This window comes from Psychrobacillus mangrovi (genome assembly GCF_037104765.1).
Lineage (GTDB): Bacteria > Bacillota > Bacilli > Bacillales_A > Planococcaceae > Psychrobacillus > Psychrobacillus mangrovi.
In genome coordinates this window covers 1-45,904 of the sequence record NZ_JBAWSY010000023.1, presented here as the reverse complement: position 1 = coordinate 45,904, position 45,904 = coordinate 1, and the positions used below count along the sequence as shown (strand labels likewise).

Annotated in this window: 35 protein-coding genes and 2 other RNA genes; 19 read left to right on the top strand and 18 right to left on the bottom strand. The window is 35.9% G+C overall.

The annotated features are described in order from the left end of the window. Positions 1-121: 121 nt before the first annotated feature. Both WAX74_RS18645 and WAX74_RS18640 read right to left on the bottom strand, forming a co-directional pair. Positions 122-364, bottom strand: coding sequence for a hypothetical protein (locus tag WAX74_RS18645; protein ID WP_336499171.1), 243 nt, complete (start codon positions 362-364; stop codon positions 122-124). A 227-nt stretch (positions 365-591) separates the two neighbouring features. Next, positions 592-1,908, bottom strand: coding sequence for a helix-turn-helix domain-containing protein (locus tag WAX74_RS18640; protein ID WP_336499170.1), 1,317 nt, complete (start codon positions 1,906-1,908; stop codon positions 592-594). Positions 1,909-2,025: 117 nt separating this feature from the next. On the opposite strand from WAX74_RS18640, the gene WAX74_RS18635 reads away from it, so the two are divergent. From WAX74_RS18635 to WAX74_RS18625, 3 genes are read left to right on the top strand one after another with little or no spacing between them, the layout of a single operon-like run. Then, the gene (locus WAX74_RS18635; RefSeq protein ID WP_336499169.1) at positions 2,026-3,561 is read left to right on the top strand and encodes an AbgT family transporter; all 1,536 of its coding nucleotides are present in this window, start codon (positions 2,026-2,028) and stop codon (positions 3,559-3,561) included. Positions 3,562-3,586: 25 nt separating this feature from the next. Continuing rightward, a complete protein-coding gene (locus tag WAX74_RS18630) occupies positions 3,587-4,897 on the top strand; it encodes an amidohydrolase (protein WP_336499168.1) in 1,311 nt (436 codons plus the stop codon). After that, positions 4,898-6,334 carry a M20 family metallopeptidase gene (locus tag WAX74_RS18625; RefSeq protein WP_336499167.1) on the top strand — a complete coding sequence of 479 codons (1,437 nt, stop codon included), beginning with the start codon at positions 4,898-4,900 and terminating at the stop codon, positions 6,332-6,334. 80 nt (positions 6,335-6,414) lie between these two features. On the opposite strand, the gene WAX74_RS18620 is transcribed toward WAX74_RS18625, so the two are convergent. The 4 genes from WAX74_RS18620 to WAX74_RS18605 form a co-directional block, all read right to left on the bottom strand. After that, positions 6,415-6,993 (bottom strand): PepSY domain-containing protein, encoded by a 579-nt coding sequence (locus WAX74_RS18620; RefSeq protein WP_336499166.1) that lies wholly within the window; start codon positions 6,991-6,993, stop codon positions 6,415-6,417. A 108-nt stretch (positions 6,994-7,101) separates the two neighbouring features. Next, entirely contained in the window at positions 7,102-7,710 is a 609-nt protein-coding gene (locus WAX74_RS18615; RefSeq protein ID WP_336499165.1) for a PepSY domain-containing protein, read from the bottom strand. A gap of 80 nt (positions 7,711-7,790) precedes the next feature. Continuing rightward, entirely contained in the window at positions 7,791-9,149 is a 1,359-nt protein-coding gene (locus WAX74_RS18610) for a sensor histidine kinase (RefSeq protein WP_336499164.1), read from the bottom strand. After that, positions 9,146-9,847 (bottom strand): response regulator transcription factor, encoded by a 702-nt coding sequence (locus tag WAX74_RS18605; RefSeq protein WP_336499163.1) that lies wholly within the window; start codon positions 9,845-9,847, stop codon positions 9,146-9,148. The genes WAX74_RS18610 and WAX74_RS18605 overlap by 4 nt, the downstream gene beginning before the upstream one ends. 214 nt (positions 9,848-10,061) lie before the next feature. Here WAX74_RS18605 and WAX74_RS18600 point away from each other — a divergent pair, with 214 nt between their 5' ends. After that, positions 10,062-11,483 carry an NAD-dependent succinate-semialdehyde dehydrogenase gene (locus tag WAX74_RS18600; RefSeq protein WP_413788996.1) on the top strand — a complete coding sequence of 474 codons (1,422 nt, stop codon included), beginning with the start codon at positions 10,062-10,064 and terminating at the stop codon, positions 11,481-11,483. A gap of 291 nt (positions 11,484-11,774) precedes the next feature. After that, entirely contained in the window at positions 11,775-12,917 is a 1,143-nt protein-coding gene (locus WAX74_RS18595; protein ID WP_336499162.1) for an MFS transporter, read from the top strand. 520 nt (positions 12,918-13,437) lie between these two features. On the opposite strand, the gene WAX74_RS18590 is transcribed toward WAX74_RS18595, so the two are convergent. Continuing rightward, entirely contained in the window at positions 13,438-15,087 is a 1,650-nt protein-coding gene (locus tag WAX74_RS18590) for a methyl-accepting chemotaxis protein (protein ID WP_336499161.1), read from the bottom strand. Positions 15,088-15,105: 18 nt separating this feature from the next. Continuing rightward, on the bottom strand, positions 15,106-16,083 hold the full coding sequence (locus tag WAX74_RS18585; RefSeq protein WP_336499160.1) for a BMP family lipoprotein: 978 nt from the start codon (positions 16,081-16,083) through the stop codon (positions 15,106-15,108). Positions 16,084-16,458: 375 nt separating this feature from the next. On the opposite strand from WAX74_RS18585, the gene WAX74_RS18580 reads away from it, so the two are divergent. Together WAX74_RS18580 and WAX74_RS18575 are read left to right on the top strand one after the other, a co-directional pair. Continuing rightward, positions 16,459-17,151 (top strand): Type 1 glutamine amidotransferase-like domain-containing protein, encoded by a 693-nt coding sequence (locus WAX74_RS18580; RefSeq protein ID WP_336499159.1) that lies wholly within the window; start codon positions 16,459-16,461, stop codon positions 17,149-17,151. A gap of 29 nt (positions 17,152-17,180) precedes the next feature. Then, complete coding sequence (locus WAX74_RS18575) at positions 17,181-18,374, top strand: MFS transporter (protein WP_336499158.1); 1,194 nt, start codon at positions 17,181-17,183, stop codon at positions 18,372-18,374. Positions 18,375-18,554: 180 nt separating this feature from the next. On the opposite strand, the gene WAX74_RS18570 is transcribed toward WAX74_RS18575, so the two are convergent. Continuing rightward, the gene (locus WAX74_RS18570) at positions 18,555-19,184 is read right to left on the bottom strand and encodes an alpha/beta hydrolase (protein WP_336499157.1); all 630 of its coding nucleotides are present in this window, start codon (positions 19,182-19,184) and stop codon (positions 18,555-18,557) included. Positions 19,185-19,410: 226 nt separating this feature from the next. On the opposite strand from WAX74_RS18570, the gene WAX74_RS18565 reads away from it, so the two are divergent. Together WAX74_RS18565 and WAX74_RS18560 are read left to right on the top strand one after the other, a co-directional pair. Continuing rightward, entirely contained in the window at positions 19,411-20,667 is a 1,257-nt protein-coding gene (locus WAX74_RS18565) for a cytochrome P450 (protein ID WP_336499156.1), read from the top strand. Between the two features lie 26 nt (positions 20,668-20,693). Beyond that, positions 20,694-20,927: a hypothetical protein gene (locus WAX74_RS18560; RefSeq protein WP_336499155.1), complete on the top strand. Its 234-nt coding sequence runs from the start codon at positions 20,694-20,696 to the stop codon at positions 20,925-20,927. A 16-nt stretch (positions 20,928-20,943) separates the two neighbouring features. On the opposite strand, the gene WAX74_RS18555 is transcribed toward WAX74_RS18560, so the two are convergent. Beyond that, positions 20,944-21,837: a DMT family transporter gene (locus WAX74_RS18555; RefSeq protein ID WP_336499154.1), complete on the bottom strand. Its 894-nt coding sequence runs from the start codon at positions 21,835-21,837 to the stop codon at positions 20,944-20,946. A gap of 412 nt (positions 21,838-22,249) precedes the next feature. On the opposite strand from WAX74_RS18555, the gene WAX74_RS18550 reads away from it, so the two are divergent. Further along, positions 22,250-22,861, top strand: a complete 612-nt coding sequence (locus WAX74_RS18550; protein WP_336499153.1) for a hypothetical protein — start codon at positions 22,250-22,252, stop codon at positions 22,859-22,861. A gap of 50 nt (positions 22,862-22,911) precedes the next feature. On the opposite strand, the gene WAX74_RS18545 is transcribed toward WAX74_RS18550, so the two are convergent. Beyond that, positions 22,912-24,009 (bottom strand): ABC transporter ATP-binding protein, encoded by a 1,098-nt coding sequence (locus WAX74_RS18545; protein ID WP_336499152.1) that lies wholly within the window; start codon positions 24,007-24,009, stop codon positions 22,912-22,914. 110 nt (positions 24,010-24,119) lie between these two features. Further along, complete coding sequence (locus WAX74_RS18540) at positions 24,120-25,013, bottom strand: PucR family transcriptional regulator (protein ID WP_336499151.1); 894 nt, start codon at positions 25,011-25,013, stop codon at positions 24,120-24,122. A gap of 215 nt (positions 25,014-25,228) precedes the next feature. Between WAX74_RS18540 and WAX74_RS18535 the strand changes: the two genes are divergently transcribed. The 4 genes from WAX74_RS18535 (at position 25,229) to WAX74_RS18520 (ending at position 28,037) form a co-directional block, all read left to right on the top strand. Next, positions 25,229-25,759 (top strand): YhcN/YlaJ family sporulation lipoprotein, encoded by a 531-nt coding sequence (locus WAX74_RS18535; protein WP_336499150.1) that lies wholly within the window; start codon positions 25,229-25,231, stop codon positions 25,757-25,759. 57 nt (positions 25,760-25,816) lie between these two features. Continuing rightward, positions 25,817-26,010, top strand: a non-coding RNA gene (ssrS, locus tag WAX74_RS18530) — 6S RNA. Positions 26,011-26,116: 106 nt separating this feature from the next. Next, positions 26,117-26,311: non-coding RNA, 6S RNA (gene ssrS / locus WAX74_RS18525), on the top strand. A 763-nt stretch (positions 26,312-27,074) separates the two neighbouring features. Next, entirely contained in the window at positions 27,075-28,037 is a 963-nt protein-coding gene (locus WAX74_RS18520; protein WP_336499149.1) for a 3-hydroxyacyl-CoA dehydrogenase family protein, read from the top strand. Positions 28,038-28,400: 363 nt separating this feature from the next. Here WAX74_RS18520 and WAX74_RS18515 read toward each other — a convergent pair whose 3' ends face one another. Then, positions 28,401-29,282, bottom strand: coding sequence for a LysR family transcriptional regulator (locus tag WAX74_RS18515; protein WP_336499148.1), 882 nt, complete (start codon positions 29,280-29,282; stop codon positions 28,401-28,403). Positions 29,283-29,410: 128 nt separating this feature from the next. Between WAX74_RS18515 and hutG the strand changes: the two genes are divergently transcribed. Then, the gene (gene hutG, locus WAX74_RS18510; RefSeq protein ID WP_336499147.1) at positions 29,411-30,373 is read left to right on the top strand and encodes a formimidoylglutamase; all 963 of its coding nucleotides are present in this window, start codon (positions 29,411-29,413) and stop codon (positions 30,371-30,373) included. Beyond that, positions 30,370-31,560 (top strand): sodium/glutamate symporter, encoded by a 1,191-nt coding sequence (gene gltS / locus WAX74_RS18505; RefSeq protein WP_336499146.1) that lies wholly within the window; start codon positions 30,370-30,372, stop codon positions 31,558-31,560. The genes hutG and gltS overlap by 4 nt, the downstream gene beginning before the upstream one ends. 121 nt (positions 31,561-31,681) lie before the next feature. Here gltS and WAX74_RS18500 read toward each other — a convergent pair whose 3' ends face one another. After that, positions 31,682-33,205 (bottom strand): solute symporter family protein, encoded by a 1,524-nt coding sequence (locus WAX74_RS18500; protein ID WP_336499145.1) that lies wholly within the window; start codon positions 33,203-33,205, stop codon positions 31,682-31,684. After that, entirely contained in the window at positions 33,202-33,585 is a 384-nt protein-coding gene (locus WAX74_RS18495; RefSeq protein ID WP_336499144.1) for a DUF485 domain-containing protein, read from the bottom strand. Before WAX74_RS18495 ends, WAX74_RS18500 begins: the two co-directional genes overlap by 4 nt. 222 nt (positions 33,586-33,807) lie before the next feature. On the opposite strand from WAX74_RS18495, the gene WAX74_RS18490 reads away from it, so the two are divergent. Together WAX74_RS18490 and WAX74_RS18485 are read left to right on the top strand one after the other, a co-directional pair. Further along, positions 33,808-37,626, top strand: coding sequence for an AAA domain-containing protein (locus WAX74_RS18490; RefSeq protein WP_336499143.1), 3,819 nt, complete (start codon positions 33,808-33,810; stop codon positions 37,624-37,626). Beyond that, positions 37,619-38,377 (top strand): hypothetical protein, encoded by a 759-nt coding sequence (locus WAX74_RS18485; RefSeq protein WP_336499142.1) that lies wholly within the window; start codon positions 37,619-37,621, stop codon positions 38,375-38,377. The genes WAX74_RS18490 and WAX74_RS18485 overlap by 8 nt, the downstream gene beginning before the upstream one ends. A 627-nt stretch (positions 38,378-39,004) precedes the next feature. Here WAX74_RS18485 and WAX74_RS18480 read toward each other — a convergent pair. From WAX74_RS18480 to WAX74_RS18470, 3 genes are all read right to left on the bottom strand, one after another. Continuing rightward, entirely contained in the window at positions 39,005-39,811 is an 807-nt protein-coding gene (locus tag WAX74_RS18480) for a S1C family serine protease (RefSeq protein ID WP_336499141.1), read from the bottom strand. 112 nt (positions 39,812-39,923) lie between these two features. Next, on the bottom strand, positions 39,924-40,097 hold the full coding sequence (locus WAX74_RS18475) for a hypothetical protein (protein ID WP_172794311.1): 174 nt from the start codon (positions 40,095-40,097) through the stop codon (positions 39,924-39,926). Positions 40,098-40,173: 76 nt separating this feature from the next. Continuing rightward, entirely contained in the window at positions 40,174-40,557 is a 384-nt protein-coding gene (locus WAX74_RS18470) for an SLAP domain-containing protein (RefSeq protein ID WP_336499140.1), read from the bottom strand. Between the two features lie 638 nt (positions 40,558-41,195). Between WAX74_RS18470 and WAX74_RS18465 the strand changes: the two genes are divergently transcribed. Next, complete coding sequence (locus WAX74_RS18465) at positions 41,196-45,653, top strand: S8 family serine peptidase (protein WP_336499139.1); 4,458 nt, start codon at positions 41,196-41,198, stop codon at positions 45,651-45,653. Positions 45,654-45,904: the final 251 nt, after the last annotated feature.

Genomic DNA, 45,904 nt, shown 5'->3' with positions numbered 1-45,904 from the left:
CAACTAATTTTACTAGATATTCTCGCATTTCTCTTGATAATACAGCCATCCTACACACGCTCCCTTAATTTACTTTTAGTATGAGGGTCGTGTTTTAACATGTCCACTTTTTATGCTAACTCTAATTCACATGTTTCATAAACTCGTCTGCATAACCTTTCTTTTTTAGCCCTTTTAACAATTTTGTAGGAGTAGATCTAACTGAATTGAATGTCCTTTTTAGATTAAACTTTTCTACTAAGGATTCTATCTCTTTAATAATGACATGTAGTGGGTATGTTTCTAAAAGGAGATTGGGATATTCCAGAAAAACAGTCTCTTGTATTCCTAGATGTTTATATACTTTTTCTATAGTTTGCTTCATGTTTAGTTCTTCTTCCTTGCGGCCCTTCGCAAAAATATTACTGTGATAACTTTATATCCATGAATAATTAATTTTTTTTGTGTTCTATGCTTCCAAGCAGTTCATCGTCGGGGTGTGCCACAATTACTGATACATTTTCATTCACTTACTTGTAGGCAAGAAACTTATTATGAAAAAAAAGACCGATTGATGGATGGCTTGAACATCAGACAGTCTTTTAAATAACTTTATTCTATTTTGTCAAATTGGATTTGATACACTTTCTTCGGACGTCCTCGTAGTTTTTTCTGTTGCTGCATTAAAACAGTAGCAGCTCCGTGTTCTTCTAGTTTTTTTAGTATTCGATTAGCGGCTCTTGACGTGATACCTAAATGACTGCTTAAATCCTCTGACGCCAGTATGTTAGATTGAAGCTTGTCCATAACGGCAATAATTTTTTGAATTTGTAGAGGAGATGTGTTTAATTTCCCGCTTAATTGTTCAATACCAGAATCATATTGTGTGATTACCTGTATCCAATTTTTATCGCCTAAAGGTCCAATCAACTTCTCTTCTTTAGATAAAATGTAAGCCTGAGTTTCCAGTGCTGCACACATTTGTGAAGCTTTTTCAGCGTGTGATTGTGCTTCTTGGATCGAATGACCTATCCCCCAGCCGATATGAACAGGAAACTGTAATTCGTGGGAAAGAAAGGGTACTAGCTGACAGCTTGTCATATCGTTTGTAATCGATTTAAAGTCAGTGTAATTCGTGATAATTTCATAATACAAAACATTTTTATGAATAATAAAAGACATATGATTTTGTTTGCTAAAATCCAGTATTGCTTTATATAAGGACATTTGTCGATATTCTAATTCAGTTACGTTATTCCTATTAATAGCTATCTCTAAATGACCAATAACAACTTGATTCTCTATTAATTGAAGAAGTTGTATTTCTTTTAACAATGCTTCTATTTTCATAATCATACTTCGGTCAGAAGGAACTACTAATAACAAGTTAATATTATATGGTTTTAATATTTCTGGTAGCCTACTTAATCTAGTCATGCATACATCCACGTTGTTTTGTTGCCACAAATCAACGTGGAGATCTCGAATTTTATCATATACATCAAGATCTGCATATGCGCGGATGCTAGGGTCAAAGATATAGGGTAAATCTCCCTCTGAAGTCCATTCCTTTATCCCCAGATAATTATTTTCCTCGTATAAGAAATCTACTAAACATCTTTTCATCTCGAAGTCTTTGTTCTTATAGATATATTCAGAAAGTGTCCGATAAAAATCAGCTTGGGTGACATCGAAATGTAACATCGGAATGAGTACATCTGAAAAATGTTGTTTAACGAAAAAATAAGGTATTTGTCCACTAAATAATATCCCATCCACCAACTGTATTTTATCTAAAAAAATTGCGTGTAAATGTGCGAGGCTATCATAAATTGTGTAAACAAATTCACAATTTTCTAGCTGTAATGCCTCAGCCTTTTTAACCCATTTTAAAGAATTTTCTGTTGTAAAAATAAGAATTCTCGGCATTTTTCAATTTTTCTCCTTTTTCTAAAAATATATTGACTTCCGTAATTAATTTAGTTTACCCTGTTAATTAAAGACATTGGACAAAGGGGTCTTTAATTAATCGAAGGGGTGGTTTTATTGAATAGCACAATTGAAAATAACGAAGAGATTAATAGTGAAAATAGGTTTTCAAGATTTTTATCTTTCGTAGAGAAAGTGGGAAATAAGTTACCACATCCGTTTATTTTATTCTTTTATCTAACAGTTCTTCTCGTTATTCTATCATGGATATTAAGTTTATTTAAAGCTGCTGTAGTTCATCCGAATACGCAGGAAACTGTAGCAGTAAAAAGTATTTTGTCTTATGAAGGTATTCAGTTTATATTATCTGATACTCTAAAGAACTTTACAGACTTTGCACCGTTAGGTTTAGTACTAACTGTCATGTTAGGAATAGGTTTAGCTGAAAAAGTCGGGTTGCTAGAAATGCTTATGAAAAGAGCAATACTCAATACACCTAGAAAGATTATTACATTTACCGTTTTCTTTATTGGAATCTTAGGGAATATTGCTTCCGATGCAGCATTTGTTGTAATTCCACCATTAGCTGCACTAGTATTCTTATCGGTCGGTCGTCATCCAATTGCTGGATTGGCAGTTGGCTTAGCAAGTTCCGGAATTGGTTTTACGGCAAATGTATTAATTGCTGGTACAGATGCGCTATTATCTGGAATATCTACAGAAATATCACAAGGTATTAATCCCGATATTATTGTGACACCACTCGATAACTGGTTTTTTATGAGTGTTTCTACATTTGTTTTGGCTGGACTAGGTACACTCATTACTGAGAAGTATGTAGAACCGAGATTAGGAGTTTATACCGGAGCGCAACAATCTCTTTCCAATGAGATAAGTACTCTAGAAAAAAGAGGTTTACGTAATTCACTGATTGCTGCACTAATATTCATCGCTGCTGTTGTCGGAGCTATGCTTATACCTAATTCTCCTTTGCTAAACGAAGATGGAACCTTATTGCGATCACCATTTTTGTCAGGGATAGTGCCAGTTTTGTTTCTATTCTTTTTAGTCGTAGGGATTGTTTATGGGGTAAGCACGAAAAAAATCCAATCATCTGCAGACGTTCCTAAATTGATGACAGAGGCAATTGGAACTTTATCTGGATATATTGTATTAATTTTTATGATTGCTCAATTTGTTGCATATTTTAACTGGAGCAATATTGCTATTTGGTTAGCGGTGCATAGTGCAGCAATATTAACGCACTTAAATATGACAAATATATTCGTTATCGTGCTATTTGTATTATTAACCGCATTTTTGAGCTTGTTCATCATTAGTGGTTCTGCATTATGGTCACTAGTTGGTCCTGTGTTTATTCCGCTCTTTATGGTGCTAGGTTATCACCCGGCGTTTATACAACTAGCGTACCGTATTGGGGAGTCTTCTACCAATATGGTAACGCCATTAAATCCTTATTTCGCTATTATTCTATCATTCATGCACGTGTATGATAAAAAAGCGGGGATAGGTACACTCATGTCTCTTATGATTCCATATACAATCGGTTTTCTGATTATTTGGATTATTTTAATGCTCGTATTTGCATTACTTGGTATTCCTATTGGTCCAGGGGTATCTTTATATCTCTAGTTTATAAATCTAAGGAGTGAATAAGATGAATGGGTTTACTATAACTCCTAATTTAATGGAGCAGATATGTGAATGGAGAAGGGATTTTCATCGTTATCCAGAAACAGGCTGGACAGAATTTCGCACAGCCTCCATTATTGCGCATGAATTAAATCATTTAGGATTTGAAGTACAGATCGGTAAAGAGGTGTTAACAGAGGAGCGTATGGGTGTTCCTTCTGATGAACAGTTAGAAGATTGTTATGAGCGTGCAAAAAATACTGGAGCATACCAAGAATATCTAGAAAAAATGGTAGGAGGATACACAGGTGTGGTTGGAACACTTAAAGGATACAAGCCTGGACCGACTATTGCTTTTCGATTTGATATGGATGCTTTGGAAATTTTAGAAACTAATAATTCATCGCATATACCAACAAAAAAAGGTTTCCGTTCATTAAACGAGGGAGTTATGCATGCGTGTGGGCACGATGCACACAGTGCGCTTGGTTTAGGCTTAGCAACAATACTTGCAGAAAGCTTGGAGTACATTGGAGGGACGATTAAAATAATTTTCCAACCAGCGGAAGAAGGAGTGCGTGGGGCAAAATCCATGGTGGATGCTGGTGTAGTAGATGGAGTGGATTATTTTTTAAGTATGCATGTTGGAACTGGGGTGCCATTAGGAACCGTAATTGCTGGAACAAATGGATTTTTAGCTACAACTAAAATAGATGCAACGTTTAAAGGGAAGGCAGCGCATGCAGGAGCCGAGCCAGAAAAGGGAAGAAATGCTTTATTAGCTGCGGCATCTGCTATTCTAGGCCTACATGGAATATCTCCGCATAGTGGAGGGGCTTCTCGGATAAATGTCGGAACTTGTATTGCGGGTGATGGACGGAATATAGTTCCAGCCCATGCTTCCTTACAGCTTGAAACCCGTGGTGAAAATAGCGAAGTCCATTCCTATGTCGATCAACAAGCTTTAACTGTGCTAGAAGGAGCTTCCAAAATGTATGGGACTGAGCTTTCTTATAGAGTAGTGGGATCGGCCAAAACTTGTTCATCTTCTGATAAATTAATAGAAATAGTTACGGGTGCAGCTAAAACTGTAAATAAATTAGTGGAGGTAATTCCTCTTACTAAATTTGCGGCCGGTTCAGAAGATGCTACCTATATGATGAATCATGTTCAAAAGCAAGGTGGACTTGCAACGTATTCCATCTTTGGAACAACACTATCAGCTGGACATCATCATGAGAAATTTGATATTGATGAGGACGTGTTTCCAATTGTGTTGGAAACTTGGTTAGCCACAATTGAACAAATTTATGTATATGAAAGTGGGAAACTTTAAATGGATAATCTAGCAGATTTAATAGAGTTGTTAATTGAAGAGCAACGAGAGGAAATAATAGCGTTAAGTGATCAAATTTGGGACATACCAGAGACTAGATTTCAAGAATATCAGTCATCCAAAATTTTGAGTGATTTTTTAGAACAAAAGGGCTTTATTGTTGAACGTGGAGTAGGTGGAATAGAAACAGCATTTACAGCTACCTTTGGAGAAGAAAAGCCTATCATTGGTTTACTCGGGGAATTTGATGCTTTGTCAGGTCTTAGTCAAAGAGAAGCATCAGATATGCGAGAACCTTTACAAGAAGGTGCAAACGGGCATGGATGCGGGCATAATTTATTGGGAACAGCAGGAATCGCAGGAGTTCTTGCAATAAAGGAACTAATTCAACAAAAGAAAGTAACGGGTTCCATCAAATACTTTGGATGTCCTGGAGAAGAAGGGGGATCTGGTAAAACTTTTATGGTGAGAGATGGTATTTTTAAAGACATTGATGTTGCGCTTACATGGCATCCTAATTCTTACACGGGTGTTTTTTCATTCTCCTCACTCGCAAATTATCAAGTATATTTCTCTTTTGAAGGAAAAGCATCGCATGCAGCAAATTCTCCCCATCTTGGACGAAGTGCATTAGATGCAGTTGAGCTGATGAATGTTGGTGTCAATTATTTACGTGAACACATTATCTCAGATGCCAAAATCCATTATGCCGTTACAAACACGGGAGGCTCTTCGCCCAATGTTGTGCAATCAGATGCAGAGGTATTGTATCTCATTCGTGCACCTCATTTAAAAGACGTAGAAGAAATTTATCAGCGTGTTATTAACATTGCAAATGGAGCTGCTTTAATGACGGAAACCAAGGTATCCGTTCGTTTTGATAAGGCATGTTCAAATTACATACCGAACCATACATTAAATATGATAATAAATGAAAAATTACAGCATTTTGGTTTGCCGGAATATAATGGGGAAGAATTGATTTATGCTCATAAAATGGCCAAAACTATTACATCTGAAGAGGTTGAAACAGCTATTCTAGATGCAGAGAAATTATCGAGCTACCAAATCACAGATCAATTTTATAGAGAAGACTCTCCCTTTTTTGAAGAGATCATACCCTATGTGAAAAATAGAGAAGTGATGCAAGGTTCGACAGACGTAGGAGATGTTAGTTGGATCGTGCCAACCGCTCAATTTTTTACTACTTGCTTTGTAGCAGGCACTCCACTTCACACTTGGCAACTTGTCTCTCAAGGAAAAACCTCTCTTGCTCATAAGGGATTATTATATGCAGGAAAGGTTCTAGCAGCTAGTGCCATAGAGCTTTTTGAAAAACCGGACTTAATAGATTTAGCGAAGCAAGAATTAGTTGCAAGCACAAAAAGTTCCTATCGAAATCCATTGCCTGATAATCTTAGACCGAGCATTCAATAGACACTTACTAGTGAATGCAGGAAAGAGGGTTCTAAAACAATTAGAAATTGTTTTAGAACCCTTCTCACATTTAGTCTATTTTAATTATTATCATCATCGTTGTCATCATGATCATCGTCATATTCCAACTCTAGTACAATTCCAGTACTTGCATCGATTTTAATTTCTGCTTCACCTTTTTTAGTAAGTAATTCTATTTCATACTCATATCTTTCGTCATCTGAGTCTAATTCAAATTTAATGACTTCTCCATTCACTTTTTCTTTAGCAAGGGCAATTGCATCTTTTTCTGAGATCAGCGATGTGGTAGAGGTAGTTTTAACGCTAGCTTCCATATCCTCATCTTCGTCATCGTTATCACTTTCTTTAACACTTAATACCTTTGCTGTATATGCATCAACTTTTACTTCAACTTCTTTATTTTTATCTACATCAATATCTACTTCGTAGTATGTTTTTTTGTTCTCAGTTTCTAATTCAACACTATCAAACTTTCCGGTTGCTTCCTTTAATGCAATTTCTTTTGCCTTTTCAATACCGATAAATTTATTACTTTGCTCTGTAGAAATCTTTACATCATCTTCTGCAAATGCACTAATCGCTACTGCACCACTTATAACTAGAGCTGTTGCGAAAGTTCCTATAACCATCTTTTTCATGTTGTTTCCTCCTCTGTTTAATTTGCTTTACACTTATATAATAAACAGAGAAAAAGAAAGGACGGTTATAGTAAGGTTAAAATTCGGTAAGAAAAAGAATAAAGAAAATTAATCTTCCCAATTAACGGATTTTACCGCACCTGTGTAAGCATCGACTTGGACGGTGGCTTCTCGATCTTCCTCGCCATTTTCAATTTCTACTTCAACCAAGTAATAAGGGGCTTGGTCTGGTGGATGATGAAATTCAGCGTCATCATCTGCTAAACCATTTACATGTTTAGCTGCAATTTCAAGTGCCTCTTGTTCCGTAATTACCGTATTTTCTTTAGGAGTAGGATTATTAGTATTACTTTGGGAGCCATCTTCTTGATTTGCTGTGTCCGTTTGAGGCTCAGTAGGTTGTTCTTTTTGTGATGTATGTTGTGGTGCTTCCTGAATCTTTTCTAGTTGTTTCAAGGAAATAATACTACCTGTTTTTGCGTCAATCTTGATGTGGTATATACCATTTTCAAGCTGCATTTCTATCTGGTATTCATCATTTATTTTTGATGTTTGAATAATGTCTCCGGCATATTTATCTATTGCTACTGCATTCGCTTCTTCTTCTGTTAATTCTTGAGCTGAAATGGATGGAGATAACCATTGAAACCATACGACTAACAGCAGGGACACTAGGAGAATAGCTCCAGATGCCCATGCCCATTTCTTTGTTTTCATTGTGTAATCCCCCTTGTAACAGTTTGTGGCCATAGTATATAACGGGAAAGTTAAAAAATGATGAGAAAGAAGTTGTTATTTTACTCTGCCTTTTTTGTTTTGAAAAAAAGTGTAACCTTCGTTCCGCGGTTTTCCAGGCTATCGAGTTCAATTCGAACCCCGATTGCCTTGGCGATTTGTTTTGCCATAGTAAGACCTAGGCCAGAACCTCCTTGCTTTCTGCTTCTTGCTTGATCTACGCGGTAAAATCGGTCAAATATTTTCGGAATGTCCTCCTTCGGGATCCCAATTCCTCTATCTTCAATTTGAATATATGTTTCATTTGAGGTAGTACTAACAAATATAGTAATGTGTTCATCGCTGTACTTTCTAGCGTTATCTAAAAATATAAAAAGAAGTTGCTTTAACTTTTGATAATCTGTATAACCAGTGAAGATTCCACTGCTTTCGACAGAAATCTCTCTTTGATAAGTGTTTTGAAACGTGTTAGCAGTTTCCGATACAAGCTCTGTTACATTTATTGATGTCATTTGGATATTCCATTGTTCCTGAGTTTTTGCCAATAGTAAGAGCTGTTCCGTCATTTCTCTCATTCGAACAGCCTCTGAGTGTATCGCTTCTATAGATTCTTCAAATAGGTCGGGTCGCTCTTGGCCTCTTCGTTTTAAAAGATCCGAGTAGTTTTCAATAATAGTTAAGGGAGTTCTTAGTTCGTGGGAAGCGTTCGATACGAACTGTTCTTGCTTTTCAAAGTTAGTTTGTAGTAAATCAATCATATGGTTAAAGGTTTCACCCATTTCCACTAGCTCTTCCTCGGAAGTCTCTTCAAGTTTAAGTCTTTTAAAGTGACCACTTTTCTGTATTTCTTTCATCGTATTAATCATTAGTCTGATCGGCTGTATGATTAAATTACTAAGAATTCTACTAGAAATAAAAACAGGGATCATAGCGATAATCGCTACACCAATTAACACAATACGCAGAATCTTAATCATCTCATCTGTTGCCTGTATACTACTAATTACTTGAAGGTTAACAACTCGCCCGTCATTCCAAATGACTGGATAGGAAACAAAAACATACTGCTTGTTTCCAAACGAAATTATTTTGCTTACTTCGCCAGCAGAAAAGTTGCTTTTTCGTGACTTTAAGGCTGTCTCTGAGGCAGATGTTATTTTTGCTTCACTTGTCAAATCCTCGTTTAATACTTGGATCATCCCATTCACTGGCACATAGGCTAGGAGAAGCTGGTTAGGTGCAATTCGATCAATTGCACTACTCATATCCGATGCGATTCTTTCCACTTCAGCTTTGGCGCGATCAAGTTCATTTGACATCATTAGATGACTGAAAAGAAGGTAGATAGAAGCATTCATTAGAAATAATAAAACGATAAATAACACCGAAGTATATAAATTAATTTTGTTTCGTAGTTTCATGTTACTTCCTTTAAGACGTAGCCTACGCCCCTTACAGTATGAATTAATGGGTGATCATAGTTGGCGTCAATTTTTTTTCGGAGATAGCGAATATAAACATCGACAATTTTTGTTTCTCCGAAATAATCATAACCCCAAACCGCCTCTAAAATTTGTTCTCGGTCTAAAACTTGACGCTTGTTTTTAAGTAAATATAAAAGCAAATCGTATTCCTTTGGTGTTAAAGCAATATCGTTATCACTTCGAATGACTTCTCTTGTTTTTTCATTTATCTTCAAGTCACTGACATATATCCATTCATCATTTTCTTCTAGTTTTGGTATTGTAGCCTGCTTTATCCTTAAGACAGCTCGAATTCTTGCAAGTAGTTCTTCCATACGAAAAGGCTTTGTTATATAGTCATTGGCTCCCAGGTCAAGACCGGATACTTTATCTTCAATGGAATCTTTAGCTGTTAACAAAATAACGGGGATTATTGAATCTTTTACTCGAATGCGTCGGAGTAGTTCAATTCCGCTCATCTCTGGCAACATAACATCGAGTAAAATCAAATCCCATTTTCTTGCTCGGTATGACTCGAAGGCATCCAATCCATTTGTAGCCTTTCCTACTTCATAGCCTTCATATTCTAATTCTATTTCCAACAGTCTTAAAATTTTTTCTTCATCTTCTACTATTAAAATAGATTCTTTTAACAAAAGCGATACCACCTCTTGTAAGCATTTGACGTATTTATTCTATTCTATACTACTGTTTTTCGCCAGGAACTCGAATATTCTGATAATATATAAATAATTAGACTATCAGATGTCTTAATTATATTCAGTTTTAATCGTTTTATTAATTTCCTGTAAGGGGTATCTATATAATGTAGGTAAATAGAAAGAATTTATGAATAGGAGTGGAGATTAGATGTCTAAACAATATTACATGATCATTAATGGAGTAGAAGTAGGAAAAGAATTATCCGTTATCGAAGTTAGTAACCCTGCTACAGGAGAAGTTTTTGCGACAGTTCCAAAAGGGGGAAGTGAAGAAGCCTTACAAGCAGTCGATGTAGCTTATGAGGCATTTAAAAAATGGTCTGCTTTATCTGCATATGAACGAAGTGAACTCATACAAAACTGGCATAATCTGATTAAGGAGAATACAGAAGATCTTGCCAAAACGATGACGGAAGAACAAGGGAAGCCACTTGCAGAAGCGCGAGGAGAAATCAATTATGCCAATGGTTTTATTTCCTGGTATGCAGAAGAGGGGAAACGCATATATGGAGAAATGATTCCTGCAACACAACAAAACAAACGTATATTTGTGCATAAACAACCGGTGGGAGTTGTAGCGGTTATTACTCCTTGGAACTTCCCAGCAGCAATGATTACAAGAAAAGTAGGTCCGGCTCTCGCTTCGGGATGTACCGTAGTAATAAAACCAGCTGGACAGACACCTCTCACGGCAATCAAGTTAGTGCAACTTGCAAAAGAAGCAGGTATACCAGACGGGGTAGTGAATGTAGTAACAGGTGATTCGAGTGCTATTGGAAATGCATGGTTGGAGGATTCTCGTGTTCGAAAACTGACTTTTACAGGTTCTACAGAGGTAGGGAAGCAGCTAATGAAGGGGGCAGCAGACACAGTCAAAAAAGTGTCGCTTGAATTGGGTGGACATGCACCTTCTATCATAATGGAGGACTGTAATTTAGAGAAGGCGGCAGAAAGTGTGCTTGCGGCGAAATTCCGAAATGCTGGCCAAACTTGTGTATGTATTAATCGTGTATATGTGCAGGAATCGATTGCAGATAAGTTTACGGAATTATTAATAGAGAAAACGAAAAAGTTAAAGGTCGGAAATGGTCTCGAAGAGGGAGTGACAATCGGTCCTCTTATCAACGATTCCGCTGTTGAAAAAGCGCAAGAGCATGTAAATGATGCAGCCTCAAAAGGAGCAGAAGTGAAAATTGGTGGGAAAAGAAAAGAAGGTCTTTTCTTTGAACCGACCATTTTAACGAATGCCACGGATGACATGCTTTGTATGCAGGAAGAAACGTTCGGTCCAGTAATTCCAATTAGTACATTTAAAGAGGAAGAAGAAGCGATTCAACGTGCGAATGATTCTATTTATGGACTTGCAGCATATGTTTTTACAGAGAACATTTCCAAAGGTATCCGAATTACGGAGAAGTTAGAGTACGGTATTATTGGTTTAAATGACGGTCTACCCTCTACTCCTCAGGCGCCGTTTGGAGGATTTAAACAAAGTGGTCTCGGTCGTGAAGGTGGTCACCATGGAATGGATGAATACTTGGAAATTAAGTATATTTCTCTTGGTTTATAGTATAAAAAGTGGCACTGAATAAACTTTTTGAGACAGGAATAAAATCCCATTATGCAGCCGCTTGACGATATTAAACCGACTGATTAGTTTCTGTTTAGTTGTTTTAATATTAGTAGCTTTATTAACTGAGGCTATATCTATATAATAAATTATAACCTCTTAGACATTAGGTCTAAGAGGTTTGCTTAATTGTTCCCTAAGTCAAGTGCTTTGAACTGGTGTAGCCTTTGTGGAAAATACATAAAATTTTTACCCCCATTTAATATTAATATATTTTAGGAAGTGAAGCAGATGAATCTAAAAGGTATTTTATTGTTAATATTTTTATTTCATACAGTAGTGAACGCTACTAGACCAGTTATTACGCTTTCAGCGGATGAGTATGGGGCATCCATTTTTGTTATAGGTATATTAACATCTTCCTTTGCATTCTTACCTTTGATCTTCTCTATTCATGCTGGCAAAATAATTGATAAAATAGGCGATAGAATCCCTATTATTGTAGGGTTTGTTAGTTTAGTAGCCGGTATGATTGTACCGGCGATGTCCTCGACTATATGGGCTTTGTTTGTAAGCCAATTGCTTTTAGGGATTGGTAATATTAGTATTCCAATTGCTCTTCAAAACCAGCTAGGTAATCAAACAACTAAAAGGAATCGGGATTATTATTTTAGTATGTTCAGTCTTTGTGTAGCTTTGGGAGCAGTAATTGGACCACTTTTCGGTGGATATCTGTCTGAACATATTTCATTCCAAATGGTATACATATTTAGTATGATCATTGGCTTTATCGCAATCATATTTTCCTTAAAGATACCCAAGTTAGAGAAACTTATAACGAGGGAGCCAACTAAAATGATTGAATCTATAAAGCTTCTGGAGAACCCATTAATTCGGAGAGCCCTGTTCTCTAGTGCCTTAGTTTTATATTCAAAAGATATATTTGTTGCCTATTTTCCATTGTTAGGTAAACAGATGAATTTGTCTACCTCCACGATAGGATGGATCATTGCCCTACAAGGGTTGGCAACTATGTTTGTACGGTTTGTATTACCAAAGCTATTAGAGGTATATAAAAGAGATTATATTTTGTTCATATCCATACTTGTCGCAGGGATATCCTTCCTGTTATTACCTCTTAGTAACTCAGTCATTATCATTGCTATGCTTGCTATTATAATGGGATTAGGACTGGGTTGTGGGCAGCCTATTTCAATGACTACGACCTATAACGCTTCACCGCCAGATAGAACTGGGGAAGTTCTGGGCTTACGTATTACTATTAACCGATTATTTCAACTCGTAGCTCCTACCTTTTTTGGGGTAATTGGTGGATCTATAGGGATGATTGGTGTATTTCTTTTTAGTGGAGTTTTTTTAGTAGGAGGTTCCTTGTTCTTTAGAGAAGCTAAACAAAATTCAGATACTGAATAAGGTTAGTTGCACCAATGATGATATTTCACAGAAGTTAAAGAGCTTAGAAAAATCAACTGGATTAGTAGAATGTTAGTTATAATTAAGTGCTACATGAAATGGTAGAAATGGTTGTAAGTATACTGCGTATGGCTAAATTATGAAAGAGTGTAGGATACGCTGTTCTTAACCGAACGTTAAATAGAAACTAGTTCACTGTCCATGGGTTACTGGAATTGGTGCCTTGCAAGCCGCATGATGCGCTAGCGCATCATGCAGACGTGCGGCCAACACGAATGCCTATAGAAATAGTGTTCCAATAGTTTTAAATCGTTTGTTGTTCATTCCCTTGTTTTTATTTCTTTTACACATTTTTTCAAGAGATTTTTTGAACTATTCAAATGGTTGAAGTGCAATTCCTTTTAATTATTACTATTAGTTAATAATATTTTACGTTTAAATTTTAACTCGGTGGCTTTTATAAGTTTTGAAGAATATATTTAGTAATAAAATATTATTTACTCCCTATCAAGAGAGATTATTAAGCTATGAATTTAGAGATTCTAGTCTGTAAGTCTTCTGCAAGATTGGCTAAAGATACAGCCGCTGCAGTAACTTCTTCCATTGATGCTAACTGTTCTTCCGATGCTGCTGCTACAGAATTGGAGCTATCAGAAGTAATCTTAGCAACGAAAGACATTTCTTTTGCATGCGTAGATACTTGGGTGACTTTAATTTTTATATCGTTGGAGATAGTTGAAATATTGCTAACTTGTTCTTTCACTTGTTCAACAGCTATGAGTATGTCATTAAATGTAATTTGCGTATCACTCGCAATTTCTAGTCCCGAACGAACTCGGTCTTTTACATCATTAATAGAAGCGACAGTTTTTTTTGTGTCATTTTCAATTTCCGCAGCAATTCCGGTTATGTCAGAAACAGAATGTCTTGTTTGTTCAGCAAGCTTTCTAACTTCATCGGCTACTACTGCAAATCCCTTACCTGCTTCACCAGCTCTTGCAGCTTCTATCGCTGCGTTTAGTGCAAGTAAGTTTGTTTGGTCAGCTATATCAGTAATTAACTTTAGAACATGAACGATTTCTTTCGTTTTATTATTTAGTGTAACAAGTGCACGGTCAGTATCGACAACGGATTCATTTATTAAGTTCATATGTGATACGGTCTCTTTAACAAAAGCGGATCCTTGCTCCGTTTTTTCATGTGTGGAGTGTGTTAGCTGTAATGCTAAATCGGCCTTTTCAGCAACTTTAGTGATAGAATTTGAGCTTTCTTCGGATGAACGAGCAGACTCATCTGACATAAAAGTTTGTTGTTTTGCTCCATCCGATACTAATTGAATAGAAGTAGATATTAATTCAGTCCCCTTCATCGTTTCATCTGCACTTGCCATTAACTCTTCGGCAGAAGCTGCAACCTGGTTAGAGCTATCCGAAACATGTGTAATAACCTCTCTTAGATTGATAGTCATTTGTTCAAAGGCATTCTGTAAAGAAGCTACTTCATCGCGAGTATTGACTTTGATTAGATCAACTGCCAAATTTCCATTGGCTATCTCCTCTGCATTTTTTGTTATTCTTCTAATTGGTTGTATAATCCTATTTGTGAAGAAGAAAACGAGTATGATACTCCCTATTAATAGTAGTATAACTAGAGTAATAGAAACTGAAACAATACCATCAATTTTTGTTTGTAAATTGGCTTGCATCGATGCATATTGTAAAGTAATATTTCTTTTTAACTCAATTACATCATTAATCAAACCTTTTGTACGAAGAGATTGACGTTGTATTTCGGGTTGACCTTGATTTTTTATTGCAATACTTGATTCATTTTGAATTTCATCATATTTTTGTGAAACTTGTTTTGCTAGTCTCTTTTGATCCTTACTAGTTAATGCAGGAGTTAATTGATCGTATATTGATTTAGTGGACATTAAATCTTTCTCAATATCGTTTTTATTGCTTTCTGATAAATTTAAAGAGTAAGCACTTAAGGATTTTTGAAGACTTTTTGCCGAGCTATTTAGTTCTTCCACCGTTATTAAGGTGTTGACAATCTCTTCAGTGGAGGATTTCAAAGTGGATAGTTGGATAATATTATAGCCAATAATACAGGCAGACAATAATAAGGGGATGATTGAAATCATCAATATCTTTTGTTTTAATTTCATTTGAGTGACATCTCATTTCTATTCTTTTATAATAATGGATCCATTAGAAATATCTTCTTTTATTTTTTCTAGCATGTTTTTTTCTGAAGAAGAAAGTTTAATGATGCGAATAGGAGCTATATTTACTCCATTTTCTTTTATACCTAATTCTTGATTTTTTTCAGAAATATTACCTGTTTCTACTAATTCTTTTACAGTAGTATAAATTGCGATATCGACCTGTTTTAACATGGAAGAAACTACAGCTTTTTCGGCTAAATAAAATTGATCACTGTCCACACCAAATGAATAAGTTCCAGCACGTTGGGATTCAAGTATGACTCCTACACCTGTAAATCCAGCTGCTGGATAAATAAAATCTGCTTTGGCAGAAATCATTTCATTTGCAATACTAGCTCCTAATTTATCGTCACTAAAACTACCTGAAAACTTAGAGAGAACTTCTGCTTCAGGATTTACAGATTTTACACCTTGTATAAAACCAGATTCAAATTTTTTAATAAGAGGAATTTCTTCTCCACCTACGAACCCGACTACATTAGTTGTAGTTTTTAAGCCTGCTAGAGCCCCAATTAAATAAGATGCCTCTTCTTCTTTGAATGAAACATTATAGACGTTAGGCAAATCTGACTTACCGTCGATTAGCAAGAAAGTAGTCTTAGGATTTTCATTTGCGACCTTTTCAAGAGACTCTTGTACAGAAAATCCTAATCCAATAATAAGATCGTTTTCTTGTTCTATAAGCTCTTCGAAGCCTTTTTCATAAGTATCTGTATGCTTTATTTCTCGGTAATCGAAAGACACATTTAATTCGTCCCGAGCCTTTTCGAGTCCAGCAAATCCCAAATCAGAAAAAGACTGATCCCCTAATCCGGCATCCGAAAACATAATCCCAATCTTAATTTGTTTGTTTTCTGAATTTGCATCATTATTAGAACATGCGGATAGTACTGAAGCCAATATCAGTGTGATCCATAAGATAATATGTTTTCTCATATAACCATTCCTAACTATTTAATATTGTCACTAGATTACTATCGTCTTGGTAATAAGGTTATTAATAATAAGTAAAATACACGAAATTATAAGTTATTTTTGGAGTGGATTGTATCGATAGTAATATAATTAATTAAAAGTTAATAGGTAAAATGGCTTTTGTAAATATTGCCTTTATAATAATATATGACTACGATGTGGGAACGACGAAGGAGCGACTCATCCTGCGGAGGCTCATGTGTAGCGTGCGGCAAGCGCACATCCGTGTTTAACATTTTTTTAAGGACAGTTTTTTAACTATTCAAATAGTTGAAGTGCAAGTTCTTTTTTTCATGTTACTATTAATAAAAAGAAAACAGTTAGGGGGAATAATAATTGAGGCAAATTATTGCAATGGGTGGTGGAGGTTTCTCAATGGAGCCTGAAAATCCTTTATTAGATCGATATATTTTGAAGCAATCAAAAAAGGATAGGCCGAAAATTTGTTTTATTGGAACGGCTAGCGGGGATGCAGAAAGTTATATTGAACGTTTTTATAATTTTTTTCAAAAAGAGCCGTGTGAGCCTTCACATTTGTCATTGTTTAAACCACATACCCATGATATTAAAAAATTCATTCTCGAACAGGACATTCTCTATGTAGGAGGAGGTAACACGAAAAACCTCATGGCCCTTTGGAAAGAGTGGGAACTGGATAAAGCTATTCGAGAAGCATACAACACTGGAATTATTTTAGCTGGGATTAGTGCGGGGTCACTTTGTTGGTTTGAAGAAGGTACAACGGATTCCTACGGGGATGAGCTTGAACCAATCTCATGTCTTGGTTTGATCTCTGGTAGTAATTGTCCACATTATGATGGGGAAGAAGATAGACGTCCTGTTTATCAAAAGCTTATCAATGAAGGCATTATTGGCGCTGGATATGCAGCGGACGATGGGGTTGCCCTGCATTTTATAGGTGAAAAATTATACTCTGTTGTAAGTTCTCGTCCACATGCTAGTGGATATCGTGTGGATAAGAACAAAGAAGAAAAGTTATCCACAACTTATTTAGGCTTTGAAAACTAGTTACATAAAAACATTGAGGCGATAAATTGATGGAATATATACAAAAAGGTACTAAAGAATATAAAAAAGTAAACTTTGCATTATTTGCGGCAGGGTTTATAACGTTTGCTAATTTATACATCACACAACCGATTCTTCCTGAGTTTTCAAGAGAATTTCAAGTGTCACCCGCTGTGGCAAGTTTATCCCTTTCACTTACTACATTTGCATTAGCTATATGCCTTGTTATCTTCGGTTCTCTTTCAGAAGCATGGGGACGTAAAAGATTGATGACGATTTCTATCCTTGCAGCTTCCATTCTGACATTAATACTTGCATTTTCTCCAAGTTTTGAAGTGTTGCTAGTATTACGAGTTATTCAAGGAATTGCTTTCGCCGGCCTTCCAGCAATTGCAATGGCTTATTTGGGCGAAGAAGTTGAGCCAGCTAGTCTAGGGGTTGCAATGGGACTATATATAAGTGGTAATTCGATTGGTGGGTTAGCAGGTCGTATTATAATGGGGACAATGACAGATTTATTTAGCTGGAAAATCGGAATGGTTTTTCTTGGTTTATTAAGTCTAGCGATAAGCATTTATTTTGTTATCACATTACCAAATTCCCGACATTTTGAGCCTAGAAAGTTACAATTTAGGGCTTTAACTAATTCGCTTATAGCTCATTTAAAAGATCCGAGAATGCTTTGTCTCTTTGGTATCGGCTTTACACTCATGGCGAGTTTTGTTTCATTATATAACTACATCAGTTTTAAATTGCTTGGTCCTCCTTATTCACTTAGCACAACAATTGTTGGATGGATTTTTATTATTTATTTGGTAGGAACATTCAGCTCTACATGGCTTGGTAGTCTGGCGGATCGATATGGTCGACAAAAAATGTTGTTTGTAGGAATTGGCATTATGTTTGCTGGTGCTATCCTAACGATTAATATTGGTTTAGTGATGAAAATTATAGGTATTACAGTATTTACGTTTGGATTTTTTGGAGCACATTCTATTGCAAGTGGATGGGTGAGTAAAAGAGCAGAACATGATAAGGCGCAGGCTTCCTCGCTTTATTTATTTTTCTACTACGTCGGCTCTAGTGTTGGTGGTACTGCAGGAGGCGTTTTTTGGTCTAAATATGGGTGGAACGGAGTCATAGGTTTAATAACCATTTTCCTTCTTATATCAGTAATCCTGTCGTTCTGTCTGAAATTTAATCGGAAAGAAGCACAGAAATAAGTACAGTATTTCTGTGCTTTTTTCTTTTTTATTTGGTTGCTCTCACTTTGCTGTTTGTTGCTTTCGTCTGCAATTTGGTGGCTATTCAGCTTGATTTGGTTGCTTATACCTTAATTTGATTTCCGTTAGCCATTTAATGGAATAAAAAAGAGGACCTATTAAAAGTCCTCTGCACAAGCGTTAATTCTTTTTCAAAAACTCCACGAGATCCTGATGATTTTCCGGTGTTACTCCGTGACCTTCGTTATATGTTTTAAAGGTAACTTTTGCACCGAGGTTCTCGAAGTATTCCTTACTTTCAGCACCCCATTGGGAAGGAATAACATAATCATAGTCCCCATGAGAAATAAACATGTTTAAATGCTCAACAGGTTTTTTACTATATTCCTTTTTTACAAAGTCCGGTATGTAGCCACTCAAAGCAACAACACCATTCAATTCATTTCCCATAGTTAAAGCTAATGCTTTTGCCAACACAGCTCCTTGACTAAAGCCAAGTACGGAAAATTGGTTAGAATCTAACTTATATTCCACAATTGCCTCACGAATAAAAGATTGAATATAGACCAAGACTTTATCAAATACTTCTCGATTTGGTTTGCCTTCTTCTTCTATTGTAAAAAACGCAAATCCTGGTTTGAAAACAATAGGACCACGCAAGCTAAAAATATGATGGGTCTTTTCAAACTCTTTAACTAGCTGTGGTAGATCCTCTTCATTACTTCCCATACCATGTAATAAAAACAAAGCCGGTTGATTTTTTTCTGTAGCTTGTGGAGCGGTATATTTATATGTAAAAGGTGAGTTCATTAAGTTTCATCCCCTCTGGATTAAGTACATCCATTTTAACAAAAATAAAACCCTTTGTATAAATCATTCGACTTCATACTTCGCAAGTTGTTTTGCTCTCTCAACTTCTACATCCACCGTTTATTCTCTATTCAAGTAAGTAAAGAAACTTCAGAGTTTTAAAGGAGACAAACAGGGAAGACTAATTAAAAAAGAATTGTGGATAACCTTTAAGGAGATGGAGTGAATGACAAATTTAAATCAGATGCCTCGGGAGGAGGGAATTGATCATAGCCTAAGCTTATTAAGAGAGGGTTATTTGTATATTCTTAATAGACGTAAAAGTTTCGCTTCCAATGTTTTTGAGACCCGTTTGTTAGGACAAAAAGCCATTTGTATGGGAGGTAAGGAAGCAGCAGAAATTTTTTATGACGATAAAAAGTTTTTGAGAAATGGTGTTGCTCCCAAGCGAGTTCAAAAGACTTTATTTGGTGTAGGGGGAGTTCAATCTTTAGACAACGAAGCTCATACGCATCGCAAAAAAATGTTCATGTCACTGATGACATCAGATAAACTGGACGATTTAAAAAGTATTACTAAAAAGCAATGGGAAAATGCAGTCAATAAGTGGGAGTCTACGGAAGAAGTAATACTTTACGAGGAAAGTAAAGAAATCCTGTGTAGGATTGCTTGTGAATGGGCAGGAGCACCATTATTAGAAGAAGAAGTGAAAGAACGAACGAAGCAGCTTAGTTCTTTATTCGAGTCTCCAATTGCTATTGGTCCTGAGCATTGGAAGGGTCGTCATTCCCGCAAAATTGTGGAAGTATGGGTTGCGGAAATGATTGTACAAGTAAGGGAAGGAAAAATGAAACCAAGGAAAGGTTCTGCATTACATACTATTTCGTTGCATCAAGACTTAGGAGGTAATCTTTTAGATGTAGAGTTAGCTGCGGTTGAAGTAGTCAATATCTTAAGACCCATAGTTGCAATTGCTATTTATATTAATTTCGCGGCTTTGGCTGTCCATCATTATCCTAAGGAAAAAGAAAAGCTTACGTTAGGTTACGAGCAATATTCACAATTGTTTGTCCAAGAGGTGCGTCGCTATTATCCATTTTTTCCATTGGTCGCTGCAAAAGTGAAAAATGATTTTTCTTGGAAAGGCTACAATTTTGAAAAAGGAACATTAACTTTACTTGATCTTTATGGTACAAATCATGATACGGAGATATGGGACAATCCAGAGATTTTCAGACCTGAGAGATTTGCAGACTGGAAAGGAAGCCCATTTAGTTTTATACCTCAAGGTGCTGGCGATTATTTGTTGGGACATCGTTGTGCAGGTGAATTTGTTACGACTGAAATAATGAAAGTAAGTTTAGATTACTTAGTCAATCAGATAAAATATAATCTTCCAAAACAAGATTTAAGTTATAGCATGGTAAGTATGCCAAGCATTCCCCATAGCAAAATAATTTTAACAAACGTCCAAAGAATTTAAATTTACAATACGTTAGGAGAAAAAACGTGAAAGAATTCAAAGTAACTTACTTCTTTGAAGAAGACCATTATATTAGAAGGTTTATCCACATGGAATCTCAGGAGCACGCAGAGGAATTGATCCAAAGTGAGCGAGATCAATATATATCCTTTCGCGATAGCAGGGGAATTTACCACGAGTTAAATACTCGTGATGTCCGTGTGATTCAAATCTCCGAATATCACAGAATCGATAAAAGTAAAAAAGGTACCAAGGAATAATAATCCTGGTACCTTTTTAATTAATTGATTTTCTCTTTTTCCTTCTACCAAACAATTGAACGATTAGAACGCCTGAGATTGCAATTATTCCACCGCTAATAGATAGTGTTGATGGTAATTCGTGCAACCAAACCCATGCAATGAAAATGGCTATTACGGGTTCTGCATAGAGCAAGCTGGAAACTGAGCTAGCTTTACTTTGAGACAACGCATATGCCCACATAAGATATGCGATTGCTGTAGGAAAAATTCCTATATAAATTGCTGACAAATTAGCTTCTAGTGATGCATGCTGTATACCTTGTATAAGTCCAGGAGCAAAAAATAGAAAAGGTAAAGTCCCTGCCCACGTAAAATACGCAGTTAATTCGATCGGGGTATATTTTGTTAATAAAGACTTTTGGAAAACAAAAAAGATGGAAGTAGCTAAAGCTGCTAAAATTACTAAAAATACGCCAGGAGAAATGTCAAAAGATGATTCTCCAGTTCCTAAGCCAATCATTGTAATACCGATAAACCCGAATCCTAATCCTATCCATCCAAATGTCCCGATTCGTTCTTTTAACACAACTACAGCAATAATCGTAGTGAAAATAGGTGCTGAACCAATGAGCATACCGGCAGTACCAGCAGTGATAGTCAATTGACCGAATGTGACACAGACATGGTAAATACTAATTCCAATCCAACTTAGAACTAATATTGGTAATATATCTTCTTTTTTAGGCAAATTAAACTTCAAGCTAGGTACTAGTGCTAGTAAACCAAATATAATGGAAGCAATGATAAAACGAAATAATATCAAGTGACCAGCAGAGAAGCCTCCTTGAAGACTGGCGCTTATCGAAGCAAATGCTGAGCCCCATATAAATACTGTAAATATTGCTAAGAGAAATGCTTTTTTATTCAATTTTGCACACCTAACTTTCTGTGTCGGCCTTTGAAGGCTAACAATTGTACATGATACGACTAACTGGCACTTCACGCAACAAAAAAAGTTAGAAGGTATTTTAATTCGACTAAAACTAATTGATGATTACTTGATGCTATCGTTCGAACTATAAAAGGCTATAGACAAATAGGAGAGATATTAGAAACACATCTGACGGACAAAGCCTTGGCAGACATTTCAGCATTAGTGGTGGCTTAAGGTGACTGCACGAATATTGAACAATAAAGAAGATGACGATTTAAAATTCTGAGTTCAAAAATCGTAAAAATAGAGTGGGAAGCCAAAAAGTGCTTCCCTTTTTTAGATAGGAGTGCAAGAATATAACATGGTTTATAGTTTACATAAATATAAAAAAGGGAGGTTAGAGCATTTGGTAGCCACGGAATGGTATAGGATTTTTTCCATGACAGTTCCTTCGACATGGTTAGCTTTTGTATTTGCAGCTATACTTACGGCCTTCATTTTATATGCTAAATTTAGTAAAGAAACTGCGAATCAATTTAGTGATATAATTTTTCTCTTTATTGTCGTATGGAAACTTAGTATTGTTCTAACGGATTTCTCCACAATTATCCAACATCCATGGATGTTATTGTATTTTTCAGGGGAAAGAGCAGGTGTATACATAGGAGTGGTATGGGTAATCTTCTACATGTTTTATCTTCTTAAAAAGCAAAAGCCTTTTCCATTGAACAAGGCTTTAATTTTTACTTTAATTACTTTTTATAGTACTTTTACGATTTTAGTAGCGATCTTAAATAAATCTTCAGTTACTCAAATTTCGTTCACAATCTTTATTGTTTTCTTATTAATATGGATATTGTTCAAATATAAAGAAACAATCAGAGTAGTTATACTGTTTTTTTTTATTTATTGCATGCTACATTTAATTTTCCAGAACTCCCTTATAAGTACTTCCATGATTACTGCTACTATGTTCTGTGCGGCAATACTATTACGTGAAAAACTATGGAAGATTTAATGTTCATAAAAGTAAAGGAGCCCACATCCAAGATGAGGGCTCCTTTACTTTTATCTAATGCGACTTTCCGTTTCCTTATCGAAGAAGTGGGCTCTAGATAAGTCAAATGCGAGTTTGACTTTTTGACCAGGTTCCATTGTAGCATCGGCATTTATTCGAGCTACATACTGTTGGTCCGCAAGAGATGAATACACCATAAGCTCAGCTCCTGTTAATTCAGATACTTCTATATTTGCATCTACTATAGAATCAGAAAATTGAGTGAGAGCTTCTGCATCTCCAGAAATATGCTCCGGTCTTACACCGAGAACAACTGATTTTCCATCATATCCTTTAGAATTTAGCAAAGTCCATTTCTCTGCAGGAATTCTCAGATTATATTCTCCAATCTTAAAGTAGCCATTATTAATATTCCCTTCAAAAAAGTTCATTGCTGGTGAACCGATAAAACCTCCTACAAAGACGTTTTCTGGGTTTTCATATACCTCTTTTGGGGATCCAATCTGTTGTATAAAACCATCTTTCATTACAACTAGGCGTGATGCCATAGTCATTGCTTCTGTTTGGTCATGCGTTACATAAACTGTTGTAGTTTTCAGGCGTAAATGTAATTTTGCAATTTCCGCACGCATCTGAACTCGTAGTTTTGCATCAAGGTTGGATAATGGTTCATCCATCAAAAATAGTTTTGCATCACGCACAATTGCACGACCAAGAGCTACACGTTGACGTTGACCGCCGGAAAGGGCTTTTGGCTTTTTATCTAAAAGTTGTTGAAGTCCAAGAATTTCAGCTGCATTTTTTACACGTTGATCAATATCTGCTTTTGAAAACTTTCTCAGTTTTAAGCCAAAAGCCATATTATCGTATACATTCATATGCGGATAAAGCGCATAGTTTTGAAATACCATTGCGATATCACGATCTTTTGGAGGTACATCATTCATTAACTTGTCTTCAATACGTAATTCACCAGAAGTAATTTCTTCAAGACCCGCAATCATACGTAGTGTTGTAGATTTTCCACAGCCGGAAGGGCCAACTAGGACGATAAACTCTTGATCCTGTACATGTAAATTAAAACTAGAAACTGCAGTAGAACCGTCATCATAAACTTTAGAAATATTATCAAGGACTAACTTCTCCATATGAGCACCCCTTTAGTATTTTATCTGTTCATTAAGGATATCAATAGAGAAAGATGATCGGTATGGACGATATGCACAATTATTAATCAAAATAATTGTGCAACTTTGATTTAACGATTATTTGCAATCAAGCTCGCACAATAAGCAACAAGTGCACCATCAAAACTACGAACGGATATACCTGTTATATCTTGAAACTTAGTTAGACGGTAATGGAGTGTGTTTCTGTGAATATATAGTTTCTTGGCTGTTACCGATACATTAAAGCCATTTTCGAAAAATTGTTTAACTGTTTGAAGTAACTCTATATCATATTCAAGTGGATTGAGAATTTCTTTGCGAATAATGTGTTTCATTTCTTCTGACATTTGTTCAATTAAGTTAAAGGGAAAAATATTTTCCAATGTATAAATTCTTTCAGCGTGGTTAGTGGAGATACCTTTTTGAAACCATTCTTTTTCTGTAGAGAAATGGACAGGAAAGAGCATATTTGTTCGATGAAATTTTCCGATATATACCTTCCCTTTTATATAGAAATCACTTTCAAGTGCAGTAATAAAAGAGGCGAAATCCTCAGTTGTTTGGATGTAAGAAGACTTTTGTTCAATAAGCAACGCATTTTGAGTAGAAACAAGAATAAATTGCATAGAATCACCAAAAAATACATTAACAGCTTCTTTTAAATCGGCTTGTTGAACATTTTTCTTAAAATGAATTTGAATGATTCGAATATCTGTTTCAGTTTTTACAGGGGCGGGCCCATCTCCGCGTAAAAAGTACAACCACTTCATAGAACCGGTTTGAGTAGTGGATAAATCTAAATTCACTTCTGTAAAGAGAGATGAAAGTAGAGAATATTCCCGTTCGGAAACTTCCGTTTTGTTTATTTGTATCCAATTATTCATAACAGGATTATGAAAAATATACACTTCTTCGTTCAATTCAGTTGGATATTCGGGCAGAATTTGAATGGATGGAAATAGTAGTGATAAATCATTTTTCAATTAGTAGCATCTCCTTTCTTATAGGTTTTTAAGTAATTAAGTTAAAAAAGAGATTTAAATTATATAATCATTTAATCATAATCCGAAAAATAACAAAAGACGACGATTATTGAAAACGTTAATGAGTACCTTAAAAAAATATTTTATCATTCTAAGAATATCTTGTTTTAAAATACTCATCCTATCTTTATAACATTATGAAGGAGGAATAAAAAATGAGTAAAATATTACAAGTAGCGTTGACCTTGCTTTTAATCAGTTCTTTGGTGGGATGTGGAACAGCCAATAACAACGATAATAACGCAAATAAAAATAACGACAATAATGATGTCAAAACTAATGACACGGTGAATACAAATACTACTAACGATGAAACGGGTACTGATACAAATGATAATAACGGAACAAATGGTGATCAAAAGCTTGAATTAGCAGATGACGTTGCTAGTAAAATTACAGAATTAGAAGAAGTGGATAGTGCAAATGTTATTGTGACAAATAACAATGCTTATGTTGGAGTCATGTTAAAAGAAGGTACAAATGATAGTGAAGAGCTGGAGAAGAAGATTGCTGACAAAGCAAGAGAAACTAATGGAAACTTCGATAATGTATACGTTACAACCAATCCAGACTTCGCAAAACAAATAACTGAATATGGAGATAAAATTAGAGCCAACGAGCCAATTGAAGGACTATATGATGAATTTGCGGATACAGTAAAAAGAGTATTTCCTAATGCGAAATAATATATGAATGGAAGCCATTTCCGTTGAAAAAATTCTTAAATAGGTTTACTATATAAATACAAGCTGCGTTGTACGTATGGATATTAAGTTTTAACCTTTATGCTGTAACAGGGAGTTTTATATAGAAACTGGAATGACAGGCTTTATTCTCTTTAGACAATAAGGACATGCAAGATAGTTTCTGCGAACACCCACTTTGAGGAGTGGTGGTTTAAAACTTTCTAATAAAGTACGGCAAAGGCGGCTTTCTTAAAAGTAAATTTTAAACACCATCATAACAGATGGTGTTTTTTTGTTCATGAGAACATTAGCAACAATTACCATTGAAAACAGAAGTAGAAAGTTGTACTATATGTAAACAGGCTGCATTGCACGTATAAATATTAAGTTTTAACCTTTAAGCTGTAACAGGGAGTTTTATATAGAGACTGGAATGACAGGCCTTATTCTCTTTAGACAATAAGGACATGCAGGATAGTTTTTGCGAACACCCACTTTGAGGAGTGGTGGTTTAAAACTTTCTTATGTAAGTACGGCAAAGGCGGCTGACTAATTATAAAATTAATGACCGGTTCCAATGGGAATCGGTCTTTTTGTGTTTCTAACTGCTTTTTTAATTTCGCTTAGAAGAGTTTTAGTGAGTGGAATGGAAAATGATTCTAAGCTACGATTCGTATTTTGTAAACCTCAGTGGTACTTGGTGACTATTGTCTAAACCATCATCTAAAGAAAGCCTAGGATTGAGTTTTTTTGCAATTGCTTTTTTAATAAAGTATGTACTCTTTTAAAGAGTGAACGTTTAGAATCAAGGAAATATTTATGCTCGTTGTTTTCTAATGCTGCACTAAAATGATTCGCGCTGTTCTTTACCGCTAAATCATAAATTGGCTCCGACCATTATTGACGGAATACTTGGAAGTATTTTAATATTAGAATATGGTCAAATTATTTATATTTTAGAAAATAGAAAGCACTCTCCATATTTAACACTAAATTATGGAGGGATAACAATGAACATAGTAATTGATTCAAAGGTAATTTAAAAGTTATATAAAAAAAGTGGTGGTCAGGTTTTAACTGATTGATTTGGTTTGCTCGGTATACCTCTCACGATTATCACTGAGTTACTAAGAACAAGGATTAAAGATTTGCATTTTTCAGCACTAATTTAGGGGACTTTAGACAGGGACTTCATAAATTGCTCATGCAAAGGAAGATAAAGTCCTAGAGTAGTAAATAGGTCTTCAATTAGAGTATCTAAATAGTCTACTAGAAATTTAATGGCCATGAAAAACATAATAAGGGGGATAAACGATTGATTAATCAAGTAGGAGTTATCGGAGCAGGAACTATGGGGTTTGGAATTGCTTTTCAATTTGCTATTAATGGAGTGCAAACGAAGTTAACGGATATTTCTGATGAGATGCTTGAAGCAGCAAAGGAAAAATTTCAAATTTACTTAGATTTATTTCGTGCAGAAGGTTATGACATTAGATTTAGTGACCACGAAGTATTATCTCATATTTCTTTTACAACTGAAATAAGTGATTTGGCAAATGTCGATTTAATTATTGAAAGCGTTTCCGAAAATTTATCTTTAAAACAAAAGCTCTTTAAGCAGTTAGATGAGATTTGTTCAGAACATACTATATTGGCATCTAATACATCCAGTTTAAAGCTTTCTGACATTACAGTTGATGTTGAAAAACATAAAGATAGAACGATACTTACTCATTTCTTCAACCCTGCTCATATTGTTCCGCTAGTGGAACTTCTAAGATCAAGCGAAACAAGTGCTGAAGTGTTTAATGAGGTAAAAGATTTCTTAGAATCGAATCATAAAGTGACTATTGAAGTGAAAAAAGAGATTGATGGTCTGGTAGCTAATCGAATCCAAGTAGCTATTGTAAGAGAGGCATTGGCTTTAATTGAGGATGGAGTAGTAAGTGAAGAGGATTTAGATACAGCAATTTTCCAGGGTCCTGGTTTCCGTTTTTCTTCTAGTGGATTGTTGAAAATACTAGATTTCGGAGGATTGGATATTTGGAAGGCTGTTTTGGATGGCCTACAACCGAAAATTGAATCGAATGTAAGAGAGTTTAAAGCAATTGAGCAAAGGGTTGAAACAGGTGCAATTGGTGTGAAAGCTGGAAAAGGCTTTTATGATTATCCAGGTAAAAGCTTTGATGGATATGTAAAAGAAAGAGACTCTCAACTGATTAAACATCTTCTTAATACACATTCCGATTTGAAGGTAAAAGAGGAAATCAAATTATGAGTGAACAGCTAGTATTGAACGGACCAGTGCAGGGGGAATGGGATATGCCATTTCCTAAAATTTGTGACACAAAATGACTTCATATACGTTGCCGATTTAAATCAAGGCATATAGCGGCTCATGTGGACGTGGGGCCAGCGCGAATGCCTAATGTTGGTGATGTATCTGTATAAGTCTATGCATAGAAAATCGGTACTTAGTAATCGGAAACTCGAAAGTGTGCTTGCTGTACGCGACGCATGAGCCTCCGTAGGATGAGCGAATCCTGCGTCGCTTACTAGGTCTCATTCTTCGCGCATTGCTTAGCCGTATGAGACAGTACGATTCCAGCAGTTCATGAGAGAGTATTGCCGATAGAAAATGCTAATTAAAAAAAGTGTTAGTTCGGTTAATAAAATCATGTATAGCAGGGGATACATAACGATTTTTTAAATAGGTCAAATAAACGATGCGATCTATTTCTATTGAATCAATAGTTCTTTTAACTATTGAGTAATCATAAGGTCCTTGCAAATAGTTTTCAGGTATTAGAGTAATGCCTAAGTTTTCACGAACTAAAATTAATGCAGTTTCAAACCGTTCAATCTCATATTTTATGGTAGGTTTAATATTTTCAGTTTTAAAGAAATTTAATACATCATGCCTAGTTTGAAAACCCTCGCTACTTATTATAAATGGTTCTCCTACCAAGTCTTTTAGCTCAATATATTCAAGCTTTGCAAGTGGATGGTTAGTATGAAGTAATAAAACAAGCTTCTCGTGATATAAAGGTATGGTTGTAATATCGTCTTCCTCTATAAATTGATTGGTTATAATGAGGTGTGTTTCATAATTTCGTAATGAGCTTTTTACATCGGCTCCACTTAATACTTCCGTTAATTTAATCCGAACATCTGGAAACTCTTTTATGTATAGCCGAATCACTTTTGGTATCCAATGTTTTGCGGATTCTATCATTCCTATTTGAAGTTCCCCACTCCCAATATGCTTAACTTCACCCATTTCTTTTTTTGCAATTTCCATCTCCGATAAAAGATGCACGGCCCTTTTATATAAAATATGTCCTGCTTCTGTTATTCCTATATTCCTAGTATTCCGTTCAAGTATTTGAAATCCTAATTCACCTTCCAAGCTTTTAATGGCATTACTTAGAGAAGGCTGTGAAATATGAAGTATTTGAGCAGCTTTGGAAAAGCTCCCTTGATCGACTATTGTTACAAAATAAGAGAGTTGTTTTAAGTCCATATGGATTTCCTCCATTTATATATAGTTTAAGACTATAGATTTATAATAATTATATATTAGAAATTATAAATGAGTTCTTATATAATTTAGAAAATATAAATATAACGACTTAAGAAGGGAAGTGCACCATGTTAAATAAAGTGAAGGACGGTATTTGGTCTGGTCGGACCGATCATCGTGTAAATAGATCTAGCTTTCGATATCATCAAATCATAGAGTTACCTCAGTTGGATGATTATAAACCTGAAAATGAAACTTGTGTCATTATCGGATTTGAAAGTGAGGAGGGTGTTAGACGAAATAAAGGTAAAGTCGGCGCAGCAAATGCTCCTGACGCTCTACGATCTGAACTAGCAAACTTACCATGGTCATTTCCACCACACAAGCAACTTGCGGATATCGGGTCAGTTAAGTGCTTAGAAGAAAACTTAGAAGAAGCTCAACGTCAACTTGGAGAAACAATTACAAAAGTTTTAAGCAAACAAATAACTCCAATTATTTTAGGTGGCGGACATGAAACCGCTTACGGACATTATCTTGGTGCACGAAATTATATTGGCTCACAAGCAAAGCTAGGAATTATTAATATCGATGCTCACTTTGATTTAAGATCATATGATGAGCAACCCTCTTCTGGAACAATGTTCAAACAAATACTTGATCAAGATGTAAACAGTAGTTACTTTGTTGTGGGAATTCAGCGTTTTGGGAATACACAGGAGCTTTTTGAAAGAGCTGATGAATTGAACGTTAAATATATCCTAGAGGAAAGTATGGATGTAAGCCAAATAGATAAATTAAATGAAAGACTAAACGATTTCATAGAAGAAAATGATTATATCATTCTTACTTTGTGCACAGACGTTCTGAACGCTGCCTTTGCCCCAGGTGTAAGTGCTCCATCACCATTTGGTTTAGATCCAAGTATTGTACGATCTATTATAAGGAATGTAACAACAAATAAAAAAACATTATCCTTTGATATTTCGGAAGTAAATCCTCTTTTAGACGAACATAACCGTACTGTAAAACTAGGTGCATATTTAGTGAATGAAGCAATTACATCTTTTCTAAGGAGGGAAAATAAATGACAATAGCACTTGATCAAGTCACGACTATCTTCCTTTCCATTGCATTATTAGTGTTAGGAACTTATTTAGTTAAAAAAGTTGGTTTCTTAAATAAGTTTTGTATTCCTGCTCCTGTAGTAGGAGGTTTACTATTTGCCATAGTCGCTACTATAGTAAAATCACTTGGATGGTTAGAATTCACTCTAGATACCTCATTACAAGGAATATTCATGTTAACGTTTTTCACTACAATTGGATTAGGCGCAAGTTTTAAATTGGTAAAATTAGGTGGGAAATTACTTGTAATTTATTGGCTAGCTTGCGGTTTTTTAGCTTTAGCGCAAAATACAATTGGGGTTTCTATGGCATATTTATTTAACTTACATCCATTAATTGGGATGATGGCAGGAGCAGTATCCATGGAAGGTGGTCATGGAGCCGCTACTGCATTTGGACAAACTATTGAAGATCTAGGAGTAAATTCAGCTCTTTCCATTGGGGTTGCTGCTGCAACATTTGGTCTTGTGGCTGGTGGTCTTATAGGAGGTCCAGTTGTAAAGTATCTTGTATCCAAATATAATTTGAAATCAACAGAGACCGAGGACGTTGTTGATGTAAACCCAATAGAAAGCGAGAAACCGATTCAAACAAATACGTTCTTTTTACAGCTGCTACTTATCACTTTCTGTATGGCGCTAGGAACTTATTTAGGAGGTCTGTTCTCAACAGCAACGGGAATTGTTCTTCCTGGATATGTTGGAGCGATGTTTGTTGCTGTTATAGTACGAAATATTGTTGATAAGGTAAATCCAAAAATTGTTGATATGCAAAGTATTGGGTTAGTAGGGGATATTACTTTAGGAATTTTTCTTTCGATGGCATTAATGAGCATTAAGTTATGGGAAGTTGCTGACTTAGCTTTACCACTTCTTGTAATTGTTTTTGTTCAAGTGATTTTCATCGTCCTATTTGGTATTTTTGTTCTGTTCCGTTTGTTAGGGAAAAACTATGATGCTGCAGTAATGGTAGCAGGCTTTACGGGACATGGCTTAGGGGCTACTCCAAATGCAATGGCCAATATGGCAGCCGTGACAGAGCGATTCGGACCATCTAAGAAAGCATACTTAGTTGTTCCGATTGTAGGGGCATTCCTAATTGACGTATTTGCAATGCCTATCATTATTACGACCATTAATCTTTTTCAATAACAATAAAAGAAACAAAGAGCTGAATTGCTCTTTGTTTCTTTTTATTTTGCTCTAATACCACCTAGGATTATAAGAGTGCATTCACGCCACTTTCATTCCCAATTACAAACTAACAAGTGATTTATTTTAAACCAATATTTGCTTTAACATCAACTTCTGCATATTTCTTTTGATCAGCACGAGCGCCGATTAGAGAACCAATCCAACCGCCGATAAAACCAGCTGGAACAGAGATAATCGCAGGATTTGTTAATGGAAATAATGGTTCACCTGTAAAAGTCATAGAACCATTCACTGCCCATAAATTAGGGCTTAATGCTACTAAGATAAGGGCAACTACAAGTCCAGTAACAATTGCTGTCAATGCACCTGTCGTATTGAAGTTTTTCCAATAGATTGTATAAATAATTACAGGTAAATTTGCACTTGCTGCAATACAGAAAGCAAGTGAAACAAGGAAAGCTACATTCATGTTTTGTGCACCTAATGCTAAAATAATGGAAATTACGGAAACACCAACTGAAGCCAAACGTGCTGCTTTCATTTGTTCTTTTTCTGTTACTTTACCTTTTTTGAAGATTTGTCCATATAAATCATGAGCAAAAGCAGAAGCGCCTGACAATACTAATCCTGCAACTACTGCTAAAATAGTTGCAAATGCAACCGCAGAGACAAAGGACATTAAAATGTCGCCACCTAAGGCTTGTGCTAGAAGCGGAGCGGCCATATTTCCAGCTGCATTTGCTCCCATAATTTTTTCAGAACCTACTAGAGCTGCTGCACCAAAACCTAGGAAAATCGTTAAAATGTAAAAGGCTCCTACGATCCAAGTAGCGTATATAACTGAGCTGCGAGCAGTCTTTGCGTCTTTTACTGTAAAGAATCGCATTAATATATGAGGTAAACCTGCAGTACCTAACACTAATGCAATCATCATAGATATCGTGTCTAAACCATTTGTATATTTTACCCCAGGATGTAAGTAAGCTTCTCCGTGAGCTGTTGCACCTTTCATTTCAGTAAACATACCAAATATATTGAAATTGAAATGCCATAAAACTAAGAAAGAAATAATAACAGTACCTATCATTAATAGAACAGCTTTAATAATTTGAACCCAACTGGTAGCTGCCATTCCTCCCCATAAAACATAGACAGTCATCATAATTCCAACGATTAGAACAGCAATCCAATAATCAATACCTAATAATAATTGAATAAGTGCGCCAGCCCCAACAAGTTGAGCAATCATATAAAATAAAACAATTGTTAAAGTACTAATTGCTGCAGCTCCACGAATTTTCTTTTGATTGAAACGGGCAGTAATCATATCCGCGAGCGTATATCGACCCAAGTTTCGTAAAGGCTCAGCAACAATATATAAAACAACTAAATAAGCAACTAAATAACCAATACTATAGAAGAAACCATCAAATCCAAAAAGTGCAATAGCACCGGCAATCCCAAGGAAAGAAGCGGCTGATAAATAATCTCCAGCAATTGCGATTCCGTTTTGCCATCCAGACAAACCACCACCAGCAGTGTAAAACTCACTAGCTGAATTAGTACGCTTAGAAGCGATATACGTAACGTATAAAGTTAATGCAACAATACCTACAAAGAATGATAAACCAATTAGACTCATTTATATCCACCAGCCTTTTCCTTCTCTAAAATGTCATTTGCTTCTTGATCGAACGTGGTTGCCTTTCTAACATAGATCATAGATAACGTCCAAGTCATAATGAATAGTGCAATCGAATAAACCCATACCCATGAAACGTCTCCAAAAGCATTAACGTTTAAAATTGTTGTATAGGAAGTCAAAATTGGTAGAGTGATATAACATACTAAAAAGAATAATGACATTGGTAATATGAATCTGTTCTTTTTCCTTTTTAATTCTTTGAATTCTGGACTTTGTGCAATAGCTGTGTAATTTGTTTCATGAGAATCATCTTTTGAAAGAGTCGTACTGTTCATATTGTTATCTGAACTGTAAACGCTTTCTAAATTTTTTGCCATTTTCCATTCCTCCATTAATTCCGAATCAGTTTTTGGAAAATTCTGTCCTAGACTGTAATTTAATAATATGAAACTATTTAAGAAATATCAAATAAAAGTTCACATAATATTCTAATTTGACAAAAATTTAATAAGAAAATTTAAATCCAACCTTCTCCATTCAAGATTTGTTCAAAAAGTGCTAACATAGATAGGTTGATTAATTTGTAAGGAGGCATGTGCATGGAGAAGGAATTAACTAGAATAGAAACGTTCCGATGCAATCTTATTGTAACGAATAATGCTCGTAAAGGTATTCTAGAATGGTCTACAGATGAACATGCCTTTTTTAAATTGCAGGAATCGTTTGCTATATATATGGAGAAGAGACCGGTCAATTCTCATGGAAACACGTCGCTTTCTCTTTACTTTGATAATGAAATGAATAGAAATCTATCAGATAAGTTAAATGGTAAGGTTGCTGTAATGGAATGTGTACTTCAGAATGATGGTTTTCTAGCTACTGGTTTTCACGTAAGAGGAGAGAAAACTAGAATCAGAACAAATCGCCGTTTACCTGTAAATTTGAAGTTTGTTACAGCTCGAAATAATGGAGCGGGCCTACCAATTCAACTCCACACTAAAATTCGTGAATTGCCTATTGCTGAGGAAAGATCAGAATATGTAAAAAAACGAATTACAAGTTGGGAAGGATATTTAAAAATACAAGAACGAAATGCTGATATTGCAGATATTTCTACAGCATTTTCTAGAATAATGTTAAATGAAGATTTTTCTAGAATGACACTCATTGGTACTAACTTAAACGGAAACGAGTGGAACAAGATAAAAGGTCTTAGCGTCGCATTGAAGGGATTTCAATATGATATTGGTGACGTTTTGAAGGTCGATCGTTCTAAGAAAACGATAGAAATTGATTTAAAGCCAAAGATCAGAGATATGGCAAGAAGAAATCAATTGAACCCCAAAACTAAAGAAGCTGTATTTAGTAATTTTGCTACACTGAGCCAAATTAGAAGACTTCGCAAAGGATTTGAAGATTTACAAAACGGACTTGCAGCAAATGCTAATCTTGAAAAAATATTATTTGAAGATAGACCTGCTATACGTATTACAAATAACGCAGAGAAATTGGAATTTCATAATCAATTGAATGAGTTTCAACAAGAAGCGGTTACAGGTGCTGTGTCAGCGAAAGATTTATTTGTAATACAAGGTCCACCAGGAACAGGAAAGACCACCGTTATTTCAGAAATCTGTCAACAAAATGCAAAGGCGGGACTTAGAACTTTAGTTGCTTCTCAGTCCAATTTAGCTGTTGATAACGCACTAAGTAGATTACTTTCTAATAAAGACATTCGTATTTTGCGCTTCGGTCGTACTGAAAGCATCGAAGAAGAAGGTAAGAAGTTCATAGAGGAAAATGTAGGGCAATATTGGAAAGACCAGACACTAAGTGCACTCCAAAGAGAGTTAAATTCTCATCCTGTAAGAAAAGAACAATTATCCAGTGAAATTACTACTCTCGAACAACAAATTGATTCTCTTCAAACTCAATTGGTTTTATTAAAAGAAAAGATAACACAAAAAGAAACTGCCAAGATTGAACATGCGTCTATAATGGAAGAGATAAAAAGGCTAAAAAGAAGTTTGATACTTTTAAAGAAAGAGCAAGAAGAATTAGAAAAAACTAAAACCACTTTAGAAAAGTTGCTACAAGGACTGCATATGGAAATTACCAAGATGGATGAATTCATTCTTGCTAATCCATCTGGTGAACAATTAAAAGAAAAAATAAAACTTTTAGAAGCTGAAATAGAGATTATTAAAAGTCAGCTTTATTATTTGCAAACAAAGCAAGAAGTTAGTGACGCCGAAAAAATAGTAAATGACACGAGACAAAAGTTTAAAATGCGGCAGCTAAAAATAGAGGGTCTCAAACAGTTTTTGACGGAGATACCTTCTATGCGTAAATTCGAACTGTTAAAAAGTTCGATAAAACACTATGAGTTTACACCACTTTCTATGTTAGAGAAGCAAATAGAAGACTTGGACAAATTAATAGAAAAAATACAGTCATTTGAGGACTGGGAAGAACTAAACAAAAGGCTACTATCAGCTATTAGTTACATAGAAAGTATATTGAAAAAGAACAATATATCTTTACAAAACGTAGGCAGTAGCGGAGTGTTTTTTGATTCATCTTATTCTGTAAAAGAAATTCACCAATTCATAGATATCATGAAAAGAATGCTTACGTCAGGAGAAATCGATTTAGAGAAGCTAAAAGTGTATTGGGAAGGATTGAACGTAAGGAAAAAATTTGTTTGGAAGCAAGGAACAATTTTAAACAACGCAAAATCAGACTCAACTAAACGATTTCAAACGATTAAAGTAGAAGTGGAAGAGCAACTTAAAAGAGCAATCATTCAAGCAGAACGAGATATAAATGAATTAAAAAACAATGGTACAGCTAATAGCGAAAAATTACATGTATTAATGGAGAAAAGTAATAATATTAAAATAAAACTTGAAGATGTAGAAAGTGTACAGTCACCACAAAAACTAGAAGAAGAACTACAACAAAAAGAACTTTTATATAATGACTTAAAGAATACAGAAGAAACTTTAAAACAGTATATGAATCGACTAGAGCTAAAAAAGAATGAAGAACGGGTTAGCTCAAAACAATTGGAATCCTATAAAGAGACTCTCTCAGAAAAAGAGATAGAAGGTAAAAGAATTAATTCCGAAGGATTAGAACAGGAAAGAAAGCTTAAAGCTTTAGATGAATTATTAAGTCAAAATCTAGAGGAAGAGCGCGAACTAGTGGTAGTTGAAATTGAAAAGCTATCTGAAAAGAAGCTATCATTAACACGTGAAAAAGAACGTTTACCGATTACACAGGAACTTCAAAACGAATGGTTTTCTCTATTAAGTGAAGCAAATGACCATGATTTAGATGAGATTCGAAAGCTTTATGTCAGACATGCAAATGTAATTGGAACAACTTGTGTAGCTTCCGCAAGAAAAGAGTTTATGGACAACTATCCTGTCTTTGATGTAGTAATAATCGATGAAGTATCAAAAGCGACACCTCCAGAATTGTTATTACCGATGCTAAAAGGTAAAAAAATAATTTTAGTTGGAGATCATCATCAGTTACCTCCACTTGTTGGGGAAGATACACTGGATGAGACTTTAAAAGCAATTCTAGAAGAAAGTGATAGTTTTGAGGAAAAGGACGAACTGAAGAAACTCTTGAAGGAGTCTTTATTCGAAAGATTATTTAAGAATCTACCTAAGAGTAATAAAACGATGTTGGCCATTCAGTATCGCATGCACGAAAGTATTATGGAGACGATTACCCCCTTTTACGCAGAGGAGAATTATCGATTGCAATGTGGTTTAGTCGATTCTGATACAGTACGTGATCATTTACTAGATTCACACTATGTTAAAAGAAATGATCATTTAATTTGGATGGATATACCTAACGAAAGATCCTACTTTGAAGAAAAAGTGAAGGACGGAAAAAGTCGTTTTAACCAAGGCGAATTGAATACTATACGTGACGTTTTAATGGATTTAGACAAAGCTACAGAGTCTGCGAAAAGAGAAGGAAGAATAGGCTTAGATGAAAGAAAGAGTATCGGAGTAATTAGTTTTTATGGTGAGCAAGTGAAAAGAATTGATCGATTAATTCAACAAGAAACAAGCTTTAAACATTTAACTTTCCGAACAGGGACGGTCGATAAATTCCAAGGGATGGAAATGGATGTTATCATTTTAAGTATGGTACGTAATAACAAAGATAATAATGCCGATATTGGGTTTGCTAATGATTATAGACGTTTGAATGTTGCCCTTTCCAGAGCAAGGGAATTGCTGGTTCTAGTTGGAAGTACTGAAATGTTCACTCAACGCGCTAAAAGAAAAGATGCTAGAGAAATGTACAGTGGCTTGCTAGAGGTTGTAAAAAATAAAGATGGACTAAAAGATATAAAAGGAAATGTAATAGGAGTACTAGAAAATGCGTGAGTTGGAAAATAGATTAAAAAGAGAACTGCAACAGAATTTGAACGTGAAAATAATGCATTCATCTATGTGGAGCATACCAGTTCATTCGATTGAGGCTGAATATATTTGTGTGAAGCGAACAAAAATGGACGTGCTCATGAAGATGATGCTTATTGCTTTTCAAAAGACTACAAAGATAAATGCGGAAGAATTAAGTGAATTGTTACTTGTAGAGCAACTTTTTATACAGGATTTAATTGATTTAATGCAAAGAACGCGTCTGTTAGAGAAGATAGAGGACGGATATAGGCTTACAGATAAAGGCAACCAACAACTAGCAAATGGCATATTTGAAGAGGAACAGGAGCCTGAGAGTAACAATATACTATATAGTCCTTCTCATGAAGCATTCTTGCAAGGAGAACTTAAGGAAGCAACGGGTGAAGATGAATTAGAAGTTTATAGATATGTAAAAGAAGGATATCTGGATGAAGAACTATCATTTGAGGATGAGACATTGATAAATGCACTTCGTATAAACGATGCTGATTCAGGAGAAGGAGACGTTCAGACGGTAATATCTGAAATTGTCTCATCGACGGATTTATATATCGATGATATTCCTTGTATAGAATTTATTCTGCATGATAAAAAACAAGACATCTTATATGCTCGAGTATGGAATACATTAATAGAGCGATGGGATGAAAAACTTGAAAACCAACTAAATGAAAAAGAACGCTTAGACTGGCGGAAAACTTATTTAGTGTAGTATTTAACATTAAGTGGCAGAAAGAGACAAATGTTGATGTAACCGAGACCAATTTTCCAGTAACCGAGACTAATTTCTTATAACCGAGACCAAATTTCAAAAATCGAGACCAATTCTCCCATAACCGAGACCAACACAAAAAAGCCCTTTAGTGTCCTGCAGAGGGCACTGAAAAACTTAATTTTTAAAGGGCGTAATTGTTTGTTGAACAAAAATAAGGCACTTTCTGTTCATTTTGAAACAGATAGTGCCTTATCTCTTTGTCTATTACTTACTTTTTTCATTCAATAGCTTAATCATGGAGAGCTCAAACCTGCATTTACTATAATTTAATATACAGGAAAACGATGTTTTTTTAGATAGAAGAAAGGATTAATTGTAAGCATGCAATAGTTGATTTTCGTTTCAGGCGGCGACTCCAGCCGGAATAGCGTGAGCTGAAGACCCTGGACTGAGCGAAGTGAGGGAAGCGGCTGAAGCCATGCCGGTGGAAAGCGTCCGCCTGGAACGAAAATCAACGGGGCCTAAACAAAAAGGGAGTATGTGAACGAAATGGCTTTCACACGACCGCTAAGAGATACCTTGATAAGTTTTTTCAGTGCCCTCGTCCTGGACGTCTCTTTAATATTATTTTCTATTATAATACTCATCAATCGGTATAAATAAGCCGACTCGTCCATGCGTATCATGATCTAATGTGGCGAAAACAACCCCAATTACTTTTCCATCTTTATTTAATACAGGACTTCCGCTATTCCCTCGGTAAACGGGTGCTTTCATCATGACTACAGGTACGTCCCAATCACTTAGCTGCGTGTAATCAATGATAGTTCCTTCATTTGCAATGCCCGTAAAACCAAGTGGATTACCAATAAAGTAAATAGGGTCACCTTCTTCAAATGTAGTCCGCTCTGCAAGCTCCAAAAAGGGGAGCTCCTCCTCATTTATTTCTAGTACAGCAAGATCGACGGAAGGATATGTATCTATTACCTTAGCTCGAAAACGCCTGTCATCAGGAAAACCAACCGTTACAGTTTCATTTCCTTCCACAACATGATAATTTGTCAAAATTGTTCCATCGCTTGATATAGAAAATCCTGTGCCTTTGCTATCATCTGTTAAGATGACTAATACAGACTTTTTATAATCTGCAATCTCTTCCTGAGCAGATAGTTTTGCAGACGTTTTAATAAATTCAATAGCTGGAATAGAATAATTTTGAAAGATAGATGCAAACGTGCTGACAAAAAGAAAAGAAGCCATTAAATAGAAAATCCATTTAGGAAAAGGTCGCTTTGGTCTAGCATTCTTTTTTTCAAGAGCTTCTTTCTGGAGTGCTTCCCTTTGAGCTTCTAATACAAGTTCAAGAAACTCTTCTTCGCTTAACTCTTCGTCATTCCAATCATCCTTATGTTGCTTTTCATTTGGATCCATTCACACCCACCCTTGTTTGAAAACACTGTTAAGAAGTATTATACACAAAGTTTGGTTCTTACTAAATGAAACAAAGCAGCCCCAATATTATGTGGCTGCTTTGTAGCTTTAGTTAGTATGATTTTTCTCTCTCACTTTTTTCACGTTGATTTGGAGTCATTGGTTCATGCTTTGGTTTCAAGTTTCCTAGTTCAGCTAATTCTAGAGAAATCTCTTCTTTCTTACTACTTGGATTTTTAGCCATAGAACCTTTATTGTTGCTAGCGCCCCGACGATTTTCACTCATAAAGAAACCTCCTTTAAAATTTTCATACCTCTATATCTTGGTTCTATATGAAGTAAAAATGTATAACTATTTTAAATTAAATATTAACAATTACTAAATGACCGTTTTGAAATGTTGCATGATTCTTTAGGCTCTCAGCAGGAAATATGAAAGTCCATGGCATACTAACTTTGGGTTTAATTATTAACGTTTGTAGTGTAAAAGTATGAATTGCACAAATTTTTTCTTTTTCCATATAAGCCAATCTTTTGTTTTGAAAAGTAAGCTCTTTTTCCGTGAAATTATGTACAAGCACTGTGATCAATAATTCACTCTTATGATTAACGGCTTGCCATATAGGAGTTAGAGATACCTTTTGAGATTCTGTATTACAAGTTTTGTGGAAAATTTCTTCGATTTCTTTGCGGTCTTTACCAGCTAAGGACTTATCCCATGAGGCTTCAAACTCAAGATTTTGCATGTGTTAAAATTCCTCCTATAATTATAGACCTATTTATGAATAGTTAATTGTTACTAATTCAATTAATGTGGAATTTTTGAAAAAAATAAACGGCCTAAACAATCTTTTTCTATCCAATATATGAATATTAGCAGACGTTTAAGGGAATGTCCTGTAATTAATAATTAAAAATAAATATAGTAAATTAGCATAGGTAAAAAGGTCTTTTTTATAGTTTGTGAAATTAATAGACAATATACCTGTTTCTATTTTATAGGATGAATGAAGTATTTTTAGAAAATATAACCAAATTTTGTTTTATAATAAAAATTTGATATTCGTCTTTAAATTAATGATACCAACGTTCTATATAATAAACATTAATTTTACATAGTGAAATATAACTACGAAAATTTTACATGAAATAGTAAATAGTTATTATTTACGAAAATTCAGAATAATAGTGACAAAGTACGACAAATTTCACACTTCATTTCAAATATAGTGATACTTAACAACAAGAGATTCATGAACGACACTATTGTTTCTGTTTACCTAAGAAATTTTAGGAAAGGAGGTTAGGGTGTTTTTGTTTGATCTTTTTTAAGGACGTTCACTAGAAGCTACGTAATTCATTCGTAGTAAATTTCAAAGGAGGAATGAAGTTGAGGAAGAAAAGTAGTCCAGTCAAAGCTCTTAGTGTAGTAGCATCTTTACTCATGACGTTTTCACTAGTCGCACCTAACGTTGTAAGCGCAGAAACAACTAGTAAACTTCATCAATCGTTCAGAGATTCAAGCTCTAATAACATTTCTGTGAAAGACAAACTGAATAGTCGTTTACTTGAAAACTTTAAAAATGATGAAAAAGTTACATTTTTAATAAAATTCAAGGAAAAATCTGACTCTGTGCAGGTGGCTGAAGAAGCAAGAAAAAATGCGGATGCAGCAAATTTATCTGCACATAATACTAAACTAATTCAGCGCTCTGCTGTTGTATCTGAGTTAAAGGCAACGTCTATAGAGTCTCAACAAACAGTCAAACAATTCCTTGAAGAAGAAGTAGCGAAAGGAAATGCCAAAGACCTTACTTCCTACTACATTGTAAATGGGATGGCTGTTACTGCAACACAGGAAGTTGCTGAAAAGGTAGCAACTTTCGCCGAAGTTGAAAAGATACTACCAAATGAAACACGTCAATTATTTACAACGAAAACAGAAAATGCAGTCGTACCTAAAGCGGAAACTGCAAATATCGAGTGGAACATTGAGCGTGTGAAAGCCCCAGATGTATGGGCGATGGGCATCGATGGCGCAGGAACGGTAGTAGCAAGTATCGATACTGGAGTTCAGTGGGATCACCCAGCTTTAAAACAAAAATATCGTGGTTACAATGCAGCAACTGGACAAGTCTCACATGACTATAACTGGTTTGATGCAACAGCTGGACGAGCTACTCCATATGATGATATTGACCATGGGACGCACGTAACAGGAACAATGGTTGGTAGTGAACCAAATGGTGCAAACCAAATTGGTGTAGCTCCGGGAGCAAAATATATTGCAGTAAAAGCTTTCTCGGCAGCTGGTGGTACTGATGCTGACTTGTTAGAGGCAGCACAATGGATTTTAGCACCAACTGATGCAGCTGGAAACGCCCGTGTTGATATGGCTCCGGACATTGTAAATAACTCTTGGGGTGGCGGACCTGGTCTTGATGAATGGTACCGTGATGTAGTTATTAACTGGCGTGCAGCAGAAATTTTCCCTGAATTCTCTGCAGGTAACACAACGCTTTCAAATCCAGGTGGTGCAGGATCAGTTGCAGCACCAGCAAACTATCCTGAATCTTTTGCGACAGGTGCAACTGACATCAATAACAAAGTGGGTAGCTTCTCACTACGTGGTCCTTCGCCTTATGCGGAGATTAAACCAGATATCTCAGCACCTGGTGTAAATATCCGTTCATCTGTACCGGGTGGTGGCTATGAAGGTGGTTGGAACGGGACGTCTATGTCAGGTCCAGCAGTATCTGGTGTAGCGGCACTTCTTCGACAAGTTAATGCAAACTTGACGGTCGATGAAATGGAGGAAATATTGCTTAATACAGCTAATCCTTTAACTGATTCTCAATATTCAGCGGTTCCTAATCATGCTTATGGTTATGGATTAGTAGATGCGTATGAAGCAGTATCCTCTATCATTACAGGACTTGGGACATTAAAAGGCCAAGTTACTCAACAAGGTGATGACAATGAATCACCAACATTCGAGCATACAGCTCCAAGCGAAACGTATGCGGGAATGGATTTAGATTTGACGATAGATGTTAGTGATAATATTAGCGTTGCATCAGTCATTCTAAACTACAAAGATGCAAACGGTGCGTGGCAAGTAATCGAAGCTGGTCGCAAGTCTGGTGATTACAAAGCTGGCGAGTTCGGTGTAGTCGTTCCTGGGGGATTGATTACAGGAAACTCATTTACGTACAAATGGATTGTAAACGATTTTGGAAACAATGAAGTGAGCAGTGAAGAATATGTTGTTCAAGTGAAACCGGGAATTACGGTTGGATACTTTGAAGACTTTGAAGGACAACCAACGGGTTGGTACTCATTTGGAGAACAAAACAGTTGGGAACGGGGCGTACCTACATCCGGACCAGGTAATGCTGCATCAGGTGAAAAGGTATATGCAACAAACTTAAATGGATTATACGCGAATCGCATGAACGCAACGCTTGTTGCGCCTCCAATTGACCTGCCAGAAGGAAATTCTTACTTGCAGTTCAAACATTGGCATAATTTCGAGCAATCTTCTTCTGGAAGAGCTTGGGATTACGGACATGTATTTGTTTCGACTGACCAACAAAACTGGACGCAATTACTAATGGTTCAAGGTCAATCGAATGGATGGGTAAGTGCAGAGGTTGATCTGTCTGCATATGCTGGTCAACGTATTTACATTGGATTTAATGCATTCTCTGATGGAAGCGTTCAAAGAGATGGCTGGTATATCGATGATGTATCTTTAGCTAATATCTCACAAACTGGAAAAGTATCAAAAGGAAATAAAGGAACAAGCGGAAATAACGGAAATAACGTAAATACAAATAACGGTAATAACAAGGATAAAGACAAAGATGCATTAAAAGAAGCCGTTGATCCAAAAACAATCAGACCAGTATTGCCAGTAAAAGAAGCACCACCAGTAAAAGAAACGATTGTTAATCCAACACTTCTTCCATTAGGTGCTCAAGTTAGTGTACTAGAATCAGGACGTTCGGTTTATTCAAATCCTGCTGACGGTTCTTATTCATTAACGCACGGAGCAGGTACCTTCACAGTGAAAGCGGAAGCTTACGGATTCACTTCTGAAGAACAATCTGTAACAATCGAAGCGGATGGTACAACAACAGCTAACTTCACATTAGATGAAGTAGCACAAAATACAGTAAGTGGTACAATTACGGATCAATCGACAGGTGAGGGAGTTGCAGGAGCAACGATTATACTAGTGGAAGATGCAAACGTCACTCCTGTGGAAACAGATACATCTGGTAATTATTCGCTTACAGCATACGAAGGCGACTATACACTAAAAGTAATTGCTCGCGGCTACCATAGCCAAGAAGTGTCCGTTACAATTGGAGCAGAAGCGGTTACACAAAACATTGCTCTAGAGCCATTCTACACATATCCTGGTGGAGAAATAGGTTATGATGATGGTTCAGCTGAAAATGCTCGTGCTTTTAATGCTGCAGGGAATGCATGGGCAGTGAAAATGTCTCTTCCTGAAGGCAAAGAAAATGGAATCGTTACAGATGGAGTATTCCGCTTCTGGGATACTGAATGGCCAGTACCAGGTGGAACAGCGTTTGCTGTTGAAGTTTGGGATACTACAGGTGCAGACGGTTCGCCTGGTAAGAAGCTTGCAGGTCCTATAGATGCAACTGCTTTACGTAACGGTGAATGGACAGTTGTTGATCTGACTGAACACAATATTGTCGTAAATGGCGACTTCTTCATGGTCTATCGCCAAACTTTTGCAAATCCAAATACACCGGGACTAGCAACAGATGAAAATGGAACAAATGCTGGAAGAAGTTATCAAGGGGTTTCTGGTGCTTGGTCTCCATCACCAACTGCTGAAGGCAACTATATGATTCGTGCTCGCGTAAGCTATGAAGTAAGCGCACCAATCATTACATCACCTGCAGCTAACTTGACTACAAGCCAGAAAGAGTTGTCTATCGAGGGGACTGCATCACCGACTGCTACTATAGAATTGAAACAAAATGGTAAAGATGCAGGATCTGTTGTTGTAGGCGCCGATGGTAAATTTGCAATCCCTACGACACTAACGGAAGGTGCTAATGAGTTCAAAGCGGTTTCCGTACTAGATGGAAGAACAACAGGTGAATCAGCACCAGTTACGGTCATATTAGATACGATAAAACCGGTATTGACCATCACAAGCCCGAAAGATGGAGAAAAAACAAACCGTGAATCAGTTACCGTCGAAGGTACTGTAGAGGATGCAAACCTTGACTTTGTTAAGGTAAATGGTCAAGCGGCACAAGTTGCAAATGGAAAATATTCAAAACGTATTCTTCTTGAGAACGGTGCTAATGAAATCACAGTTATCGCTCAAGACAAAGCGAAAAACAAAATGACGAAAAAAGTGACAGTAACTGCACAATATGATGCACCTGTCATTGAGAACTTAAAGCCTGCACAAGACCTTCAATTGACAACAGGTAAGAGTGTTAAAATTGAATTTGATAGTCAGCCAGGGTTGAAGACAACATTTGTCATTCATATGCCACTAACAAATGTAGGAGAAGTTCAAAACGCTACGGAATTACCAATGATGGAACAAGCAAATGGTCACTATGTTGGATACTGGACAGTACCAGCAGATACTGTAGCGAACGGAGCGGTGATCGAAGTGAAAGCTGTTGATAGCTTCGAAAACGAAACTCGCGAAAGAGCAGCGGGTAAACTGTACATCAATGTAGCGGCACCATCAGCTCAACCATCAGTAGAGACACCTGCAGAAACACCTGTAGAGGTACCTGCAGAAACTGAAGCACCTGCTGAAAAGTTGGCTGAATAAAAGTTATTAATGAATGCCGAAGAGGATAAAAATCCTCTTTGGCATTTTTAGTTTTTATGGTTAGTTGGAATAATGAAGAGTTTAGTTGGAAATTTTGGATATTTAGTTGGAATAAAAGGGTTTTTTAGAGTTAGCATAAAAAGTGGACATGTTAAAACACGACCCTCATACTAAAAGTAAATTAAGGGAGCGTGTGTAGGATGGCTGTATTATCAAGAGAAATGCGAGAATATCTAGTAAAATTAGTTGTA

Coding starts and splice junctions, on each gene's coding strand:
- WAX74_RS18645 (WP_336499171.1), bottom strand. CDS start 364: ATGAAGCAAACTATAGAAAAAGTATATAAACATCTAGGAATACAAGAG.
- WAX74_RS18640 (WP_336499170.1), bottom strand. CDS start 1,908: ATGCCGAGAATTCTTATTTTTACAACAGAAAATTCTTTAAAATGGGTT.
- WAX74_RS18630 (WP_336499168.1), top strand. CDS start 3,587: ATGAATGGGTTTACTATAACTCCTAATTTAATGGAGCAGATATGTGAA.
- WAX74_RS18625 (WP_336499167.1), top strand. CDS start 4,898: ATGGATAATCTAGCAGATTTAATAGAGTTGTTAATTGAAGAGCAACGA.
- WAX74_RS18620 (WP_336499166.1), bottom strand. CDS start 6,993: ATGAAAAAGATGGTTATAGGAACTTTCGCAACAGCTCTAGTTATAAGT.
- WAX74_RS18615 (WP_336499165.1), bottom strand. CDS start 7,710: ATGAAAACAAAGAAATGGGCATGGGCATCTGGAGCTATTCTCCTAGTG.
- WAX74_RS18610 (WP_336499164.1), bottom strand. CDS start 9,149: ATGAAACTACGAAACAAAATTAATTTATATACTTCGGTGTTATTTATC.
- WAX74_RS18600 (WP_413788996.1), top strand. CDS start 10,062: ATGTCTAAACAATATTACATGATCATTAATGGAGTAGAAGTAGGAAAA.
- WAX74_RS18595 (WP_336499162.1), top strand. CDS start 11,775: ATGAATCTAAAAGGTATTTTATTGTTAATATTTTTATTTCATACAGTA.
- WAX74_RS18590 (WP_336499161.1), bottom strand. CDS start 15,087: ATGAAATTAAAACAAAAGATATTGATGATTTCAATCATCCCCTTATTA.
- WAX74_RS18585 (WP_336499160.1), bottom strand. CDS start 16,083: ATGAGAAAACATATTATCTTATGGATCACACTGATATTGGCTTCAGTA.
- WAX74_RS18575 (WP_336499158.1), top strand. CDS start 17,181: ATGGAATATATACAAAAAGGTACTAAAGAATATAAAAAAGTAAACTTT.
- WAX74_RS18570 (WP_336499157.1), bottom strand. CDS start 19,184: ATGAACTCACCTTTTACATATAAATATACCGCTCCACAAGCTACAGAA.
- WAX74_RS18565 (WP_336499156.1), top strand. CDS start 19,411: ATGACAAATTTAAATCAGATGCCTCGGGAGGAGGGAATTGATCATAGC.
- WAX74_RS18545 (WP_336499152.1), bottom strand. CDS start 24,009: ATGGAGAAGTTAGTCCTTGATAATATTTCTAAAGTTTATGATGACGGT.
- WAX74_RS18535 (WP_336499150.1), top strand. CDS start 25,229: ATGAGTAAAATATTACAAGTAGCGTTGACCTTGCTTTTAATCAGTTCT.
- WAX74_RS18515 (WP_336499148.1), bottom strand. CDS start 29,282: ATGGACTTAAAACAACTCTCTTATTTTGTAACAATAGTCGATCAAGGG.
- hutG (WP_336499147.1), top strand. CDS start 29,411: ATGTTAAATAAAGTGAAGGACGGTATTTGGTCTGGTCGGACCGATCAT.
- gltS (WP_336499146.1), top strand. CDS start 30,370: ATGACAATAGCACTTGATCAAGTCACGACTATCTTCCTTTCCATTGCA.
- WAX74_RS18500 (WP_336499145.1), bottom strand. CDS start 33,205: ATGAGTCTAATTGGTTTATCATTCTTTGTAGGTATTGTTGCATTAACT.
- WAX74_RS18495 (WP_336499144.1), bottom strand. CDS start 33,585: ATGGCAAAAAATTTAGAAAGCGTTTACAGTTCAGATAACAATATGAAC.
- WAX74_RS18490 (WP_336499143.1), top strand. CDS start 33,808: ATGGAGAAGGAATTAACTAGAATAGAAACGTTCCGATGCAATCTTATT.
- WAX74_RS18485 (WP_336499142.1), top strand. CDS start 37,619: ATGCGTGAGTTGGAAAATAGATTAAAAAGAGAACTGCAACAGAATTTG.
- WAX74_RS18480 (WP_336499141.1), bottom strand. CDS start 39,811: ATGGATCCAAATGAAAAGCAACATAAGGATGATTGGAATGACGAAGAG.
- WAX74_RS18475 (WP_172794311.1), bottom strand. CDS start 40,097: ATGAGTGAAAATCGTCGGGGCGCTAGCAACAATAAAGGTTCTATGGCT.
- WAX74_RS18470 (WP_336499140.1), bottom strand. CDS start 40,557: ATGCAAAATCTTGAGTTTGAAGCCTCATGGGATAAGTCCTTAGCTGGT.
- WAX74_RS18465 (WP_336499139.1), top strand. CDS start 41,196: ATGAAGTTGAGGAAGAAAAGTAGTCCAGTCAAAGCTCTTAGTGTAGTA.